Below are 56,952 nucleotides of genomic sequence, written 5' to 3'. Positions count from 1 at the left end.
GGCGCTGATCGTGGTCGCCGGGCTCGGTGAAACATATGCTGGGAGGGAGCTACGCGACCCCGACACGATAACGTCGGCCGCGTCGTCCACATCGCCATAGCCCGGTGCTACCGACGCCAGGGGCGGCGGCGGCGCAGGAGGTGGTGGAGGAGGCGGTGGCGCGGGTTCCGATGCCAGCGACGCATCGCGGTCGCGCGCGCCGCCGCGCTTGGTCTTGGTGACGCCATTCGCTTGTTGCCGCGGCTGCTGGGCTTCTGGATCGAGACGCGGCAGCGGATCGGCGGTGCGGCAGAAGCCTTGCCCCAGCCCTTCTCGCGTCTGTATCGCCGCAACCGGCACCGGATCGGCACCAGTCACCAGGAGCGCAAACAATGTGGCCGATGTCAGAAACTTGCTTTTCATGGAGGTTCCCCGACTTTCGCTACAAAGGTTGATGCGGACCCGGACATGACCTGCGACCGCTGCGGTGAACCATGTGTGAATTGCGCCCAGCCGACTATGGCGGCAATCACATTGTCATCGCCGATGGTGCTGCGCTAAGGAGCGGCGCATGGCATCGCAGCATAGCCCCCAACAACCGCATCCGATCCTGGCCCGCGCGGAGGCACTGGCGGGCGCCGGACGCAGCGACGAAGCCGTGCTGCTGATCCGCCAGCTTGCGGCGCAGCGCGATCCCGACGGCCTGTTTGCGCTGGGTCGCATGTTGTGGGGCGGCGGGCTGATCGCAGTCGATCCAGTGGCGGCGCGCGAGCAGTTTGCGCTGGCCGCGCAAGCCGGCCATCGCGCCGCGCGCGTTCTGACGACCAATTTGATGGCCAGCGGCATCGCCGGACCGCGCGACTGGCCGACCGCGCTGACCCGGCTTGCGAGCGAAATCGCAATCGATCCGCGACGCAAGGCCCAGATCGATCTGCTGGGGCGAATGGCGCTGACAACCGGCGGCAACCCGGAAAAGCTGCGTGACGGCGAGCGGCTATCGACGGCGCCCGATGTCGTGCGCTTCCCGGGCTTCTGCACCGCGGCCGAATGCGCCTATCTGCTCGATGTGGGTGGCCGCGGCTATCGCGCCGCCGAAATCCGCGATGGTCGCGGCGGCACGCGGCGCGACCCGATTCGCGACAGCGACGAGTTCACCATCCACTGGCTGATCGAGGATCCGGTGATCCATGCGATCAACCGCCGCATCGCTGCGGTGGCGGACAGCGATGCCGATCGCGGCGAGGCGATGCAGTTGCTGCGCTATCGCCCGGGCCAGCAGTATCGCGCCCATTATGACTACAACCCGATGCTGGAAAACCAGCGCAGCCTTACTGCGCTCATCTACCTCAACCATGATTACAAGGGCGGCGAAACCGCGTTCGTCAAGACCGGCCTGAAGGTCAAAGGGCGCAAGGGCGATCTGCTCCTGTTCCGCAACACGCTGCCCGATGGCGCCGTCGATCCGATGTCCGAACATGCCGGCCAACCGATCGCCAGCGGCACCAAGTTCATAGCCTCCCGCTGGATCCACGAAGGGAAATTCGTGCCCTGATCGGGCTTAGGGTCCTGACCCTAGACACGGCTGACCCGCGCTCCGGCATGGCGTTCGATGCGCCCGGCAAGTTCCAGTTCGAGCAGCACGAGCTGCACCGTCGCCGCCGCCTGCCCCGACTGGCGCACCAGTTCATCGACCGCTACCGGGGTCGGGCCGAGCAGGTCGATCACCGTCCGGCGCTCGCCATCGCCGGCATCGCCGCACGCCGGTACCGCGGTGTAGCGCCGCGCGGGTTCGCGGACCATGCGCGCGTCGATTGATCCGACTGCCTCGATCACGTCATCGACGGTCTGGATCAGCGTCGCCCCCTCGCGGATCAGCAAATTGCAGCCCTGCGCGCGCGGGTCGAGCGGCGAGCCTGGCACCGCCATCACCTCGCGCCCATAATCGCCCGCGCGGCGCGCCGTGATCAGCGACCCCGACCGCGGCGCTGCCTCGATCACCACCGTGCCATGCGCCAGCCCGGCGATGATCCGGTTGCGCGAAGGAAAATGGCGCGCCAGCGGCTCGCTGCCCGGCGGCTGTTCGGCGATCAGCAGCTGATCGGCGGCGATCTTTTCCTGCAACGCGGCATTTTCGGGCGGAAAAGCGATGTCGATGCCGCTGGCAATCACCCCGACGGTCGATCCGCCGAGCGCGCCGATATGCGCCGCGGTATCGACCCCGCGCGCCAGCCCGCTGACCACCGTGACGTCGCGCGCCACCAGGTCGGCGGCAAGCTGGCGCGCGAAACGGCACGCAATCGCCGAGGCATTGCGCGCGCCGACGATCGCGACACACGGCCGCCGCAGCATGGCGGTATCGCCGCGCACGACGATCACCGGGGGCGCGCCCTCGACCTCGCGCAGCAGCGGCGAATAATCGGGCTCGTCGCTGAAAATATGTCGCGCCCCCAATTCGGCGGCGCGCGCAAACTCACGCTCGGCAACTTCGGTGGAGGCGATCCGCGCCTTCCCCGCCCCGCCGCGCAGCACCAGGTCGGGCAGCGCGTCGAGCGCCGCCTCGCCCGATCCGAACCGCTGCATCAGCTGGTGCCAGCTGACCGGGCCGACATGCGGGGTGCGGATCAGCCGCAGCCGCGCCAGCCGTTCGGCTGGAGTCATGCCCCGCCAACCTCTTTCGAGCCGTCCTTTTTGGCACCGATCCGCGGCTCGGTCCCGGCGCGTAGCCGCGCAATATTCTCGCGATGCCGCCACAGCACGATGACCGCGAGCCCCGCGAGGCCGATGGCATAGATTGGATAACCGAGCGCCAGCGCCGCTACCGGCGCCGCGACCGCGCCCAGCATCCCGCCGAGCGACGAAATGCGCAGCAACAGCACCGCGCCGATCCACACCGCGGCAAAGACCAGCCCGATCGGCCAGGCCAGCGCGAGCGCGAGGCCGAGCAAGGTTGCGACCCCCTTGCCGCCGCGAAACTTCAGCCACACCGGATAGCAATGGCCGATCATCGCCGCGGCGCCCGCGATCATCGCGCCCTGTTCACCCAGTTCGGGCATGAAGTACCGCGCCAGCACCACCGCCACCGCGCCCTTGGCGCCGTCGAGGATCAGCGTCGCCGCCGCCAGCCCCTTGCGCCCGGTGCGCAGGACGTTGGTCGCGCCAATATTGCCCGACCCGATCTGGCGCAGGTCGCCGGCGCCGAACAGGCGGGTCAGGATGACGCCGAAGGGGATCGAGCCGAGCAGATAGCCCATGGCGATCAGCGATAAAGTCGTCATGGCGATCCTTGCTCCGTTCGCGGCGATAGTGGCGAAGTTGGCGGGCGCAAGCAACGGATTCGATGCTGTTGATCGCCAGAATGGACTCATCATCGTCGCCTCGCGACGGCTGGGGGGCGACCGTAAGCAATTGAGAGCGATCGCCGCGCCTGCTAATCGCCGCGCATGACCCCCGCCCCCGACGCCCCCATCCTGTTCTTCGACTCCGGCCTCGGCGGCCTGACCGTCCTTGGCCCGACGCGCGCGCTGTTGCCGACCGCGCGAATAGTCTATGCCGCGGACTATGCCGGGCTGCCCTATGGCCAGAAAAGCGAGGCAGAACTGGCGGCGCGCGTCCCGGCGCTGCTCGGCCGCCTCGTCGAACGTTACCAGCCTCGGCTGGCGGTGATCGCGTGTAACACCGCGTCGACGATCGCGCTGACGCATGTTCGCGCCGCGCTCGACCTGCCGATCGTCGGCACCGTCCCCGCGATCAAGCCCGCCGCAAAACTCACCAAAACCGGCGTCATCGGGGTGCTCGGCACCGAAGCGACGGTGCGCCAGCCCTATGTCGACGACCTCAGCGCGCGCTTTGCGGGCGGCAAGACCGTGCTGCGCCACGGCAGTCCGGGCCTGGTCACCGGGGCCGAGGCCAAACTGCGCGGCGAGCCGGTCGATCCCGCGGTGATCGCCCGCGCGATTGCGGGTCTCCGCGACCAACCGGGCGGCGATGCGATCGACGTCATCGTCCTCGCCTGCACCCATTTCCCGTTGCTGGCCGACGAATTGCAGGCCGCAGCGGGTCCGGGCGTCACATTGATCGACGGTGCCGGGGGCATCGCGCGGCGGATCGCCGATCTGACACAGGGCCAGCCATGGCCCGCCGCCGTTACCCCCGGCCTCGCGGTGTTCACCCGCAGCGCCGACCGCCCGCCACCACCGCTCGCAACGCTGGCCCCCTATGGCATCGACCGGATCGAGACGATCTGACGCCCTATTCGCGTCCGGCGGTGCAGGACGCCAGCCAGGCGCGCTCGATTTCGTCCGGGCCGTCGCTTTTGGGTAGCCGACGAACTTTGGGCATCCCGGCATCGCGGACCGCCGTCGCACAATCGAAAACCTGATCGCCGGGTCTGCTGTGAATCCGGTCCTTGCAAACATGGAATTTGTTGCGCGACGTCCCCCAGCCGACCTTTTCGCCCGGATCGAGGTCGCGCGGCGCCTGATCGGCACAATGGGTGTCGGTTTCCGATCCGGGCCGTCCACAGATTTTATCGATCCGCGCCGACGTTCCTTCGGCGGTCCCAACGAACCGGGTGTGGTAGAAGCTGTTTGTCGCCACATAACCCTCGACGCCGCAAACGCGCTTCCCGCGCTGGGTCGTCTGGGCATAGCCACAAACGCGGTAACCGGCATTGGTATCGCACCGCAGCCACGTTCCCTCGAACGGCGCGGGCGCCGGCTTGGAGGCGGACACGCTCAGCCCCATCGCGGCGATCGACAGAGAGACAATTGTGACCAAACGCATAGGATGGCTCCTGCGAACCGCGCCGTGACGGCATGGTCAAAAACGATCTCAACCGCAATTTCGATGTCGTTGCAATGCAGGTCGGCGGACCGGTACGCGACAATAAGGGGTGTGGCAACGCATCGATCACACAGATCGATGGAATAGTTTGCGAATCGTTCGCACTGGATTTCAGCCCGATTCACCGTTATTGGCCCGCCTGTTAAGTGCCGCCCTGAAGGAGCGGCAAACATGCCTGGATTTGGCACCTGACTGCGGGGCTGGAAATTGAACTATAACGATATCTTCGCTCGCGCGATCGACCGGCTGCACGAAGAGGGGCGCTACCGCGTCTTCATCGACATCCTGCGCAACCGCGGCTCCTTCCCCAACGCGCGCTGCTTTGCCGGTCATAACGGGCCGAAGCCGATCACCGTCTGGTGCTCGAACGACTATCTGGCGATGGGCCAGCACCCCAAGGTCGTCGAAGCGATGGAAGCGGCGCTGCACGACGTCGGCGCCGGTTCGGGCGGCACACGCAACATCGGCGGCAACACCCATTATCACATCGACCTTGAGCATGAACTCGCTGACCTGCACGGCAAGGACGGCGCGCTGCTGTTCACATCGGGCTATATCTCGAACGAGGCGACGCTTGGCACGCTCGGCAAATTGCTGCCCAACTGCATCATCTATTCGGACGAGCTCAACCATGCCTCGATGATCGCGGGCATCCGCAACTCGGGCTGCGAAAAGCGGGTGTGGCGCCACAATGATCTGGCGCACCTCGAAGAATTGATGGCGCAGGACGATCCCGAAGCCGCCAAGCTGATCGCCTTTGAAAGCGTCTATTCGATGGACGGCGACGTCGCCCCGATCCACGCGATCTGCGATCTGGCCGACAAGTACAACGCGCTGACCTATTGCGACGAAGTCCATGCCGTCGGCATGTACGGCCCGCGCGGCGGCGGTATCACCGACCGCGACGAAGCCGCCGACCGCGTGACGATTATCGAGGGTACGCTGGGCAAGGCGTTCGGCGTGATGGGCGGTTATATCGCCGCCGACAAGAATATCATCGACGTCATCCGTAGCTATGCGCCGGGCTTCATCTTTACCACCAGCCTGTCGCCGGTGCTCGTCGCCGGGGTGCTCGCCAGCGTCCGCCATCTGAAAAGCTCGAGCGTGGAGCGCGAGGCGCAGCAGGCTAATGCGGGCTATCTGAAGCAATGCTTCCGCGACGCCGGCCTGCCGGTGATGGATTCGACCACCCACATCGTGCCGCTGATGGTCGGCGACCCGGTGCGCGCGAAAAAGATCAGCGACATCCTGCTCGCCGAATATGGCGTTTACGTCCAGCCGATCAATTTCCCGACCGTGCCGCGCGGCACCGAACGCCTCCGCTTCACCCCCGGCCCGGCGCATGACGAAGCGATGATGCGCGAGTTGACGAGCGCGCTTGTTGAAATCTGGGGCCGGCTGGAGCTGGGGCTTCAGAAAGCCGCGTGAGCGAGGCAGTGGGTTTTGACGATGTCGTGCTGGGGCGCCGCTCGATCCGCGGCTTCCTCGACAAACCTGTCCCCAAGGACTTGATCGCCGAGATCATCGAGGTCGCGATGCGCGCGCCCTCGTCGTTCAACAACCAATGCTGGAATTTCTCGGTCGTCACCGGCGAGCCGCTCGATGCGATCCGCCGCGGCAACACCGAGGGCATTTTGGCGGGCACGCCCGACAGCCGCGAGTTTCGCCGTTTCACCACAATCCCCGACGAACATCGCGGCCGCCAGATCGAGGTCGCCAAGCAGTTGTTCGGCGCGATGGGCATCGACCGCGACGACAAGGACGGGCGGCAGGATTGGGTGCTGCGCGGTTTTCGCCAGTTCGACGCGCCGGTCAGCATCGTCGTCACCTATGATCGCGTGCTGCTCGGCAGCGACATCGCGCCGTTTGATTGCGGCGCGGTGACCAACGCGCTGGTCAATGCCGCCTGGTCGCGCGGGCTGGGCTGCGTCATCAACAGCCAGGGCATCATGCAAAGCCCGGTGGTGCGCGAACACGCCAAAATCCCCGACGATCAGGTGATCATGATTTGCGTCGCGCTCGGCTGGCCCGACGAGGGCTTTCCCGCCAATGCGGTGGTATCGAACCGCAAGAGCGTCGAAACCGCGGCGCGCTTCGTTGGGTTCGACGACTGACGGCGGTCGCCGACGCGGTCGTCCACCTTCGACATGATTGGGGCATCCGATAGAATGAGCCACAAATCCTGACACCCTCATCGCGAAAGATTATTATGCCAGCGCAGCGTTATAGCTATACCGCCATCACGCTACACTGGCTCATCGCCCTGCTGCTGGCGTTCCAAATCGCGCTCGGCTGGGCGCTCGAAGGCAACAGCAGTCCGGAATTGTTCGCACGCTATCAGTTGCACAAGTCAGTAGGCATCTCGATCCTGCTGCTCAGCCTCGCACGTCTTGCGGCTCGCCTGTTTGCAACCCGTCCGCCCGCGTCAGAAGGGCCGACCTGGACGCGCGCGTCGGCGAGCATCGTCCACTGGCTATTCTATCTCGTGATGATTCTCGGCCCGATCACGGGATGGCTGCTCGTGTCGACCGCACGCATTCAGGTCCCGACCCTAGTTTACGGGATCATTCCTTGGCCCCATTTGCCCGTCGGTCGCAGTTGGCACGAACCGGCCGAGGCGATCCACGGCGCCATGGCGTGGCTCGCGATCGGACTGTTCGTCCTCCACATTGCGGGCGCGCTTCGCCATCAGTGGTTGCTTGGCAAACCCGAACTCCAGCGGGTCATCCCCTTCGCGCACGACAAGGCCGTCGGCGTCGCGGTCGGTGCGCTGCTGCTCGTCGTAGCCGCATTTGCCGCCGGCCAGATGGTTTACCCCGACAAGGCTCGCCCTCCCGTCGCCAGAAAAACAGCGCCGCCCCTGGCCGCCGCGGCGCCGACCACGGCTCTGATCCCCGCCGCCGAAAGCGACAAGGCCGCGCCAGCCGAAGAGGTCGCGCCGGAAGATGCGGCCCAGCCGCTCGCGGACTGGACGATCGCGTCGGGCGGGCGCCTCGGCTTCACCGCCCGCTGGAACGGCGAAGCAGTCGACGGCCGCTTCGACCGCTGGCGTGCCGCCATCCGCTTCAGCCCTGATGACCTCGCCAAATCGCAGATACGCGTCACCGTCGATCTCGCATCCGCCAACACCGGCGAGGGCCAGCGCGATGATACGCTAAAAGGCAGCGATTTCTTCGATACCAGCGCTCATCCAAGTGCGGTCTTCATGGCGCGCGACATCCGACATCTGGGCGGGGATCGCCATGAAGCGCGCGGGTCGCTCGATCTGCGTGGCGTCAGCAAGCCGGCGACGCTGCATTTCACGCTGCGCATCGACGGTGACAGGGCGCGTGTCGCCGGAACCGCGCTTATCGATCGGACCGCTTTCGGCGTCGGGCAGGGCGAATGGGCTGCTACCGACGTGATCGCGGGGACCGTCGATATCGCCTTTTCGTTCACCGCCACGCGCCCGGCGTCCTGATCCCGGGAATATCACGATGCGGTTCGCTGATTTCTGAAGACGATAAAGGTTGGCACAATGCGGCCCGTCCCGGGAGGGAAGTGGACGGACCGCACCTGTGCCGGGGAAAGGGGTCTCAGCCCGGCAGCAATACGCCATCGACGACGTGGATCACGCCGTTCGACTGCCGGACATCGGCGATGGTGATCTGTGCCTTGCCGCCCTTGGCGTCGGTGACATACCATTTGCCATCCTTGCCCCACACGGTCAGCGTCGCGCCCTGCACCGTGGTCAGCACGGCCTTGCCGCCATTGGCCTTGGCATTGGCGGCCAGGTCGGCGGCGGTCAGCGTGCCGGGCACGACATGATAGGTCAGCACCGCGGTCAGCGTGCCTTTATTCTCGGGCTTCAGCAGCGTGTCGACGGTGCCGGCGGGCAGCTTGCCGAACGCGGCGTTGGTCGGGGCAAAGACGGTGAAAGGCCCGGGACTGGCGAGCGTATCGACCAGCCCGGCAGCCTGCACCGCAGCGACCAGCGTCGTGTGATCCTTTGAATTGACGGCATTTTCGACGATGTTCTTGGTTTCGTACATCGCGGCCCCGCCGACCATCGGGTTGGCCAGCGCGACGCCGCCCCCGGCAACCATCATCAAAACAGCGAGCGACGCGGAGAGTTTGGAAAGTTTCATCATACAATCCTCTGGTTTCTGGCAGCCCGGAAATGCGGGATGCGCCGCAGCTACGGCGGTGCCCCAGCGGCGGATGCACAGCAGCGTCAGATTGTGATGATTTTTCCGGACGCGACCGCGAGGCCGCTCGGTGCTGAATGCGGCGTCTTCGACACCGGCTCCATCGTGATCGCCAGCGTCGCGCCTTCGGTCATCAACAGGCGGTGCGGCGGCGGCATCGTCATTTCGGCCTTACCCGCATGGCCGATCTGCCCAAGCGAGACGGGCGCGCCGCCTTCGGGAATGACCCACAATTCGGGGGCCAGCGCCCCAGGCTTAAAGCCATGGATGCGCAGCTGCATCAGCCCACTGCTCTGGTCATAGCGCGCCAGCACCAGTGGCCCCGCCGCATCGCTTTCGATCCGCGCCACCGCGAGTTGCGGCGCGGCGGGCATGGGCGCTGGTACCGGCTGGGTGACCAGCACGAACGCCAGTGCCGCGGCGACCGCACCCGAGACCAGCGCCCCGGCGCGCCAGCGGCGCAGTCGGGTCTCGATTGCCGTAACCTTGTCGGCGGGCGCATCCACCAGCTGCCGTTCGATCCCGTCCCACACCGCATCGCCGGGCTGAGCATCGGCCCACTCGCCGTGCAACGGCGCCAGCTTGGCCTCCCACGCCGCGACCAGCGCCGCAAATTCGGGATCGCTGAGCGATAGCCGCAGCGCATCGGCGCGCGCTTGCCCTTCGAGCAGGCCAAGCGCCAGTTCGGCGGCGAGCGCGTCGCGCTCCTCGGCGGGCGTCAGATGGTCATCCATCGCCAAGACAATCCTTCAGGCGCAGCAACCCGCGCCGTATCCAGCTTTTCATCGTCCCCAACGGCACATTTTCGCGCGCCGCCAGCTCGGCATAGGTAGCGCCATCGAAAAAGGCGGCGCGGATGGACGCGCGGGTCCGGCCCTCGAGTTCATCCAGACAGTGGTGGAGCCGCTCGCCCTCCTCTGCCGCCACCAGCGACTGGTCGGCGCGTAGGCTGTCGTCGGCCACCGCAAAGGCCGCCTGTTCGGGCAAGGTATCACGGACCGCCCGGCCAGCAACCGACCGCCGCCAGTCGATCGCGCCGTTGCGCGCGATCGTCGACAGCCAGGTGATCGGGCTGGCGCGCGTGGCATCGAATTGCCCTGCGCGCTCCCACACCTTGATATAGACGGTCTGCAAAACATCCTCCGCGCTGGCCCTCTCGCCACAGATACGGAGGCAAATTCCAAATAGTTTCGCGGCGGTCATGTCATAGACCTGGCGCAGCGCCGCGCGATCGCCGCGCCCGACCGCGGTCAGCGCCGCCACCAGTCGGGTTCGCGCCTCGTCCGCGCTCGATGGCCATTGCATGTCGCTCACCGCGCCAAGTCGTAGAGCGGTGGCGGGATTATTCAAGCGGCAGTCGGCCGCATCATCCCCCAGAAATGCGGCCCGCCACCCGCCACGTCCCATTCGACCTGCGTGACGAATCCCAGCCGCTCATAAAGTGGGACATTCGCGGGCGTTGCGGTTTCCAGCCAGCACGGTAGCCCCTCGGTGTCAGCGACCGCGGTTTGCGCGCGGATGATCCGCCCGCCGTGACCTTTGCCCTGATGCGCGGTGCGCACCCCGACATAATGGAGATACCAAAAGCGTCCCGCGGGACGGTGCGCGTCAATGCCGCTTTGCACCTTGAGCCCGCGCGGCAAGGCGGTGCCGAAGGTCGCGATCAGCGGCACGACGGTGCGGAGGAATTCCAGCGTGCCGCCATGCGCTTGCCCCGGCGCGCGCCACAGCGCCGCCGCTTCGTCGCCGCTCGCCCGCAGCGCCACCCCGGCGCGCATATCAGCGGGAACAAGGGTGCGGAACAAGCCGCGCAGCGCCCGCGCGCGGTGGGCGGGGTCGGGCAAGATCCATGACAGCGCGGGGTCGGTCTGGAACGCCTGCGCGAGCGTTTCGATCAGCGCGGGCTGGTCCGTTGCCGTAGCAACGCTGATTTGGTCCATTCCGCCCCTCCCCTATCGTCATTGCGACCCCGGACTTGGTCCGGGGTCGCAATGACGAAAGATCTAGGAAATCAATCGCGGCAATAGCCTTCGCCATCCTTGACCTTCAGGCAATCTTTCTTGCCCGCCAGATATTTGAGGCCCGTCGCATCGCCGGTCGATGCCGCCAGCGTCAGGGTCTCGGCGCCGCGCTTGAAAGCGATGCCGCCCTCGCTGTCGCTGCCATCATACGTCCCCTTGGTGTCGAGGTCCGACTGCATCTCCAGCTTGTATTTCCCCGGCTCGGCGGTCGTGATCGTGACATACATGCCCTCGACTCCCGTCCATTTGCCCGCCCAGGGGGCGAAGCGATGCGGGGCGATTGCAGCATCGGCCGTTTCGGACGGCGCTGATTCGTCAGGCACTTCGGTTGTCGTCGTGTCGGCGGGCGCAGGCGCCTCCGCCTTTTCGCAGCCGCTCAGCAACACCAGTGCCGCGGCGCCGATCAGAAAGCTCTTTTGCATCACGCTTCTCCTTCCCCGTCCCAACGCACCTGCGCCGATAAGTATCCGCTTAGCCCGCCAGAATCTCCGCATAATGTTGCGGGTCGACATTGCCGCCCGACAGGGTGACCAAAGTCGCCTCGCCCAGCACAACCTTGCCCGCCAGCACCGCCGCCAGCGCCGCCGCGCCGCCCGGTTCGACCACCAGATGCAGCCGCTCGAACGCGGCGCGCATCGCGTGCCGCACTTCGTCGCGGGTGACGACAACGCCGCGCACCCCGCGCGCCTGCAGCACCGCGAAATTGATCGGCCAGGTCTGCGGTGTCTGCAACGCATCGCATTCGGTCGGATAGGCCAGATCCTCGACCGACAGGATTTCCCCTGCGGCCAGACTGCGCGTCACATCGTCCCAGCCCTCGGGCTCGACCGCAATGATCTCGGCATCGGGACAGGCTAGCGCCAGCCCCGCCGACAATCCGCCGCCGCCGCAGCACGCAATCACCTGATCGGGTCCGGCGATGCCGCGCGCTGCGAGCTGCGCTCGCGCCTCGATCCCCGCGCTCCCCTGCCCCTCGATGATCCACGGATCGCCGTAAGCATGGACCAGCGTCCCGCCGCGCTCAGCGAGCAGTTTGGCCGCCACCGCATCGCGCGATTCGGTCACCCGGTCGTACAGCACGACCTCGGCCCCCAGCGCGCGCGTCGCGGCCAGCTTCATTCTGGGCGCATTGCTCGGCATCACGATCGTCGCCGGAATCCCCAGTCGCTTTGCCGCCCATGCAACGCCCTGCGCATGGTTGCCGCTCGACACCCCGACCACGCCGGCCGCCGCCTGTTCGGGGGTCAGGTCGGTCAGACGGTGCCATGCGCCGCGGATCTTGAACGCGCCGACGGGCTGCAGGCATTCGGCCTTGCACCAGATGGTCCGACCGTCGATTTCCAGCGGCAACAATGGCGTCATCGGCAGCAGTTCGGCGACCTTGGCGGCGGCGCGTTCGACCCCCGCCAGCGTCGGGGCGCGGGCGGAGCTGAGGAGGGGATCGGGGCTTTGCTGTGTCATCGCTTCGTCCTATAGCGCCCGTCATACAAGACAAGGCGGCAAAGGTCCGCGACAGGAGATTTTCGATGAGCAAGGTTCTGGTGATCGGCGCGGGCGGCGTCGGTTCGGTCGCGGTGCATAAAATGGCGATGAACGCCGACATCTTTCCCGACATCACGCTGGCCAGCCGCCGCAAGTTCAAGTGCGATGCGGTTGCCGAATCGGTGCTGGCGCGCACCGGAGTCACGATCAACACCGCCGAGGTCGACGCCGACCATATCGACGCCACCGCGGCGCTGATCCGCGATATCGGCGCGACGCATGTCGTCAACCTCGCGCTGCCTTATCAGGATCTGACGATCATGGAGGCGTGCCTGTCGACCGGCGCCCATTATATGGACACCGCCAATTACGAACCGCGCGACGAGGCAAAGTTCGAATATCATTGGCAATGGGCGTATCACGACCGCTTCAAGGATGCCGGGCTGATGGCGCTGCTCGGGTCGGGCTTCGACCCGGGGGTGACCAGCGTGTTCACCACCTGGCTGAAGAAACATCATTTCGACCGCATCGACACGCTCGACATTCTCGATTGCAACGGCGGCGATCACGGCCAGCATTTTGCGACCAACTTCAATCCCGAAATCAACATCCGCGAAGTGACCGCGGTCGCGCGCCATTGGGAAAATGGCGATTGGGTCGAAACCCCGCCGATGTCGGTCAAGCAGCAGTTCGACTTTGAAGCGGTCGGCGAAAAAACGATGTACCTCATGTATCATGAGGAAATCGAAAGCCTGAAAACCCACCTGCCCGAAATCAAACGCATCCGCTTTTGGATGACCTTTGGCGAGGCGTATATCACCCACCTCAACGTGCTGCAGAATGTCGGCATGACGCGCATCGACCCGGTCATCTACGAAGGCCGCGAGATCATTCCGCTCCAGTTCCTGAAAGCCGTGCTGCCCGAACCGTCGAGCCTGGGTGAGACGACGAAGGGCAAGACCAACATCGGCGTCATCGCCACCGGCCTGGCCAAGGACGGCACCGAAAAGACGCTCTACCTCTACAATATTTGCGACCATGAGGACGCTTTTGCCGAAACCGGCAATCAGGCGGTCAGCTACACCACCGGCGTCCCCGCGATGATCGGCGCCGCGATGATGGTGACGAACACTTGGGTTGGCGACGGCGTGTTCAACATGGAACAGATGGACCCCGATCCGTTCATGGAGATGCTGAACCAGCACGGCCTGCCGTGGCAGGTGAAGGAACTGGACGGGCCGCTCGAATTCTGATTGCGGAACGAAGTCCCGGCGCTTGCCGGGACTTCGTTCCAGCGAGGGAATTTATGACCGCTTATCTCGCGGCCGCTGTGGCTCGCGGTGCTGATCGCGGCGGGCGTGTTCTTCATCGTCAAGGGACCGATTGCAGCTTGATCCGCACCCCGCTAGCCTCGCGATCAGGAGGATGGGCGATGGCAACAGATGACAGGGGTATTTCGCGGCGGGCTTTTGGCGCTGGCGCGGCGGGACTGGCCACCCTCGGCGCGGCGCAGGCATCGGCGAAACCGGCAAAGCCGAAAACGATCGCGACCGGCAAGCCCTTCATCCTGACGACGTGGGATTTCGGCCCCGGCGCCAATGCCATCGGCTGGCCGATGCTCGCCGCGGGCGCGTCGGCGCTCGATGTTGTCGAAAAAGCGATCAACCATGTCGAACTGCTCGGCGACTATTGGGTCGGCGCCGGAGGCGTGCCGAACGAGGTCGGCGAAACGACGCTCGACGCGATGATCATGTGGGGACCGACGCATGATGCCGGCGCCGTCGGCTGCCTGAAACGTATCAAAAAGGCGATTTCGGTCGCGCGCAAGGTGATGGAGGAAACCCAGCACAGCCTGATCGTCGGCGACGATGCGACGCGCTTTGCGGCGCGCATGGGGTTCGCCGAAACATCGCTCACCAGCGTGGTGTCGCAGCAGGCGTGGGACAAATGGGCCGCGAAGGGCGAGAAAACGAACGCTTTTGACCCCGAACCGATCGGCAAGAATCCCAAACTGGCCGGCCACGACACCGTCGGCAGCATCGCGCTCGATGCCGCCGGCAATCTGTGCGTCGGCTGCTCGACCAACGGCCGCGAATTCAAGATTCCGGGCCGCGTCGGCGATTCGCCGATCATCGGCGCGGGCGCCTATGTCGATCAGGCGGTCGGCGCCGCGGTCGCGACCGGCAACGGCGACGTGATGATGCGCTTTCTGCCGGCCTATCACGCCGTCGAACTGATGCGCGGTGGCATGGAGCCGCAGGCAGCCGCCGAGGCGACGATCAAGCGGATCGCAGACGCGGGCTACCGGATCGACGGCGGCATGGCGGTGATCCGCCGCGACGGCGTGCATGGCGGTGCCAAGACGGGCTGGGCCGACACCCCCTTCAGCTATTCGGTCCACACCGCGGCGGGCAATATAAAGGTGCCCGTGGCATAGTATCGCGGCTTTAGCGGAGGATTCGGATCGGCCCGGCGCCGCCCCCTTCCTTCGCGGCCGCAAACCTCCTACATGCGCGCGCATGGAAACCAGAGCCGGCGACCCCGGGGCCTTTGCCCATTTCGACCTCACCCGTGTCCCCTCGCCCGCGTTCGTCGTCGATGCGGCAAAGGTGCGCACGAATCTGGCGCTGTTGCGCCACATCGGCGACGCCTCCGGCGCGCGGGTCCTCGCGGCGCTCAAGGCGTTTTCGATGTGGTCGCTGGGACCGACGGTCGCCGGCTATCTCGACGGCGTCTGCGCTTCGGGGCTTTACGAAGCGAAACTCGGCCGCGAGGAATATGGCGGCCCCGACGGCGACCGGGAAGTCGCCACCTATTGCGCGGGCTACAAGGAAGCCGACCTGCCCGAAATCGCACGGCTGTCGGATCATCTGATCTTCAATTCGCCAGGGCAAATCGCCCGCTTCCGTCCGCTGCTCGACGATCTTCGCGCGCAGGGCGTGACGTTCGATATCGGCCTGCGTATCAACCCGATGCACAGCGAAGGTGAAACCGCGAAATACGATCCGGCGGCGCCGTGCAGCCGCCTCGGCTTTCCGGTTACCCAGTTGCTGCCCGACCATATGGAGGGTATCGACGGCATCCATATGCACAGCCTGTGCGAACAGGATTTCCCGCCGCTGCAACGGACCTGGGACGCCGTGCAGCCGATGCTGCGGCCCTTCTTTGGCCAGCTCAAATGGATCAACTTCGGCGGCGGTCACCATGTCACGCGCGCCGATTACCAAATCGACGACCTGATCGCTTTCCTGAAACAGGTGCGCGCCGCAACCGACTGCGACGTGATGATCGAACCCGGCGAAGCGATCGCGCTCGACGCCGGAATCCTCGTCGGCGAAATTCTCGACCTGTTCGACAATGGCATGCCGATCGGCATCACCGATATTTCGGCGACCTGCCATATGCCCGACGTGATCGAGGCGCCCTATCGCCCCGCCATGCTGGACGAAGGCAGCGAAGGCATCACCGTTCGCCTCGGCGGCCCCTCTTGCCTCGCGGGCGACGTCATCGGCGACTATCGCGTGCCCGGCGGCGCCCGCATCGGCGAGCGTTTTGCCTTCCTCGACCAGGCGCATTATTCGATGGTCAAGACCAACAGCTTCAATGGCGTCCCGCTGCCGTCGATCTGGCTGTGGGACAGCGAAACCGACGCGCTGGAATTGGTCCGGGCGTTTGGATATGAGGATTTCAAGACGCGGCTGAGCTAAGCGCGCGGGACGGCGGACGAGGGAGAGGCGCGATTGGAACGGCGACATTTTCTGCGCGCCAGTGCCGGAATCGCTTTGGCGCCGACGATATGGGGTTGCGCCGATCCCGGTAACGGCATGACCCATGCGGACCTAGGCTATCACATGCCGCTGGAATCGGATCCGCATGAGCGGACCCTCATGCAATGGCCGGTCAATCGGGACATTTATGACCGGCGTTCGCTAGCGCGCGTCCAACGCGCCATTGCGCGCGTTGCCAACCGCATCGTGGAGTATGAACCCGTCGCGATGCTGGTTGCGGCAGCCGACGCCGCGAGTGCGCGCACATTATTGTCTGGCGATGTCGAGCTTTGGGACATTCCGACCGACGATTTGTGGTGCCGCGATTCCGGGCCGACCTTTGTCCGCGACCCCGCCGGCGGCCTCGCCGTCGCCCACATCCGGTTCAACGGCTGGGGCAATAAGCAACCACACGCCAAAGATGCACAAATTGCCGCGCGTGTAGCAGCGCGGCTTGGCCTTCCCCTGATCGATACCGGGCTGGTCGGGGAGCAGGGCGGGGTCGAACATGACGGCGCCGGGACGCTGCTCGCGCACGCCAGCTGCTGGGCGAATGTCAACCGCAACCGAATGGGCCAGGACGAGATTGGCAAAAAGCTGCTGCGGGCGCTGGGCGGCCAGAAAATGATCTGGGCCCCCGGCATCGCGGGGAAAGACATCACCGATTACCATATCGACGCGCTCGCCCGCTTTGTCGGACCGGGCAAGCTGCTGATCCAGCTGGGCGACACCATTGATCCCGAAGACCCCTGGTCGGTATCGGGGCATGAGACGCTGGAGATATTGCGGCAATCGACCGATGCCCGGGGACGCAAGCTGGAGATTCTTCGGCTGCCCGATCCGTGGGACATCCGGTCGTCCGCACCCGACTTCGTTGCGAGCTATGTCAACTATTACGTCTGCAACGATGCGGTCATCGCGGCGCAGTTCGGCGACGAGACGGCCGATGGCCATGCGCGCGAAATGCTGCAATCGCTCTATCCGGGGCGGACGGTGGAAATGCTCGAAATCGACGCAATCGGTGAATCGGGCGGCGGCATCCACTGCGCCACGCAGCAACAACCAAAAGCACTCGCAAGATGAAGACATGGCTCGAACGCCATTGCGAGGGCTCGGTCGCGGCCTATTCGGCCGTCGTTTCGATCTCCGCCAGCGCCTGATGGATGTCGCTGACCACGACTGATCCCTCGCCCACCGACGACGCGACGCGCTTCACCGACCCTTTGCGGACATCGCCGATCGCATAGATGCGCGGCCAGCTCGTTTCGTAGCGGCTTGGCATGCGGTCCAATGACCAGCCTGCCTTGACCAGTTCGAGCGGCGCGATGTCGGCCCCGGTTTTGACGAAGCCGCGCTCGTCACACATCATTTCCTTTGGCAGCCAGCCGGTGTTCGGACTGGCGCCGAGGAAGAGGAAAAGAAAGCGGCAGTCGCAGCCGCTCTCGACCCCGGTGTCGCGGCAGCGATAGGTGATGCCGTCGAGCCACCCGCCCGAAACATCGGCGCCGCGCAGCGCGACGACGTCGGTCATCGCATGCAGTTCGATGTTGGGATGCTCCTCCAGCCGCTTGACCAGATATTCGGACATCGTCTCGCGCAAGGCCGGGCGGCGGAAAATGACATGGACCTTGCGCGCCGCATTGGCGAGGTAGATCGCCCCCTGCCCCGCCGAATTGCCAGCGCCGACGACGGTCACCTCGGCATTGCCGCACAGCTGTGCCTCCATCGGGGTGGCACCGTAAAAGATGCCGCGGCCCTCATAATGTTCGATGCCGTCGATCGGCAGGCGCTGATATTGCGCCCCGCTGGCGATCACCACCGCGCGGCTGCGTAATTTACGGCCGTCGGCGAGCTTCAGGCAATAGGCATCGCTGTCGCGGTCGATCGCCGCGGCGCGCACCGGCGCGACCAGCCGCGCGCCGAATTTCTGCGCCTGCACCGTCGCCCGCCGCGCCAGCTCATTGCCCGAGATGCCGGTCGGAAAGCCCAGGTAGTTTTCGATCTTTGACGACGTCCCCGCCTGTCCGCCCGGCGCCAGCGCGTCGATCGCAATCACGGTCAGCCCTTCGGATCCGGCATAGACCGCCGCGGCAAGGCCGCCCGGCCCGCTGCCGACGACGATGACGTCGGCGGTGGCGCCATCGGGCAGCAGGTCGAGCCCAAGGCTCGCGGCGAGCTGTTCGGGGGTCGGCTGGACCAGCACGTCGGCGGCGCCCAAAATCACCGCCGGCAGTTGTTCGTCGATCAATCCGCGCTCGGCCATCAGATGCGCCGCAACCGGGCCATCGGCGGGATCGAACCAGCGATGCGCAACGCCATGCTTCGCCAGCAGGTCGCGCAGCGCATAGACACTGCGGTCCATCGCCGCCCCGATCACGATGATCGCTGCAAAGCCGCGACGGCTGCTAAACTCGCGCCGCGCCGCAAAAATGCGGACGAATATGTCCGAAAAATGCGAATTGCCCGCGATCAACCGCTGGAAATCGGCATGGGCGATCCGCAAAATTTCCCCATCGGCGCCCATCTCGACACGCGACAGGTGGCGCTGTCCGGTCAGCACGGACAGGTCGCCCGCGAACTGCCCCCGCTCCATCCAGCCGACGCGTTTTGATCCTTCATCGGTCATCGCGTAAATGTCGGTATAGCCTGACAGGGTGACGATGCAGTCAGGGGCCATCGTGCCTTCGGCGACGAGCAACTCGCCGGCGCGATGCGATTCGACGGCGCCGAAAGCACGTAGTTCGTCGAGCTTGGCGTCGCTAAACGTGTGATTCACATCGGCGGGAGAGACCATGACGCGCATGTCCTTTATCGGATTTTGGTTCGTACTGTCCTAGCGCGGAACCGCCGCCTTGTCGCGCTTTTGCCCGGCTCGGCGCACATCGGCCCCGGTTCGCCCATCATGTTACCGCTCTATTACAAAATTGCGCGTTTGGGTCTTTACAGGGGGGGCACCCCTGCATATATCGCCCCCCGCTGCCCCAGGGGGACTTCCAATAACCGCAAGGCAGCCTTGTCGTTTACCATTACACTTTTGGGGGTCCCTTGCATTGCACCAGCATCATAGCGCCCACGGGCTGATTCAGGCACTTTCGCCGGTCGAACCTGTCACGCTTGTCCGTCCGCATGCGGCACGGCGCGCAGCGCGTTTCTTCATCGACCGGTTTCCCGGCACCACCCTGTATGCGGTCAAGGCGAATCCGTCGCCCGACCTGCTGCGCGTGCTGTGGGATTCGGGCGTCACCCATTATGACGTCGCGTCGATCGCCGAAGTGCGTCTCGCCGCGCGCACCCTGCCCGAAGCGACCTTGTGCTTCATGCATCCGGTAAAGGCCGAGGAAGCGATTTCCGAAGCCTATTGGAAGCATGGCGTGCGCACTTTTTCGCTCGACACGCTCGACGAGCTCGAAAAGATCGTGCGCGCGACCGAAGGCGCGGCCGATCTCAATCTGCTCGTGCGCCTGCGCGTCTCGTCGGACCATTCAAAGCTCAGCCTCGCGGCCAAATTCGGCGCCGAAGCCGATGAGGTCGTCGAACTGCTGATGGCAACCCGCCAAGCCGCCGACGCACTCGGCATCTGCTTCCACGTCGGCAGCCAGGCGATGACGCCGCATGCTTATGCCCAGGCGATGGAACGCGTCCGCGCGGCGATCGTCGCAGCCTCGGTCACCGTCGATATCATCGACGTCGGGGGCGGCTTTCCGTCGTCCTATCCGGGCATGGAGCCACCGCCGCTGGGCGCCTATTTCGACACGATCCACCGCAGCTTTGAAAGCCTGCCGATCAGCTATTCGGCCGAACTGTGGTGCGAACCCGGTCGCGCGCTGTCGGCCGAGTATAGCTCGCTGATCGTCCGCGTCGAAAAGCGCCGCGGCGACGAGTTGTATATCAACGACGGGGCTTATGGCGCGCTGTTCGACGCCGCGCATGTCGGCTGGCGCTTTCCGGTTTCGCTGCTCCGCGACGGCGGCAGCGATGCCGAACTGGTGCCGTTCAGCTTTTACGGCCCGACCTGCGACGACCTCGATCATATGGCCGGGCCCTTCTTCCTGCCGGCGGACATCAAGGCGGGCGATTTCATCGAAATCGGCATGCTCGGCGCCTATGGCTGCGCGATGCGGACCAAGTTCAACGGCTTCGGCGCCGACGAGACGCATGTCGTCAGCGACGAGCCGATGGTCAGCCTGTACACCGGCGAAGTCGAACCGGAACGCCGCAGCGCAACAGTGACCAAGCTGTTTTGATCGCCGCCGCGCGGCAGTGGCCTTACATCGCAGCGATGCGGGGGATGACGTAATCGGCGTCACGCCCGACGCCGCGCAGCGTCGCCGAGGCAAAGCCGTTCTGTCCCGACAAGCCGACGAAGCCGAGCCCGGGAACGGTCGTTGAAATACCGCGGCGGTGGAGCGGCTCCCCCTTGGCGTCCAAAGCTCCGCACGGCCGCAGAAACGCCATCGCGTGGCGAAAGCCGGTAGCGAAAATGACCTGGTCGACCCGCTCGTGCGTTCCGTCGGGCCAGACGACGCCGTCCGCGGTAAAAGCACGGAACATCTTTCGGACCGGCGGCCGATTGGCGCGCAACGCGGCCTTGTACCGGCCATCGTCGACGATGGGGACGCCATGGTCCGAAAACAGGTTCAGGCCGTTGAGGCGCAGCTTGTCGAACCACCAATGAATATCGTGACCCCACACCCGCTGCGGCAGAAAGCGCAGCTTGTGTCGGACCGCCAGCGTCACATCGGCATGACCCGCGAGTTCAACCGCAATCTGCACCGCCGAATTTCCGGCGCCGACCACAATGATCCGCTGACCCAGATAGGCATCTGGATTGCGATATTCCGATGAATGCATGATGCGGCCCCGATAGTCGCCCTGACCGAAAATCTGTGGAAAATTTGGCGCGCCAAAGGCTCCCGACGCGACGATCAGCTTTTGCGCGCGGATCGGCCTTCCGCCTTCGGGCATCAACGCAAATCCATCGGGCTCGCGGGTGACCGACGATATTCGCGTTCCCAGTTTCACCGGGAAGGCGAAATGATCGCGATATTGCTGCAAATAATCGACAACATCGTCGCGCGTTGGATAGGCATCGGGCGCGCCCTGCATGCCGAATTCCGGCAATGACGAATAGCGCACCGGCGAAAACAGCTCGAGACTGTCGTAATAGTGGCGCCACGAGCCACCGACGGTCCGGTCCGCATCGACGATCAGGAAGTCGGCGCCCGCGCGTTGCAAAAGGCGCGCCGCCGCCAGCCCCGCCTGTCCGGCCCCGATCACCACAAACTGATGATCGGTCATGCATTGGTCTCTTTGGCAAATCCATGCCGCAACCGGTCGTCGCCATCGGCAAATTCCGGCACATTCAGCCACAGCCGCAACAGATGCCGCTTCTCCTCAGCCGTGTCCCAATCTTCATAGTCAGTCCGCGCATGCAGGACGACCGAGTTTTTCAAGAACTGCATGTCGCCCTCCTGGAAATTCATGTCCAGCGCGGTGCCCGGTTCGAAGGGAAGCCATTCGAGCAGGTCGAGCAAGCTCTGCTCCGCATCACTCAGCGCCGCGATTTCGGGAAAATCCTCGGCTGCGTTGCGAATGTACCAGGTCAGCAGCATCATCCGGAAAATCCCGTCTTCGCGGCTCACGATCGGATAGCGAAAGGTCTTAGGGCCGTCCGGACCCAATTGCCCATGCGCGTGGTGATGAAATTCCTGCTCAAGCAATGGCGCAAGTTCGGGTCGCCGCGCGACGACCTGATTATAGACCTCGACCGACGAACAGACCCGGCTCACCCCGCCCGATTTCGCACCGCGCAGACACAGCAGCCCGATGATGTCGGCGCCGTCGGTGTGAAAGGCCAGCTCGGCGCGCGTCTTGTACAGCCTGACATTGTGATCGCTCGCCGACGCACCCGTGTCGCGAATGTCGACCAGCAACTCGCCCGCCGGGTTCTGCGCCGTCGGCTGCCCCAGATGCAGCCCGATCAGCCAATAGGCCGCACGGGCGACGTCGCGGCCGATATCGCGCACCGGCAGCCCGCGGATCAAAACCACGCCATGGCCGTGATCGAGACGATCGCGCCAATCCGCAAGCGCAACCGTCAATCCGGCCAGCGGATAACGGTCGCGCGATACTGCATCGAGCGCGATACCCCGGCCAACGACCGCATTGGCGGCGGCGATGATCGTCTCGATTTCGTCGGCGCTCAATTCATAGAGCCATTCCCCGGGTTGCGCTTGCAACACATCACCCCGCCACGGGCTAGGCGATTCAACCATTGACGTCATTGGGCAGTCCTTTTCTGAAATAGAGCCATCGGCTGGCACCGCAGCAAAGTCCGCGATAACAGTTTTGATTCGATATTTGTCGAAATATCGAATTGAATATCGAGGTCAACCCATATTTCGACTATAATCGAAATGATAAGTGAAACACGCCCGACCCGAATTCTGGACTAGCCTGATCAAATGGCCCTGCTAGGTTTCCCGCCGCATGCGCCCCTTCCACCACCTTCTGATCAATAACCTCGTCGCCAACATCACCAATTTCACGGTGTGGTTTGCGATCACCTTCTGGATATTCCTCGAAACCAGATCGGTATTCGCAACGGGGATGATCGCGGGCATCTATCTGGTGCTCACCGGGGCGCTCGGCATCTGGTTCGGCAGTCTGGTCGATCATCACCGCAAACGCAGCATGATGCTCGTCTCCAGCCTGGTATCGCTCGCAATCTATACCGCGGCGCTCGGCGCTTATGCGCTGGACCCCACCATTGCCGCCGCGCGGGTATCCAGCATCACCTTGTGGCTGTTCGTCCTCCTGACGATGCTGGGGGTGATCGTCGGCAATATCCGGATGATCGCCCTGCCGACGCTCGTCACCCTGCTGGTGCCCGAGGACCGCCGCGACAAGGCGAACGGGCTGGTCGGGATGGTCAGCGGCATCGGTTTCCTGACCACCTCGGCCATCAGCGGTTATCTTATCGCGTGGGGCGGCATGGTCGCGACCCTGGCGTTCGCGATCCTGCTTTCGCTGCTCGCCGCGCTTCACCTGCTGTTCGTCCCCGTCGACGAACCGCGCGACACCGGCGCGCATGACGCCCCGCGCCGCATCGACCTCGCCGGTACCTTTCGCATTGTGACCGCCATTCCCGGGCTGTTTGCGCTCATCCTGTTCGCCGCGTTCAACAATCTACTCGGCGGCGTCTTCATGGCGTTGATGGACGCTTATGGCCTGTCGCTGATGAAGGTTGAACAATGGGGGCTGCTCTGGGCCTTTGTCTCATGCGCGTTCATCCTCAGCGGCGCCTTGATTGCGCGCACCGGGCTGGGCGCCAATCCGGTGCGGACGCTGCTGCTGGTCAACCTGATCGTGTGGGCGGTCGCCGCGCTGTTCACCGTTCAGTCGTCGATCATCCTGCTGACCGTCGGCTGCTTCATCTGGTTGTTCCTCGGCCCTTATGCCGAGGCGGCTGAGCAGACCACCCTGCAAAAGGTGGTGCCATTCGAGCGGCAGGGGCGCGTTTTCGGCTTTGCCCAGTCGGTCGAGCAGGCCGCCTCGCCGCTCACCGCCTTCCTCATCGCGCCGTTGACCCAGTTCATCTTTGTCCCGCTGATGACCAACGGCGCCGGGGCCGAGATGATTGGGGACTGGTACGGGCGCGGCGCCGAACGCGGCATCGCGATCGTGTTCACGATCACCGGCGTGCTCGGCGTGCTCGCAACGATCGCTGCCTTCCGCTCGACATCCTATCGCCAGATTTCCGGCGCCTATGTCACCGGAAACGCCGCGGCGACCACTACCGTCCCTCCCCAATAATAGCAGGCAATCGCCTCTTCCGTTTCACTTCGAAATCATTCTATCCTTGGCGAAAGAGCAAAGGGAGGGATGCCGCGTGGCCGTTGTGATTCTTGGAAAAGCAGTGACAGCAGCATGACCATGTTGTCCGGCATCCGCATCATCGACCTGACGACGGTGATCTTCGGCCCCTATGCGACGCAGATGCTCGCCGATCTGGGCGCCGAGGTGATCAAGGTCGAAACCCCGGGGCTGGGCGACATCTCGCGATATTTGGGCAGTGGGGTTCCCGATCCGACGATGGGGTCGATCCACCTGACGGTGAACCGTGGAAAACGCTCGATCGCACTCGACCTCAAAAAACCTGAAGATGCCGAGGTGCTGCGCGACTTGGTCGCCGGCGCCGACGTGTTTTTCCACAATGTCCGCGGCAAGGCGATTGCCAAGCTGGGCTTTGACTATGCGGGCTGCAAGGCGATCAAGGACGACATCATCTATGTCCATGGCACCGGGTTCGGGCAGGACGGCCCGTATGCCGACCTGCAAGCCTATGACGACGTCATTCAGGCCGCCACCGGCACCACCAGCCTGCTGCCGCGCGTCGATGGCGACCCGCGTCCGCGCTATTTCCCGTCGCTGATCGCCGACAAGATCGCGGGCCAGTTCGGCGCGCAGGCGATCCTCGCCGCACTGATCCACAAACTGCGCACCGGCGAGGGGCAGGCGGTCGAGGTACCGATGTTTGAATGCTTTGCATCCTTCATGCTGACCGAACATCTGCGCGACGCGGCGCTCGACCCGCCGCTCGGCCCCGCGGGCTATCCGCGCCAGCTTGATCCGACCCGCCAGCCCTTCCCGACCCGCGACGGCTATCTGGCGATCGTCCCCTACACCCCCGAATCGACCGCGCGGTTGATGGCGCTGCTCGGCAGCGCAGGCCTCACCGAAACCCCCGAATTCGAAGCCGCCAAGGCGAAAGGGCAGCATATGCCGATCGTCTATAGCGAGATCGCCCGCAAGACCCCTGCCAAGACCACCGCCGAATGGCTGGCGCTGTTCGCCGCGAACGACATTCCCGCGATGGCCGCGCGCGACCTGCAAGACGTCAAAGAAGATCCGCATTTCGCCGCGACCGGCTTCTTCCGCCACCGCACCCACCCCGACGTCGGCGCCTTTCACGAAATGCAGCCGCCGGTGAAATATGGCGCCGCGCCCGCGCGCGACCTGGGTTTTGCGCCCCGGGTCGACGGCGACGGCGCCGCGATCCGCGCCGAACTGGCCGAGCGCCGCGGCTGAATATCGATCATTGCATTGTCGTCCGCGCGCCCTAGCATCGCGCGATAATAAGAAGGGGGACATATGCCTGAAAATCTGCTCGCGCCCGGCGCGGTGCTCGCGCTGTGGACGCTGATCATGCTCGGCTGGGTCGCCGCGACGCGGTTCGGCGCGATGGCCAAGGCCGGCGTCGACCTGAAAGCCGCGCCGCCGGGCGGCCGCGGGGTCGATCTGGAAAATGTGCTGCCGCCGACGATCAACTGGAAATCGCACAATTATACGCATCTGCTCGAACAGCCGACGCTGTTTTATGCGGTGATCGTCTTCCTGCATCTGTCGGGCGGCAGCACCGACGTGACCCGCGGGCTGGCGTGGGCCTATGTCGCGCTGCGCATCGTCCACAGTTTCTGGCAGGCGACGGTCAACCGAATTCCAGTACGCTTCGCCATCTTCGGGCTTTCGACATTTTGTTTAATCGTGCTGGCCGTGCTGGCGGTGATCGCCACTTTGGGTTGAGGGGGAATTGTCATGGAAACCAATGCTATTCTGGGGCCGGTCGCGACGCTGGCGCTGTGGTCGATGATCATGTGGGTGTGGATGTACGCCACGCGCATCCCGGCAATGAGCCGCGCCAAGATCGATGCAAAAAATCTGGTGGGCACAACGGGCAGAGGCCTCGACGAAGTTTTGCCGCCCGAAGTGCAGTGGAAGGCGCACAACTACAATCATCTGATGGAACAGCCGACGGTATTCTATGCGGTCGCGCTGGCGCTCGCAGTCGGCGGCATGGGCGGCGGGCTGAACACCCAGATCGCCTGGGCCTATGTCGCCCTGCGCATCATCCACAGCCTGATCCAGGTGACGGTCAACCGCGTGCTGTGGCGCTTTGGCGTGTTCGCGCTGGCCAGCCTCGCGCTGCTCGCGCTGTGCGTGCATGCGTTTATGGGGTTCGTGCTGCACTGACAAAGTGGCGTCGTCCCCGTGAAGGCGGGGGCGACGGCTACCGCGAAAACCGCCCCGCGAGTTCGACATGCGTCGACCAGCGGAACTGCCCGACCGGTTGCGCCCAATCGAGGGTGTAACCGCCATCGACCAGCAGCTTTGCATCGCGCGCAAAGCTCGCGGGGTTGCAACTGACATAGGCGATGACCGGGGTGTCCGATGCCGCCAGCTGCGCCACCTGTTCCTCGGCGCCGGCGCGGGGAGGATCGAGGATCACCGCGCCGAAGCGGTTCAATTCCGCCGGGATCAGCGGCCGCCGAAACAGGTCGCGATGCTCGGTCGCGACCAGCGCGCGGGCGCGGTTTGCCGCCGCCTTCAGCGCCGCAATCGCATCGCGCGCGCCTTCGGCGGCATAGATTTTCCGCCCTTTCTGGAGCGACAGCGCAAACGTCCCGACCCCCGCGAACAGATCGGCAATCGCCCCGGCGTCACCGACCGCGCGCGTCACGGCATCGACCAGCGCCGCCTGCCCCGCGGTCGTCGCCTGCAGAAACGCAAATGCCGGCACCTCGACCGTCACATCGCCAAAGCGAACGGTCGGCGGTTCGGGCTGCCACAGCGTTTCCAGCCCATGCCCCTGATCGACGGCAAAGCGCGCCAGCTTATGCGCGCCGGCGAAATCCTGTAGCGCCATCGCGGCGTCGAGCCCCTCGGCCTTGACGCCCTCCAAAATCACCTCGACACCCTGATCGAGCATCTGGAGTTTGACCTTCACGGGCCTTTTCTGCTGCGCGATGGTCGCCAGCAGGTCGCGCAGCGGCGCGATCAGCGCGAACAATTCGGGCAGCAGCAGCGGACATTGCCGCATATCGACGATCTGGTTGCTCTGCGCGGCGTTGAACCCGATCGCGACCTGTTTGCCGGTGCGCAGCGCGGTCAGGGCCGCGCGGCGGCGGCTCTGCGGCGGCGACAGATGGGCGGGCAGCACTTCGCCCGCCTGCACGTCCTGCGCCGCAAGCGCGCCGACCACCCGGTCGCGGACAAATTCGGCGAGCGCCGGTTCGGCGACATGCTGCAACTCACAGCCGCCACATTTGCCGAAATGGCGGCAGGGCGGCTGCGCGCGGTTTGGCCCCGGAATGATGATGCCGTCGTCGCGCACCCGGTCGCCCGGAACCGCGCCCGCGACATGGCGGCCATCGTCGGTGACGCCGTCGCCGCGCGCGGCAATGCGGGTAATCAGGGCGGTTTCGGTCACATCATGCTTTCAAGAGATCGTCGGCGACCAGATCGTCGGCGACAAGGCCGGGGCCTATACGCGCGGCCTGCGCGATATGCCACCCCACCGCCGCGACCGCGGCATCGAATGCATCGCCGCCCCGCGCCAGCATCGCGCCGCACGCCCCCGCCAGCACATCGCCCGTCCCCGCGGTCGCCAGCCACGGGCTGCCCGGCCAAGCCGCGACGACACGGCCATCGGGCGCCGCGATGATGGTATCGGCGCCCTTATAGACGACCACGGCCCCCGTGCGCACCGCCGCCGCCCGGGCGCGGTCGATCTTGCTGCCGGATAAGTCGGGAAAGGTGCGGGCGAATTCGCCCTCATGCGGGGTCAATATCGCCTGGCCCGGTGTTTCGCACAGGCGCGGCAGCGCGGCGGCAATCGCCGCGGCGTCGAGCACCAGTGGCTTGCCCGAATCGAGCGCGGCCTCGACGTCGAACAACAGCGCATCGCTCGCCGGAAAGCCCGGCCCGATCACCACCGCGCCGACGCGCGGATCGCTCAGCCGTTCGCCAAAGCGCGCGTCGCTTTCGGTGATAATCGCGGCCAGCGGCGCCCGCGCGCTACCCTCCAGCACAGCATAGCCCGCTCCCGCGCGCAGCGCCGCCGCCGCCGCCAAACCTGCGGCGCCCGGCATCGGCCCGGCAAAGACCAGCACCATGCCGCGGCTGAACTTGTGCGCCGCCGCGGTGGGCGTTGCCACCTTCGCCGCTGGCAGCGTCCGCATCGCGGCCCCCGCAGCAATCCCGATCGACGCGAGCAGCACGCGGCCGCAGGCGGGGGCGGTCGGCAGCAAAACATGCGCGGGCTTCAGCGCGCCCAGCGCCAGCGTGACATCGGCGGGCAGCGGCGGCATCCATTCGGCGCCGCCGTCGCCGCCGATCCCGCTCGGCACGTCGACCGCCAGCACGCGGCGTCCGGCAAAACCCCGCAGCGTATCGGCAAGATCGTCGGCCAACGGCCGCGACAGTCCGACGCCGAATAGCGCATCGACGATCACCGGCGCGGGGGCCAGCGCGGCATCCATCGGTTCGATCGGACCGCTCCACCCCGCGCGCGCCGCCTGCGCCAGATCGGTGGTGGGTTCAGCCAAAGCCGCCACCCGCACCGCCGCACCGCGGCCCGCCAGCAACCGCGCCGCGACATAGCCGTCGCCGCCATTGTTGCCCGGCCCGCACAGGATCAGCACCGGCGCCCCCGCCGCCATCCGCCACGCGGTGTCGGCCACCGCGGCGCCGGCGCGCTCCATCAATTCGGACAGCGGCGTGCCTTGCACCGCGCACGCAGCCTCGGCCTCGCGCATCGCGGCGCGGGTCAGGATCGGGGCGTCGGCGGGAACGGACATGGCGTTCAGACTATCACGGCCAGCGAAAAATCGCGATGGAAGCGTTCTGTCATCCCGCGTCGTCATTGCGAGCGAAGCGAAGCAATCCAGAGTGGCATACACCGCTCTGGATTGCTTCGCTTCGCTCGCAATGACGATATTGCTATTTCGCGCCGCTGGTGTTCGCAGGCAAGCGATACCGATCGTTGCCGACTGCGACCTCGATCATATTATCACCGACGACGCTGACTTTCGCCGGTTCAGCGCCGTCGGCCGACACCACGCCGCGGCCGTCGGTCGTAATCTGCAACCGGCGATACCCGACATTGGCGCGCCCGACGACCAGGACGGCGCCGTCCTGCCCGCTCATCTCTTCGACGGTGCAGGTGCGATCGAACAGCTTGGCGCCTTCCAGCGCACATTCGATACGGCCGTTCTCCGCCGCGTCACGCGATCCGCGCGCTTCGGCTTCGACCAGATCGCCATTGTCGGGTGCGCCGCCGCACGCCGCAAGCAGCAGGAACCCGGCGACACCCCCCAATCGTTTCATTATTTACCCTTCAGCTGCGACAGGTCGCGCACTGCTCCTCTGGCAGCACTCGTCGTCATCGCGGCATAGGCCTGAAGTGCTACCGAAATCTTGCGCGGACGCGGCTTGGCGGGTTGCCAGGCGGCATCGCCCTTGGCTTCCATCGCCGCCCGCCGCTCAGCCAGTTCGGCATCGGGTACAGCGAGGTTGATCGTGCGGTTCGGAATATCGATCTCGATGAGGTCGCCGTCTTCGACCAGCCCGATCAAGCCACCCTCGGCAGCTTCAGGCGAAGCATGGCCGATCGACAGCCCCGACGTACCGCCCGAAAAACGTCCGTCGGTAACCAGCGCGCAGGCGGCGCCCAGTCCTTTCGATTTCAGATAGCTTGTCGGATAGAGCATTTCCTGCATCCCCGGCCCGCCTTTCGGTCCTTCGTAACGGATGACCACCACATCGCCGACGACGACCTGGCCGGTCAGGATGCCCGCAACCGACGCATCCTGGCTTTCAAATACCTTGGCCGGGCCCGAAAATTTCAGGATCGATTCGTCGACGCCCGCGGTCTTTACGATACAGCCATCGACCGCCAGATTGCCCGACAACACCGCCAGCCCGCCGTCCTGGCTGAACGCATGCGATGCCGACCGGATCACGCCGGTTTCGCGGTCGAGGTCGAGCGAGTCCCAGCGCCGCTCCTGGCTGAACGCGACCTGCGTCGGCACGCCGCCCGGCGCGGCCATGAAGAATTTCTGCACCTCAGGATCGTTGGTCCGCGAAATGTCCCATTTGTTCAGCGCGTCACCCAGCGTCGCGCTGTGCACCGTCGGCAAATGGGCGTGGAGCAGGCCCGCACGTTCGAGCTGGCCCAGGATCGCCATGATCCCGCCGGCGCGGTGGACATCCTCCATATGGACGTCGCTCTTGGCGGGCGCGACCTTCGACAGGCACGGCACGCGGCGCGACAGCCGGTCGATGTCGGTCATGGTGAAATCGACCCCGGCCTCGAACGCCGCGGCGAGCAGGTGCAGCACTGTGTTGGTCGACCCGCCCATCGCGATGTCGAGGCTCATCGCATTTTCAAACGCTTCAAAGGTCGCGATATTGCGCGGCAACACGCTGTTATCGTCTTCCTCATAATGGCGCTTGCACATCTCGACGACGATCCGCCCGGCGCGCAGGAACAGCTCCTTGCGGTCGGCGTGGGTCGCCAGTTGCGAGCCATTGCCGGGCAGCGACAGCCCCAGCGCCTCGGTCAGGCAATTCATCGAATTGGCGGTGAACATCCCCGAACAGCTGCCACAGGTCGGGCACGCCGCCTGTTCGATCGCGGTGACTTCCTCGTCGGTATAGCTTTCGTCGGCAGCGGCGACCATCGCGTCGACCAGATCGAGCGCGACCGTCTTGCCCTTCAGCACGACCTTGCCCGCCTCCATCGGCCCGCCCGACACAAAGACGACGGGAATATTGATCCGCAGCGCCGCCATCAGCATCCCGGGCGTGATCTTGTCGCAGTTGGAAATGCACACCATCGCGTCGGCACAATGTGCGTTGACCATATATTCGACCGAATCGGCGATCAGGTCGCGCGACGGCAGCGAATAGAGCATCCCGTCATGGCCCATGGCGATACCGTCATCGACCGCGATCGTGTTGAATTCCTTGGCCACTCCGCCGACCGCCTCGATCTCGCGCGCCACCATTTGGCCGAGGTCTTTCAGGTGGACATGGCCGGGGACGAACTGGGTAAAACTGTTGACCACCGCGATGATCGGCTTGCCGAAATCGCCGTCCTTCATCCCGGTGGCGCGCCACAGCCCGCGCGCGCCGGCCTGATTGCGGCCATGGGTGGTGGTGCGCGAACGATAAGAAGGCATTTTTTCGGTTCCTAGAAATATTATTACAATATTGAGCGACTGAAAGCGCCTCTACACGCCTAGGCCCGAATGTTCAACGCCACTTTCTTGCACATTCGCGCCAGCCGCGCGGCGAACAGCGCCTGCCCCGCGGCATCGCCGACCAGATCCTGCCGCATCTCGATCCCGACATAGGGAATGGCGTTACCCTCGGCATGGCGGTTCATCGTCGCGTTGAGCAGCTTGCCCGAATAGGGTTGTTGGTCGCCGACGTTCAGCCCCTCGGCCGCTAGTGCCGCAATTGCCGCCTCCGCCAACCGGTCGTCTTCATTATACAGCACCCCGACGTGCCACGGCCGCGTCTGATCGGGATGCGCCGCCAGCGCCGGGGTAAAGCTGTGCAGCGACAGGATCATCGCGGGGCGATGCGCCGCGATCGTCGCCGCGATATGCGCGTGATAGGGGCGGAAAAACCGCGCCAGCCGCGCCTCGCGGGCGGCGGCGTCCAACGCATTGCCCGGCACCGCATGCCCATCGCTGGCGATTGGCAGCACCCCCGGCGCCTCTTCCTCGCGATTGCAATCGACCACCAGCCGCGACACCCCGCCGAAGATCGCGGCATCGACCGCGCCGTCTTGGACCAGCAGCGCCGCGACCTCGGCCACCCCGATGTCGATCGCGATATGATTGGTCAGCAGCGCCGGATCGATGCCAAGGTCGATGTCCGCGGGAACATGGTTCGACGCATGATCGGCGATCAGCAGGATGCCGGCGGCGCGCGGCGTTCCCAGCTGGCGCCACGCTTCGCTCATCCCGCTGCTCATCGTAGCACGCCCGCCAACTGCCACCAGTGAGGATGGCTTTGTGCCAGACGCACTGCTGCCAAATCGCGTTCGGCCAGCGCGTCGAACAGCGCAAAACAGGTCGCGCCCGACCCCGACATGCGCGCCAGCCAGGGGCTGAGCGCGCCGAGTTCGGTCAGGACATCGACGATGGCGGGACATTGCGCGATCGCGGCGCGTTGCAAATCATTGCGCGCCGCCAGCAGCTGCGCCCGCCCCGCCGGATCACTGAACAGCGACCCACGATCGATCCCGTCCCATGCGGCAAACACCGGCCCCGTCGCAACCGGCTGGCGCGGATTGACCAGCAGCACCGGGGTGCCCGCCAGCCGCAGGTCGGGGACCGCGCGCAAGTCTTCGCCAACCCCGATCCCCAGACAGGTCGCGCTGGCAACGCACGCGGCAATATCGGCGCCGAGCGGGCCGACGATCCGAGCCAGCGTCGCATCGCCCAGCTCGGGCAGAAAATGCCGCCGCACCAGCCGCGCCGTCGCTGCGGCGTCGGCCGACCCGCCGCCGATCCCCGCCGCGACCGGCAGCAGCTTGGTCAGCGTCACCGCCAGCGGTGGCACCCGATCGGCGCCATAGCGTGCGCGCAGCAGCGCCAACACCTGCACCACCAGATTGTCGGCGCCCGCGCTCAAGCCCTCGGCAAACTCGCCGACGATCGTCAAACTATCCGCCGCGGCCACTTCGGCGACGATGCCGTCGCCGCCGTCGACGAAAGCGAACAAGGTTTCGATGTCGTGATAGCCATTGCTGCGCCGACCGCGCACATGCAGCGCCAGGTTGATCTTGGCCCAGCCGGTGTCCTGCATCACGGCGGTCATGGCGCGGTCGTCGCCGCGGTCAGCCCGTCGCGCAGCTTCGCCGCCAGCCGCGTCGCCATCTCCGCCTCGGCCAGCAGCGCCGCGGCGCGCCAGGTGTAGCGCGCCTGAAACTTGCGCCCCGCCTGCCAATAGGCATCGCCCAGATGTTCGACGATCACCGCATTGGCGGGCTCGCCGCGCTGCGCTTTCTCCAGCAGCGCCACCGCATCGTCGGTGCGCCCGGTCAGGAAATAGGCCCAGCCCAGCGAATCAGTGATGCTGGCATTCTGCGGCTCCTGCGCCCATGCCGCCTCGATCCGCGCCAGCGATTGTTTGACATCCTTGCGGCGTTCCAGCGCCGAATAGCCCGCGAAATTCAGCACCGCGGCATCGTCGGGGCGCAGCGCCACCGCCTTTTCCATCAACGGCGCCGCGGCGTCCCATTCGTCCGCCTGCAACAGCAATTCGGCGCGCGCGATCAGCAAGGTGCCGCGCAGCGCGCGGTCGTCGGCACCGTCAGCCAGCGTGCCCTCTAACCGCTCATAAGCACGCGCCGCGGCCTTGGGATCGTTCGAGCGCCCCGCGATGCCGGCGAGCCGGACGAGCAGGCTGCGCGGCGCATCGCCCGCGGCCGCCGCCTCGGCCAGTTTTGCGGCGCCCGGCAGGTCGCCAGCATCGGCGACCAGCTCGGCGCGGCGCATCGCCAGCACCGGCGGCAGCGCCGCGCGATCGTTGTCCAGCAGCGCCATCGCGTCGCCGCGCTGGCCATTGCGCTCGAGTGCCTCGACCAACGTCGCGCGCACCGCCCAATCCTGATCATTCAGCCAAACGGCGGCGCGCGAGAACAGCAGCGGCACTTTGCTGTTGCCGTTCGGGGTGCGCGCCAGCCCGTCGGCCAGCAGCCCGAGCCATTGGGCGACCCCCGCGCGCGGGGTCGACACCGGTTGATCGGGCAGCAGCAGCATCGGATCCTCACGCCGTCCCGACGCCAGCGCGATCTTTCCGCGCAGCCGGGTGGCCGCATCGCGCTGCCCCGCCCGGTCGAGTGTCGCCGCCAGACGCAGACCGACGAGCTGGCTCGTCCGATCGGTCAGCGTGGTGTCGTCAGCCAGCGCTGCGGCGTCCGCGGTGCGCGCCGTCGCCAGCTGCACCAGCGCGATCTGCAACGCCAGCACTGGTTCGGGGCGGGCGCGATTGTTCGCCGCCAGCAAATGCCGTTCGGGCAGTTTTTGGCGCGCGCCGACGTCGATCCACGCATTGACGGTCGGCAGGATCAGTCGCGCAATCGTGTCGGCGCCGGTCTTGTCGCCGCGCCCCGCCATGATGTCGCGTGCGGCCTTCCAGTCCGATCGCCGCATCGCATCGACCATCAGCACCAGCTGGGCATCGAAACGGCGGTCGCCCGCCGTCCATAACCTCAGCGCCGCGGTGCGCGCCGCCGCCAGATCGCCGGCCTGGATCGCCTGCTCCAAAATCCGTCCGCGCACCCCGGGCAGGTCGGGCGCCAGGCTCGCCACATCGGTCAGCGCCGCCAGCGCCGCGGCGGGTTCGCCGCCCTCCTCGGCCAGCCGCGCCCGCACCAGCGCGTTCAGCGCCGCGCCGCCGTCGTCCGCGGCCTGCACGGGCGCCGCCGCGGCGAGCGCGCCGACGGCCAGAAAAACCCGCGCGAGCTTACATGTTCGGGTAATTGGGGCCTCCGCCGCCTTCGGGGGTGACCCAGTTGATATTCTGGGTCGGATCCTTGATGTCGCACGTCTTGCAGTGGACGCAATTCTGCGCGTTGATGACGAACTTGGGGTCGCCCTCGGCCTCGCCGACAATTTCATAGACCCCCGCCGGGCAATAACGCTGCGCCGGTTCGTCATACATCGGCAGGTTGTACGCCACCGGAATCGACGGGTCTTTCAGCTGCAAATGGACCGGCTGATCCTCCTCATGATTGGTGTTCGACACGAACACCGAGGACAGGCGGTCAAAAGTGAGCACCCCGTCGGGTTTCGGATAATCGGGCTTCGGCATCATGTCGGCGCGGTACAGGCTCTCATTGTCCGGATGATGCTTCATCGTGAACGGGACTTTGATCTTGAGCGTTTCGAGCCACATCGTGATCCCCGACAGGATCGTCCCGCCCAGATCGCCCCATTTTTCGACGAGCGGCAGCACGTTGCGCACCACGCTCAGCTCTTTCTTGACCCAGCTGGCGTCATAGGCCGCCTGATAGGCATCGAGCACATCGCCGCTCCGCCCGGCGATCACCGCCGCAAACGCCGCCTCCGCCGCCATCATGCCGGATTTCATCGCGGTATGGGTGCCCTTGATCCGCGGGACGTTGAGGAAACCGGCGCTGTCGCCGATCAGCGCGCCGCCCGGAAACGCCAGCTTCGGCACCGACTGATAGCCGCCGTCGCTGATCGCGCGCGCGCCATAGGACACCCGCTTGCCGCCCTTCAGGATCGCGGCGATCGCGGGGTGGGTCTTCCACTTCTGCATCTCCTGAAACGGCGAGATGTGCGGATTGCGGTAATTGAGCCAGGTGACGAACCCCAGCGCGACCTGTCCGTTCGCCTGATGATAGAGGAAACCGCCGCCATTGGCGTTCTCGTCGAGCGGCCAACCCTGGGTGTGGATCACGCGGCCCGGCGCGTGGTTTTCGGGATTGATGTCCCACAATTCCTTGACGCCCAGACCGTAAACCTGCGGCTCGCAATCACTGTCGAGCGCGAATTGCGGCTTGAGCATCTTGGTCAGGTGGCCGCGCACCCCTTCACCAAAGAAGGTATATTTCGCATGGAGTTCCAGCCCCGGCGCATAATCGCCTTTGTGGCTGCCGTCGCGCGCGACCCCCATGTCGCCGGTCGCGACGCCTTTGACCGAGCCATCGTCGTTATAGAGGATCTCGGCCGCCGGAAATCCGGGAAAAATCTCGACCCCCAGCTCCTCGGCCTGCTCGGCGAGCCAGCGGCACAGATTGCCCAGGCTGCCGGTGTAGGTGCCGACATTGTGCATGAACGGCGGGGTGATGAATTCGGGCATACCGAACTTCTTCGTTTTGGTGAGCACCCAATGCTGGTTGTCGTTCACCGGCACCTCGGCCATCGGGCAGCCTTGGGTCCGCCATTCGGGAAGCAACTCGTCGAGCGACTTGGGATCGATCACCGCCCCCGACAGGATATGCGCGCCGACCTCGGACCCTTTTTCCAGGATACAGACCGACAATTCGCTGCCCGTCTCGTTCGCCAGCTGTTTGAGGCGGATCGCCGCCGAAAGCCCCGCCGGACCTGCGCCGACGATGACCACGTCATAGGGCATCGATTCCCGTTCGCTCACCGCAAATACCTTTCTGCCGTCCCGGCGCCGATCGTTCATCGTAAGCGGCGCTCATTCTGTCACGAATTGCGATGCCCGCCAATTGACGTGTCCGTCAACAGCCTGTTTGGATAAATCACATGGGTGGGTCGCAATCATTGGCGCTGGCGGAAAGCATAACCGACTGGTGGTCGCTGGCGGGCGTCGATGCGCTGGTCGGCGAGGAACCTGCCGGTTGGCTGGTTCTGCCGTCGGCGAATGACGCTGCGGCACCCAAGCCTAAGCCGCCCGCAGCTTCCGAGCCCGAACTGGCGCCGCTGCCCGCCGCATTGCAGCGCAAGGACGCTCCGCAACCCGCTGAAACCAAAGGCCCCGTGGCCTTTCCCGACGGCTGGTACGATTTCCAGCAATGGCTGGCGACGAGCGGCGATGTTCCCGGCAGCCAATGGGACGCGCGCCGCGTGCTGCCCGTCGGCCAGCCGGACGCGCCGCTGATGCTGCTCACCGCCTGGCCCGAAATCGACGACCAGCGCGACGGGACATTGTTCAGCGGCGCCGCGGGACAATTGCTCGACGCGATGCTGCTCGCGATCGGAACCGCACGCGCCGACTGCTATGTCGCCAGCCTTGCGGTCACCCGCCCCGCGGGCGGCCGCTGCGACGGCGACGAGGCGGCGGAACTCGACCGGTTGCTGTGGCATCATCTGCGGCTGGCGAACCCCGGACGGCTGCTGTTGATCGGCAGCGACATCGTTCGCATGGCCGCAGCAAGCGAATTGCCCGACACGCGCGGGAAGTTACTGGATATTAACCAAGAAGGCGGCAAGGTGGCGACAGTGGCGGTGGCGCATCCCGCGATGCTCCTGGCCCGGCCCGCGCAAAAGGCGGCGGCCTGGGACAGCCTGAAACTGTTCAACCGGGGACGTTGACAGATGAAAATGACGACCAGGACTTTTCTATCAAGCGCAATTTTGGCCATGGCCATCGGCGCGGTCCCCGCATGGGCCGCCGATGCCGGCAGCCGCGATCTGGCGTCGGCGCCGCAAACGGTGCCCGACATTTTGTCGTCGAAACAGAAACAGCTTTATACGCAGGTGCTGACCGCGATCCGCGGCCAGCGCTGGGCGGACGCAAAGGCGCTGCTCGACGGCGCCGAGGCCGACGAAAAGGGGGGGCCGCTTGCCGACTTCCTGCGCGCCGAACTGCTGACCGCAGCCGGCAGCCCGCGCGCCGAGGTGGCCGACATCGTGCCGATCCTTTCGCGCTCGCCCTATCTGCCGCAGGCCGAACAGCTTGGCCGCCTCGCCGCCAAGCGCGGTGCGACCGACTTGCCGAGCCTGCCGTTGCAGGCGCGCCTCGCCTGGGCAGGCAGCGCGCCGCGGCGACTCGGCGCCGATGCCGTGGGCGGCGACCCGGTCGCCGCCAGCCTGGCCGGCAGCATCCCCGACCGGATCAAGAACGACGATCCCGCGGGCGCCGAAGCATTGCTCAATGCGGTGGCCGACCGGCTGACCCCCGAAGCGCGCGACGAATGGCGCCAGAAGGTTGCCTGGTCCTATTATATCGAAAATGACGATGCGAACGCGCTACGCCTTGCCGCCGAATGTTCGGGTGGCCGCAGCGCCTGGTCGACGCAGGGCGCATGGGTCCAGGGGCTCGCCGCGTGGCGCACCCGCGACTATCGCACCGCACTGACCGCCTTTGACCGGGTCGCGCGCGAAGCCCCCGACAGCGAATTGCGCGCCGCCGGCTATTATTGGTCGGCGCGCGCCGCGATCGCCGCCGGCGACCCGGCATCGGTGCAATCGCGCCTGCGCGCCGCCGCCGCCAACGAAGAAACCTTTTACGGCCTGCTCGCGGTCGAGACGCTGGGCGTCGAAACGACCAGCCAGCGCGAAAGCGTGCGGGCCGACCGCAGCGCGTGGCGCGCGCTTGCCGACCTGCCCAATGTCCGCGCCGCCATGGCGTTGTCGGAGATTGGCGAGGATCGATATGCCGACGCGGTGCTGCGCCACCAGGCGCGGATCGGCGACGCGCGCCAGCACGAGCAGCTGCTCAGTATCGCCGGGGCACTCAGCCTGCCCGAATCCCAACTCTATCTTGCCCACAACACCCCGCAGGGGCGCAAGCCCGCGGCGCAGGCCCGCTATCCGCAGCCCAAATGGGAGCCCAATGGCGGGTGGAAGGTCGATCCGGCGCTGGTCTTTGCCCACACCCTTCAGGAATCGCGCTTTCAGCGCACCGCGGTCAGCCCCGCGGGCGCCACCGGGCTGATGCAGGTCCGCCCGGGCACCGCATCCGATCTGGCGCGCTGGGGCGGCGACGGGCGCGGTCCCGGCGACCTCAAGACCCCCGCCGTCAACATGGATTTCGGCCAGCGCTATCTGCAATATCTCAGCAAGGACAGCTCGACCGGCGGGCAATTGCTCAAGGTCATCGCCGCCTACAACGCCGGCCCGACGCCGATCGCGCGCTGGCAGTCGGAAATCCGCGATGGCGGCGATCCTTTGCTCTACATGGAATCGATCCCTTATTGGGAAACGCGCGGCTATGTCGGCATCGTGCTGCGCAATTACTGGATGTACGAGGCGCAGCAGGGCAAACCCTCGGACAGCCGCGCCGCGCTGGCGCAGGGAAAAATGCCGCGCTTCCCCGATGGCAAGGATCGCATCCGCCTGACCTACGCCGGCGGCCTCGGCAACGCCGATTGATCATCGCCCGATGCCGATCGACGAAAGCCTTGTCTTCAAACCGGTCCGCATCGCGCTGCTGACGATTTCGGACAGCCGCAGCGCGGCCGAGGATCGCTCGGGCGATAAGCTCGCAGACTTGCTGACCGCCGCGGGGCATATTCTGGCGGCGCGCGCGATCATCCGCGACGAAACCGACCTGATCGTCTCGCGCCTCCACAACTGGATCGACGACCCCGAGGTTGACGTCGTCATCACCACCGGCGGCACCGGGCTGACGGGCCGCGACGTGACCCCCGAGGCACTGCACCGGCTCGACGGCAAGGATATTCCCGGCTTCGGTGAGCTGTTCCGCTGGCTCAGCTATCAGACGATCGGCACCTCGACGATCCAGTCGCGCGCCTGCGCCGTCGTCGCGCGGGGCACGTACATCTTTGCGCTGCCCGGTTCGACCGGGGCGGTGACCGATGCGTGGGAAGGCATTTTGGCAACCCAGCTCGATAGCCGCCACAAGCCGTGCAATTTCGTCGAACTGATGCCGCGGTTGATGGAATGACCCCACGCTAATTTCGTCATCCCCGCGAAAGCGGGGACCCAGAGCGGCGTGGCGCATGCCTGGAAGGGCGGGACTGGGTTCCCGCTTTCGCGGGAATGACGAGTGCAAATGTTCTTTCTTTGTTCTGGTTGGCGCGATATTCTTCGCCGATGGACTCAACCGAACCCCTCCCCCCGATCTCGGGCCGCGGCGCGCCCAATAACCCGCGCCCGACGCGCACCGGATCGCTCGACCGCGAGGCCGACGGCGACTGGCTCGATACAGCCGAGCTGATCGACGGCGCGCTGCCGCCGCTGCGCACCACAGTCACCGTCGAGCATCCCAAAACGATCATCGCGCGCAACAACTCGCCCGACATCGGTTTCGACCGCTCGATCAACCCCTATCGCGGCTGCGAGCATGGCTGCATCTATTGCTACGCGCGCCCGACCCACGCCTTTCACGACCTGTCGCCCGGCCTCGATTTTGAAAGCCGCCTGTTCGCAAAGCCCGACGCGGCCAGGCTGCTGCGTGCCGAGTTGGCGAAGCGCGGTTACAGCGCGGCGCCGCTGGCGATCGGTACCAACACCGACGGTTACCAGCCGATCGAGCGCGAATGGGGCATCACGCGGTCGGTGATGGAAGTGCTTGCCGAAACGCGGCACCCGCTGCTCATCACCACCAAGTCCGACCGGCTGCTGCGCGACGTTGACCTGCTCGCGGCGATGGCGCGCGACAATCTGGTCGGGGTCGCGGTCTCGGTCACCACGCTCGACCCGGTCCTTGCGCGGACGCTGGAGCCCCGCGCACCGCACCCGCGCCGCCGTCTCGCCGCGATCCGCCAACTGATCGACGCCGGGGTGCCGGCGCAGGTCAATATTTCGCCGATCATCCCCGCGATCACCGATCACGAGATTGAGGCAATCATGGCCGCCGCCGCCGAGGCCGGTGCGATCCGTGCCTCGTATATCCTGATGCGTCTGCCCTATGAGGTCGCGCCGCTGTTCCGCGCATGGCTCGCCGCGCATTATCCCGATCGCGCCGACAAGGTGATGCATATGGTCCAGGACATCCGCGGCGGCCGCGACAATGACGCGGGGTTCTTTACGCGGATGAAAGGACAAGGCGTCTGGGCCCAGCTGATCCGCACCCGCGTCAAACGCGCGGCGCGCGAACATGGCATGGACCGCCGCTTCCCGCCGCTGCGGAGCGACCTGTTTAGGCCGCCGGAAAGGGATGGGCAGATGGAGCTATTTTAGGCCTCGGCCAGCGACTTCAGCTTGTAATCCTTATAATCGTCGCGGATCTGCCGCTTCAAAATCTTGCCCGTCGCGGTGTGCGGCAGCTCATCGACGAACACGACCTCGTCGGGCAGCCACCATTTGGCGATCTTGTCCTTCAGATATTCGACGACACTCGCCTCGCTCACCTCGGCACCCGGTTTCCTGACGATCAGCAGAATCGGCCGCTCGTCCCACTTCGGGTGATAGACGCCGACCGCGGCGGCTTCCTGCACCCCCGGTGCGCCGACCGCGGCATTTTCCAGCTCGATCGACGAAATCCATTCGCCGCCCGACTTGATCACATCCTTGGCGCGGTCGGTGATCTGCATGACGCCGTCGGGGTGGATCACCGACACGTCGCCGGTGTCGAACCAGCCGTCGGCGTCAGCGGCGTCGCTGTCGGCCTTGAAATAGCGCTGGATGATCCACGGCCCGCGGCACTGCAGCCGCCCGCTCGTCACCCCGTCACGCGGCAGTTCGTTGTCCGCGTCGTCGACGATGCGCAGCTCGACCCCGAACGGCGGACAGCCCTGCCGCGCCACAACATCGACGCGCTCGTCGAAACTCATCTCGTCCCAGTTCCACGGCCGCTTGCCCATCGTGCCGATCGGGCTGGTTTCGGTCATCCCCCACGCGTGGCCGACGTCGATCCCCGCTTTCATGAAGCGTTCGATCATCGCGCGTGGGCAGGCCGACCCGCCGATGATGACGCGGTGCAGCTTGCCATAATCAATCCCGGTCGCGTCCATATGCGCAAACATCGCGATCCACACCGTCGGCACCCCGGCGCTATGCGTAACCCCCTCGCTATGCATCAGATCGCACAGCACCGCCGCATCATTGGTCGCCGAAAAGACCAGCTTCGCCCCCACCGTTGCCGCCGCAAAGGGAATGCCCCAGCTGTTGGCGTGGAACATCGGCACGATCGGCAGGATCACGCTGCGGTTCGACATGTCGAACACGTCGGGCTGAATTTCGGTGATCGCGTGGATGACGTTCGAGCGATGCTCGTAGAGCACCCCCTTGGGATTGCCCGTCGTGCCGCTGGTGTAGCAGAGCCCGACCGGATCGCGCTCGTCGAGCTCGACCCACGCAAAACTGCCATCCTCGGCATCGATCAGGTCGCGGTACGCCAGATAACCGTCCTGCGCGGGCGCATCGAACAGGATGAAATGCTCGACGGTCGGCAACTGGCTGCGCAGCCGCTCGACGATCGGCAGGAACATCGCGTCGAACAGCAGCACGCGGTCCTCGGCGTGGTTGATGATATAGACCAGTTGTTCGTCGAACAGCCGCGGGTTCACCGTGTGCAGCACCCCGCCGATGCCCGCGCTGCCGTACCAGCTGACCAGATGATGGCCGTGGTTCATCGCCAGCGTCGCGATGCGGTCGCCCTTGGCCATGCCCAGTCTGACCATCGCTGCCGCAAAGCGCCGCGCATCCTGCCCGACCTCGCCCCAGTTCGATCGCGTGACGCTGCCATCGGCCCAGCGCGACACGATTTCGCGCCCCGCATGTTCGCGCGCGGCATGGTCGATCAGGCTGGTGACCAGCAGCGGCTGGCTTTGCATTCCGGACATTTGGGCATTCCTCTCTTGTTTGCCCCAAGAATAAGGCGAGGAACGCGCCCGGCGCAAGCGCGAAGGGGGTTAGCGCACCCGAAAGTCGCGCGGCGTCACCAGCGACAGCGCGGTTTCGGTGATCCCCGCAACCATCGCCAACCGCGCGACGACATCGGGGCCAAGCGCAAAGCCGCGGCCCAGGTTGACGCGGATGTCGTCGCCGCTGGCCAAATCCTCGGTCACGATGATCACGCGGCCCCGCGCATCGTCGCGCCTTTCCAACAGGCGCGTCATTTCGGCAATCGCCTCGGGCAGCGCCACGCGGCAGGTCAGTTCCAGCGCCGCCGTCGCCGCGATCTCGGCCAGCGGCTGCGCGCCGCGCACCGTCACGCGCGGCGTCTCTTCGCCTTCGAGCAGGTCAAGTTCGACCGCCAACATCGCGCAGCCGCCATCGACCGCCAGCGCTTCCAGCAGTTTGCACGTCTGTTCGTCGAAACAGCTCGACTGAAATTGCCCGCTGCGGTCGGACAGCGTCAGGTTCAGGAACCGGTTGCCGCGCTGCGACACCCGCGCCTTGGCGCTTTCGACCATCCCTGCCATCGTCATCGGGATGCGCGTGCCCGGCGACATTTCGACCTGAGCGCAAATGTCGCCATAGGTCCGCGCGCCGCGCGCCGCGACAATCGCTTCATATTGCTCGACCGGGTGCGACGAGAAATAGAAACCGAAGGCTTCCTTTTCGCGCGTCATCCGCTCGGCGAGCGTCCAGGGTTCGGCCGCGGGCAGTTGCAGCACCGGCGCCACGTCGACATCGCCGCCGAACAGTCCGCCCTGCCCGGTCGATCGCTCGTGCGCCGATGCGTTGGCGCACGCCAGCAGGCTCTCGGCACCGGCAAAGGCGCGCGGCCGGTCGGGCTCGACGCTATCGAACGCCCCCGCCCCCGCCAGCGCCTCGATCTGGCGCCGGTTGAGCTGCTTGGGATCGATCCGCGCCGCAAAATCGTCAAGGCAGGCGAAATCACCCCTTGCCTGCCGTTCGGCGACCAGTGCTTCCATCGCCTTTTCGCCGACGCCCTTCAGCGCGCCCAGCGCGAACCGGACCATCAGCGCATCGCCGCTTTGTCCGACCGAAAAATCGGCCTCGCTGTCGTTGATCGACGGCGGCGCGACGTCGATGCCCAGCCGCCGCATGTCGTCGATAAAGATCGACAGCTTGTCGGTCTGATGGCTGTCGAATGACATTGATGCCGCAAAAAATTCGTGCGGATAATGCGCCTTCAGCCAAGCGGTCTGATAGGACAGCAACGCATAAGCCGCAGCATGGCTCTTGTTGAAACCATAGCCCGCGAACTTGTCGATCAAATCAAACAGCTCGTTCGCCGCCTTGGGTTCGATCTGGTTATGCTCGCCGCACCCTTTGACAAAGGTGTCGCGCTGCGCGTCCATTTCGGCCTGGACCTTCTTGCCCATCGCGCGGCGCAGCAGGTCGGCGCCGCCGAGGCTGTAACCGGCAAGGATCTGCGCCGCCTGCATCACCTGTTCCTGATAGACAAAGATGCCATAGGTTTCGGCGAGGATCTCTTCGAGCAGCGGGTGCGGATAGGCGATCGCCTCGCGCCCGTTCTTGCGCGCCCCGAACAGCGGGATATTGTCCATCGGCCCCGGACGATACAACGCGACGAGCGCGATGATGTCGCCGAAATTGGTTGGTTTCACCGCCGACAGGGTGCGCCGCATCCCTTCGGATTCCAGCTGGAACACCCCGACCGTCTCACCGCGTTGCAGCAACTCGTAAACCGCGCTGTCGTCCCACGCCAGCGTGTCGAGATCGACGTCGATCCCGCGCAGCGCGAGCAACCGCCGCGCCTCTTTCAGCACCGACAATGTCTTCAGCCCGAGAAAGTCGAACTTCACCAGCCCGGCGCTCTCGACATATTTCATGTCGAACTGGGTCACCGGCATGTCCGACCGCGGGTCGCGATAGAGCGGGACGAGCTGGTCCAGCGGGCGGTCGCCGATCACCACGCCGGCGGCGTGGGTCGAACTGTGGCGCGGCAGGCCTTCCAGCTGGCGCGCCATGTCGAACAGGCGGCGCACCCCGTCGTCCTGCTTATACTCCGTCATCAGCTCGCTGACGCCGTTCAGCGCGCGTTCGAGCGTCCAGGGATCGGTCGGATGATTGGGCACCAGCTTCGCCAGCCGGTCGACCTGGCCATAGCTCATCTGCAGCACGCGCCCGGTGTCCTTGAGCACCGCGCGCGCCTTCAGTTTTCCGAAGGTGATGATCTGCGCCACGGTGTCGCGGCCATATTTCTCCTGCACATAGCGGATCACTTCGCCGCGCCGCGTTTCGCAGAAATCGATGTCGAAATCGGGCATCGACACGCGTTCGGGATTGAGGAAGCGTTCAAACAGCAGCCCGAGTTTCAACGGATCGAGATCGGTAATCGTCAGCGCCCAGGCGACCACCGAACCCGCGCCCGACCCGCGCCCCGGCCCGACCGGAATATCATGCGCCTTCGCCCATTTGATGAAATCGGCCACGATCAGGAAGTAGCCGGGGAAACCCATCTGGGTGATGACCCCGACCTCGAAATCGAGCCGATCGATATAGGTCTGGCGCTCGTCGTCCGACAGCTCGGCATAGAGCGCCAGCCGCACCTCGAGCCCATCGCGCGCGTCGCGCGCCAGCTGCGCCGCCTCGGCCTCGCGGTCTCCGGCCAGACTCGGCAGGATTGGGGCGCGGTTGGGCGCCATGAAGGCGCAGCGCTGCGCGACCACCAGGCTGTTGCACATCGCCTCGGGCAGGTCCGAAAACGCATCCTCCATCGCCTCGGCGGGCTTCAGCCACGCTTCGGGACTGCTCACCCGCCGGTCGGTGCTTTCGACATAGGCCGATTGCGCGATGCACAGCATCGCGTCGTGCGCGGGGTGGAATTGCGGTTCGACAAAGCTCGCCGGATTGGTCGCGACCAGCGGCAGCGCGCGTGCGTAGGCCAGGTCGATCAGCGCCTTTTCGGCAGCCATTTCGGCCGCGTCACCGCGCCGCGCCAGTTCGATGTACAGCCGCCCGGCGAACAGCGCCTCCAGCTGCTCGACATAGTCATTCGCCGCGGTCGCCTGCTCGCCCGCCAGCAGCCGCGTCAACGCCCCCTCGCCGCCCGCGGTCAGGCAGATCAGCCCATCGGTCCGCCCCGCCATGGCGGCCAGCGTAACGTGCGGATCCAGTTCGACCGGACGGCCCAAATGCGCTTCGGACACCAGCGCGCACAAATTGCCATAACCGGTCGCATCCTGCGCATAGAGCGCCAGCCAGTCGATCAGCGGCGCGCCGTTCGCCAGCCGCTGCCCCGGCCGCGCGACGCTGAGCAGCGCGCCGACGATCGGCTGCACCCCCGCCGCCTTGCACGCGTCGCCAAACGCCATCGCGCCGTACAGCCCGTTGCGGTCGCAGATCGCAATCGCCGGAAATCCACGCTCACGCGCGGCTTTGGCGATCGCCTTCGGCTCGATCGCTCCTTCGAGCATCGTGTAGCTGGAAAAGACGCGCAGGGGGACAAAGGGGCTGTAGGCCATGGCGGCGACGCTATGCGGGTTGAACGATTCGGGGAAGTGACCATCTGGCCCTTAGTGCATCCTTCCATTCCTGGCTGAATAATGCACCATCAAATGCCGGGACCAAACACCTAGGCGAAACTTTACTGAACTTTGGCATGATGGCCCGGAGCACACGCCGACCGGATCGCGGCCCTAGCCCGAGGCAACCGAGAACGGCAATGGCAGCGCACTTCGTCAAAGCTGCCAATCTCAGCCCTTTGGTTCGCTCCCCAACCCGTCAACCTTCTCCACCAACGCATCGATCTTGTGATGCAATCGCATGATCTCCAGCTCGGCGCGCAGGTTGATTTCATAATCCAGGCTCGCCGCCAGCCGGTCCTTTGCCGACGTGCGGTTCTGGCTCATCATGATGATCGGCGCCTGCACCGCGGCCAGCGTCGACAGCATCAGGTTCAGGAAAATGAACGGATAGGGATCGAACGCCATCCCCCCGCGCGCCAGCACTTCCGAATTGAGCAACATCCACCCCAGCAGCACGACGGTGAACAGGATGATGAAGGCCCATGAGCCGCCGACCGCGGCGACGCGATCGGACAGGCGCGCGCCAAAACTTGCTTGGCTGTCGTCGATATCTCCCGCATCGCGGCTCGTCGGTTCATGCGCGGCAATCGCGGCAATGACGCGGCGCTCCTCGGCATCAAGCTCGTCATAAGACCGTCCGAGCAGCCGTAGTGCGAGGTCGGAGGCATGAGCGTCGGCGTTCACACCCTAACCCATCCAGCGCCAGATGCCTGCAACCATATAACCGAGCGCGCCATGCCCCCATGTCGCCACCAGCCACAGCACGACGCCGCCGAACAGCGCGTGCGGACGCGGGATCGTGTCGCCCAACGGGGTGGCGCCGCCGATCTGCCGCGCAAAGGGAACAAAGCTCGTCCGCGCCGCCCAATGCCGCCAGCTGTCGCCCATCAGCCGCGCCTTTTTGACATCTTGCCCCGCCGAACCGACCAGCGCCAGAAACACGACCGTGCCCGACAGGATGATCTGCGCCGCAGTCGGCATCACCATGACATGCGCCACCGCCCACAGCGCAAAGCCCCACATCATCGGGTGGCGGGTGATCGCGAACACCCCGCGCGGCGCGTTCTGGGCTGCCGCGGCGGCGCTTGGCGCGGGCAGCGCCGGATTGCCGATCAGCGACCCCATGAACAGGATGCTCGCGAACAGCACCAGCGCCGACGCGATGATCCACAGCGCATCGCCGACCGCCCATAAAGGCGGTTCGGGCGGCATCCCGCGCCACGCCTGGACCAGCATGATCAGGCACGCGATCGCGACGATCGAATAGACGATCTGAAACCCGCGCTCGCCAAGCCGGGTGGCGAGCCCCTCGCGCAGCGGATGCGACAAAGCGAGGTGCGAGCCGACAAACAACACGCAGGTGGTGATCAAAAGCGACATTGGTTGCATGGAAAAGCCCCTCCTCTGCCAAGGGACGCCCATATCATGTCACGTCATCCCGGCGAAGGCCGGGATCTCGCCGCTGCGTTATCGAGCCACGGTGAGATCCCGGCCTTCGCCGGGATGACGAACAAAGCGATTGACGTCCAACCTACCGATCATAAGCCTTGGGCAATGCGCCTTCGCCCGGCGTTGCATAACGGTCGCGCAGCCGGTCCTGCCGCGTCGTCAGCGACTGCGCCTTGCCGTCGATCCAGATCGCGGTCGGGCGGCTGCCCAGCTCGAGCGGGTCATTGTCCCACACCACGACGTCGCCGACGCGGCCGGGGCGCAGCGACCCGATGCTGGCCTCCATGCCGACCGCGCGCGCCGGGGCGCTGCTGATCGACGCGAACGCCTGATCCCACGTCATCCCGCTGGCGCCGGGCAGGCGCGCCAGCCCGACCAGATTGCCGGCATATTGGGTCGCATAGCCCATCTTGTGCGCGTCATCGTCGTCGAACACCCCAACCGACACGTCGACCCCCGCGGCCTTCAAGCGGCCCGCGTTCGATTGTGTCGCGCCCAGCTGCTCGAAACTCGCCGGGAGGTCGGTCAGCGGCGACACCAGCACCGGCACCTTTGCCGCCGCCAGTTCGCGCGCGACCAGCCAGCCTTCGGTGACCCCGACCAGCACCAGTTTCAGCGCCGGAAATTCCTGCCGCAGTTTCAGCACATTGACGATATCGGCGGCGCGGTCGACGCGCACGAACAGCGGCGTCGTGCCATTGATCACCTGCACCAGCGCATCGGCATCGGCGCGCTGGATCATCGCGTCATTGCCCCATTCGGCGAGCGTCGCGGACCCACGGGCATAGCTGCGCGCGGCCAGCAATTGTTCGCGGAACAACAGGAAGGTCGCGGCGCGGCTGCCGCCCGCCTTCGCCGATCCCGCCTCGCCGAACGCCACAAATTGCAGCGCGCGCGGCTTGGTCACCATGTCCATATCATCGGCCAGATCAACGACCGCGCCCTGGCCGGCGAACAAATTGCTGCTGCCCCCCGGCGCGACGATGGCGCGGGTGACGCCGGAGGCGCGGTTGACCGCAACCGGCGATCCCATCGGGTTGAGCGCGGGCGCGATGTCGAGCCCCGCCGAAAAGCGCGTCCGCGGCGCATTGCGATCGTTGGTGCCGGTCACCGCATCGACCTCGACCAGCCCGACGCGGCTGAACGCCGCGACGATCCCCGGGGTGACCCAGCGGCCACCGGCATCGACCCGCTCGATCCCGGCGGGAACCGCAACCCCGGCGCCCGCGGCAACGACCTTGCCGCCGCGCACAACGACGGTGCCGCCCTCGATCGGCGCACTGCCGTCACCGATGACGAGCTTGGCGTTGGTAATGGCGATGTCTTGGGCCGCGGCGGAAACCGCGATCAGCGCCGCGGCGGAAAGAAACAGCGCCCGCATCATTTCACATCTCCCTCGCCGGGCTGGCCCAGCTCGAAATCGCTCACCGGGCGGCGTTTCGGATCGAACGCATCGAACATCAACGCGCCATCGACCCACACTTTTTCGGGCCGCGTATAGGCGCTGAACGGATTGCCGTTCCACAGCACGACGTCGGCCATCTTGCCCGCCTTCAGGCTGCCCGTCTTGTCACCGATGCCGAGCGCCTTGGCGGGGTTATACGACAGCCAGGTCCACGCCTGTTCGTCGCTGACGTCGATCCCCATGCGGCGCCCCGCGGCGCGCGCTTTCGCGGCTTCCTGGTTCAGCCGCTGGATCTGGTTGGCGTCGTCCGAATGGACGATCGTGCACGCACCTGCCTTGTACACCAGCGGGATATTTTCGTTCACGCTGTCATAGGCTTCCATCTTGAAGCCCCACCAGTCGGCCCACATCGCCGAACAAATGCCTTCTTTGGCCAGAATGTCGGCGATCTTGTAGCTTTCGACCGCGTGGTGAAAGGTCGATACTTTATAGCCGAATTCCTTCGACATATCGATCACCAGCGCCATTTCGTCGGCGCGGTAGCAATGGTTGTGGACCAGGATTTCGCCCGCCAGCACCCCGGCCAGCGTCTCCATCGCCAGATCGCGATCGACGGCCTTCCCGTCGTCCATCTTTTTCTTGTACGCCGCGGCTTTCTGCCAGGTCGCGCGGTTGACCGCGAAATTGCCCATGCGGGTCGACGGCGCGCGGCCCTTGCCGCCATAGACGCGCTTCGGATTCTCGCCGCACGCCATTTTCATACCATAAGGCGCGCCGGGGAATTTCATTCCCTGCACCGTGCGCGACGGCACGTTTTTCAGCGTGATCGAGCGACCGCCCATCAAATTGGCGCTGCCCGGCAGCACCTGCAGCGCCGTCACGCCGCCATTGGCGAGCGCGCGACTGAACCCCGGATCCTGCGGCCAGACGCTATGTTCGGACCACACTTCGGGGGTCGTCGGGCTGGTCGCCTCATTGCCGTCCGAATGGGCTTCGACGCTGGGTGAGGGATAGTCCCCCAGATGGCTGTGGATGTCGATGATCCCGGGGGTGACGAACTTGCCGCTGCCGTCGATCACGTCGAAGTCGGCGGGGATCGCGGTGTCGGCGCCGCCGACCGCCTCGACCTTGCCGCCCGCAAATAGCACGACGCCATTGTCGATCCGTCCGCCTTCGCCGTCAAAGATCGTCACGCCCCGCACCGCGGTCGGCCGCCCGCCATAGGGGCGATAGGTCGACGGATAGGGATCCTTGTCGAACTTGACCGGCTTTTCGGCAGCAGCGGGCTTGTCGCTCGCCGATTTCGCCTCGCTGCCGCTCGCCGCGCAGCCGACAAGCGCCAGCGACACCGCAGCCAGCAGGCTGCCCTTCACACCGCGGATCATCGACTATGCTCCCTTGGGTTCGGGATGAACGCCCGCGGCCTGCGGTTCGCCCAGTTCGCCTGCCCCTGCGATCTCGTCGCGATCGCGCAGCGTGTCGAGATGCATCCACCGCTTCACGATCGGGCTGACCAGCAGTACCGCCACCGCCGCGCCAATCGCGATCCAGCCGAACATCTCGTAAATCTCCAAGAGCTTGGCCTTGCTCATCTCGCCGCCATGCCCGCCGGTTGCCTCGCCGATCTTGCCGGCGACGAAATTGCCGACCGCGGTCATATAGAACCACGCGCCCATGATCAGCGAAGCGACGAACGTCGGCGCCAGCCGGTTCATCGCCGAAAGGCCGACCGGGCTGAGGCACAGCTCACCGGTGGTCGCGAGGAGATAATAGAGGAAGACAAAGAGGACCGGCGTCATCGCGGCAACGCCAAAGGCCTGAGCGCCCCACACGAGGATCAGGTTGGCGAGCCCCATCTGCGCCAGCGCCAGACCGAACTTCGCGGGTGCCGAAGGCTCGCGACCATTTTTGCCCAGCCACTGCCACAACACTGCGAAGATCGGGGCGAGCAGGATGATGTAGATCGGGTTGATCGACTGGAAGATAGAAGCCGGAACGGCGCCGCGATCGACATAGCGGTCGGTGAACAGGTTCATCGATCCGCCCGCCTGTTCGAACAGCCCCCAGAACAGCGGGTTCAAGGCAATCAGGAACAGGATCGCGAACATCCGGTCGCGGGCATGGTCCTCGCGGTTGAACTTCTCGATCACCATCACGCCAAGGAGCAGGAGAAAGCCGAGCAACGCCACCCATGCCGCGGGCGCAAGCCCGAGCGCGACGGGGCCGCTGGCAATGCCGAGTTCCAGAATGAGCGCCAGCGGCAGGAACAGCATCAGCACTAGGCCCGCGATCGCGACGTTGACCCGGCTGCGCGGGCCTGATCCTATCGATCCGTAGGGCAGCTGGAACGTCGCCACCATGACGACATAACCCAGCAACAAGATGCCCGAGACAAGCAACAGGTTCTGGATGATGTCCTGATACTGGACGAGCGCCCAGATCACCGCGACGGCGCCGAGGCCGACGGCATAGAGCGTCAGTTCGCGCGGACGCGACAGTGGAGCGGGCGCTTCACCAGCGCCTTTGAGCGCGCTCTTGCCAAGCACGAACACGACGAGCCCGGCGAGCATACCGATGCCGGCGAGACCGAAGCCATAACCCCAGCCGATCCGCTGGCCCAGATAGCCAACCAGGATTGTGCCGAGCGCCGCGCCGACGTTGATGCCCATGTAGAAGATCGTATAGGCGCCGTCGCGGCGAACGTCGGTCAGCCGATACAGCTGGCCGACCATCACCGAGATATTGGCTTTCAGGAAACCCGAGCCGACGATGATGAAAGCGAGCGCGGCCCAAAAGACGTTGATCGTCGGATCATCCTGCCCTCCCACGCCCTCGACGGCCATCAGGCTATGGCCGACTGCCAGCAACAAGCCGCCAAACAGCACGGCCTTGCGTTGGCCCAGATACCGATCGGCGAGATAGCCGCCGAGCACCGGCGTAATATAGACCAGGCTGGTATAGGCACCATAAACGAGGCTCGATTTACTGTCCGAGAACAGCCAATGCTGGGTAAGATAGAAGATCAGGATCGCACGCATGCCGTAATAGGAGAAGCGTTCCCACATCTCGGCAAAAAAGAGCATGTAAAGGCCCTTGGGGTGGCCGGCGAATTCGGGTTTTTTGCTGCCCGCAATCAACGCGCCGGCGCTTAGAAAGGCACCCAAAACGACCAGCGCAATCACCGCAATCCAGTCGCCTTCGTCCCAAAGGCCCATATCTTTCATCAAAGCGTCCCTTTTCGCTATTATCGTAGACGCGGCTCCCCGCCGCGCGAATGGGGCAACCTAGCGCGAAAATTGCGTATGGGAAGAATCTAATTGCGCGTGAAACCATCGGTCCGACGCATTGTCGGGGTTGCGTGCGCCCCGCCCTGCCGCCACATGGACGCGATGTTCAACGACACCACCTCGCTCCGCTCCCACCTCGCGACCCGCCGATCGGGCAAGGCGCGCGACATGATCGCCCCCGGCCCCGACGCCGCCGCATTGCACGACATCATCGCCCTCGCACTCCGCACCCCCGACCATGGCAAGCTCGCCCCCTGGCGCATCGTCACCGTCGCCGCCGACCAGCGCGAAGCCCTGGCGACGCTGCTCAAAACCGCGTGGGTCCAGGAAAATCCCGGCGCCGCCGGGCTCGACCTGTCGGCGCTCGACCAGTTCGCGAATCAGGCGCCCAGCCTGCTCGTGCTGCTGTCGACCCCGGCCGCGGGCGCCAAGATTCCGGTGTGGGAGCAACAGATGTCGGCGGGTGCGGTCGGCATGAACCTGCTCCACGCCGCGCACGCCCACGGCTTTGTCGGCAGCTGGCTGACCGGCTGGGCCGCCTATAGCCCGCAAGTCGCCGCCGCGTTCGGCGCGGAGGACGGCGACACGATCGTCGGCTATTTCTTCATCGGCTCGCCGTCGCGCCCGCTCGACGAGCGGCCACGCCCCGAATATGATGATGTTGTTCGGGCTTGGGAAATTTAGTTACGTCCTGCTGCACCCTTTTGTAATAACCGACATTTGACTGTGCTGCTGTCTTATGGCATTAAGGCGGCATGCTCGATCAGTCCAAACCCGTATATCAGCGTCTGCGCGACGTCATCGCCAACGCGATCCTTGATGGCAGTTTTCGCGACGGCGACATGCTGCCGTCGGTCCGCTCGCTCGCCGCCGAGGAAGGCGCCAACCCGCTCACCGTCGCCAAGGCGTATCAGACCTTTCAGGACGAAGGGCTGGTCACGGTCAAGCGCGGCGTCGGCATGTTCGTCGCCCCGGGCGCAACCGAGCGCCTGCGCGACCTGATGCGCGCCGATTTCCTCGCCAATGTCTGGCCGCCGGTCGCCGATCAGATGCGCCGCATCGGCCTCGACGCACGGACGTTGCTGGATCTGACCGAGGCGTGACGGTCTCTGGCCCCCGCCTTCGCGGGGGCGACGATAGGGTTACCGCCCCACCTGCGCCGCCTTGTCGCGCAGATCCGCCGCCGCCTGCCGGTTGCCGCGCTTCTCCAGCAAATCAGCGTAAAAGCCCATCACCCCCGCATTGAGCGGTTGCAGCCGGTACGCCCGGTCGATCAGCGGCAGCGCCCGGTCGGCCTCGCCCTTGGCCGCCCACGCCCGCGCCAATTCGCGCAGGACAACCACATCGCGGTCACCAATCCGGTCGCGCACGCGCTGAAAATGCGCGATCGCTTCGTCCCAATGTTCGATATCCATTGCCAGATGCCCCGCCAACCGGTCGGCGGCGATGCTCGATGGCTGGCTGTCGCGCAGCGCGAGAATCGCGGCGCCTGACCCCGCGGCATCGCCGGCGCGGAACAGCGCATTGGCGAGCCGCAGCGTCGTGCGCTCGCCTGCATCCAGGTCGCGCGCGGTGCGATACGCCTGTACCGCCAGGTCAAACCGCCCACCCGCGAGCGCGGCGTCGCCGAGCAGGATATGCGCGTCGGCAACGCCGCGGTTGGCATCGCGCAGCCGCGCCGCGCGCGCGATCGCGGACGCATCATTGCCGCGCAAAATGTCGGCGGCGATCGCCGGGATGGCGGCGGCCGGGTTCAGCGGCTCGGCATCGGCGGCTTGCGTCAGCAGCCCATAGTCGTCACCCGGCGCAAACGGCAGCGCGTCACCGCGCGTCAGCGTCGCGGCGCGCGCCAGAAAATCGGCTGCCTCGCCGCGCCGCCCCAGTTCGCTCGCCGCCCGCGCCGCCATCAACAGCGACCAGCTGTCGGCGTCGGGGCGGTCGACGATCGGCAGCAACGCCTCGATCGCGCCGTCGGCATCGCCATCGGCCCAGTTGGCGACCGCCAGGATGCGCCGCGCGGTGAAATTATACGGCTGTTCGGCGAGCAGCCGGTCGGCCCAGGTCGCCGCCACCGCCTCACCGCCCAGTTCCAGCTCGACGACCGCGCTCAGCAGCATGAAGCCCGGCACGTCGTCGATCTCGCCGCGGGCGCGCTGGAGCAGGCTGCGCGCCAGCCGGTAATTGTCGGCGCGCGCCGCGAGCACCGCTTGCAGGTAGAACAGCCGCGGATCGCGCGGCACGATCGTCGCGGCGTGGCGCAGCGCGACCAGCATGTCGCGATAGCGCCCCAGATCGCCCAGCGTCGCCGCCTGGTCGATCAGCGCGTCGGCATTGTCGGGATCGGCCGCCAGCGCATCGTCATACCATTTAAGCGAGGCGGTCAGCCCATCCTCGGTGCGGATCAGATTGGCCTTGTACGCCAGCGCGGCGCTGTTCGCCTTGTTGAGTTCGATCGCAAAATCGACCGCATCGCGCGCGCCCGCGGTGTCGGCATTGGCGTCGCGAAAGCGCGCGACATCGACCCACAGCGCCGAGTTGCGCGGCAGTTCGCGCACCGCCCGGTCGTAAGCATCGCGCGCCGCGCCAAGGTCGCCGCGCGCCAGATGGACGTCGCCCGCGACCCACGCCGCCTCGCCGATCATTTCGGGGATGACCGGCCCCGCGTCGATCGCCTCCAGCGCGCGCTGCCCCTCGCCCTGCATCGCATAGGCGCGCGCCAAGAGCGGCCGCAGCGCCGCGGCATTGCCGCCCGCGCTGAGCGCGCCCTTCACCGCCGCCTCGGCACCGACCCCGTCGCCCAGCCGGATCGCGACCCGCGCCAGTTCGACGCGCTCTGCAATCGCCTGCGGGTTATCGGCAATCGCCGCCTGCAATTCGGCGCGGCGCTCGGCAAAGGCGCGTCGGGACGCGTCGGGACGCGGCGCGCCGCATCCCGCCAGCACCGCCGCGATCAACAGCGCGCTCGTCCAGACGCGGCCCAGCTTCATTCAGGCGTGCATCCGATATTGTTTCAGCAGATCGTACAGCGTCGGGCGGCTGATCCCGAGCAGCTTGGCGGCGGCCGAAATATTGCCCTCGCTCTGCGTCATGGCGCGGCGGATGGCGACGCGGTCGGCTGCCTCGCGCGCGCTGCGCAAGTTCAGCCACGCCTGCTCGCCGTCCTGCGCGGCGCCGTTCGTCAGGTCGAGGTCGTCTTTCGCGACCAGCTTGCCGTCGGCCATGATCACCGCGCGCTTGATCCGGTTTTCCAGTTCGCGGACGTTGCCCGGCCACAGCCCCTCATCGATCGCCTGCAGCGCATCGGGGGCAAAGCCGCGCACCGCGGGATTCATCTCAGGCGCATATTGGTGCAGGAAATGCCGCGCCAACAGCACGGGGTCGCCCGGTCGTTCGGCCAGCGACGGAATTTTCACCACCATCTCGGCAAGCCGGTAATAGAGGTCGTCGCGGAAACTCTGCGCCGCGATCATCGCGTCGAGGTCGCGGTGCGTCGCACACACGATGCGGGTGTCGACCGCGATCGGCTTGCGCCCGCCGATCCGCTCGATCGTGCGTTCCTGCAGAAAGCGCAGCAATTTGACCTGCAACGGCAGCGGAATATCGCCGACTTCGTCGAGGAACAAAGTGCCCCCATGCGCCAGCTCGATCTTGCCCTCGGTGGTCTTGACCGCGCCGGTGAACGCCCCTTTTTCATGCCCGAACAATTCGCTTTCCAGCAGATTTTCGGGGATCGCGGCGCAATTGATCGCCACAAACGCGCCGTCGCGGCGCCCGCTTGCCTCGTGTAGCCCGCGCGCCAGCAATTCCTTGCCGGTGCCGCTGGCGCCAAGCAGCATCACACTGACATCGAGGTTCGCGACGCGCTCGATCGTCCGCGCGACCTTTTGCATTTCGGGCGCGCCGCTGATCATCCCGCCAAGTACGCGATTGTCGATGCTCCCCTGCTGCGCCAGCCGGGCATTCTCGACTTCCAACTCGCGGACGTGGAACGCCCGCCGCACGATCAGCCCCAGTTCGTCGATGTCGATCGGCTTTTGGTAAAAATCCCACGCGCCGCTGGCGATCGCCGCCAGCGCACTGGCGCGTTCGCCATGTCCCGACACGACGATGACCTTGGTATCGGGCTTCGCCTCGAGGATCGCGGTCAGGGTGCGAAAGCCCTCGCGCGTTCCGTCGGGATCGGGCGGCAACCCCAGGTCGAGCGTCACCACATCGGGCTCCTCGGCGCGCAGCATCTCGATCGCGGCGTCATGATCGCCCGCGATCAGCACCTGATAATCCTCATACGCCCATTTGAGCTGCGTCTGCAGCCCCGGGTCATCCTCGACCACCAGCAGCTTACGGATATGGGTGGCGGGTTCGCTCATTGCGATGTCACTTTCATCATTCGGGCATCGACGCCCGCACCCTCATGCGCGTCGGCCAGCGGCAGCCACAAAGTGAAGCTGCTCCCCTTGCCTGGTTCGCTCTCGACGCCGATCGCGCCGCCCATCGCCTGCGCGATCTGCAATGCCTCGAACGCGCCCAATCCAAACCCGCCGTCCTTTGTCGAGACAAAGGGTTTGAACAGCTCGTCGCGAATGAAGCTGCGCGTCATGCCACTGCCTTGGTCGATCACATCAATGCGCGCCCGGCCGTGCTCGGCGACCGCGACGACCTGGACCGGGGTTCCGGCGTCCGAGGCATCAATCGCATTGGCGACCAGATGCTGGACAATTTGCCGGACCGATTCCGCATCGCCCCACGCCGACAGGCCGGTCTGACAACCGACGAACAGCGCCCGACGCGGCCGCGCCTCGGCGGCAATGTCGTTCAGGATCGGTTCGATCAAGACCCGTCCGGCCTCGGCCGCCGGTCCGCGCCCG

The 56,952-nt window shown here is 65.7% G+C and carries 52 protein-coding genes (2 of these 52 running past the window's edge); 21 read left to right on the top strand and 31 right to left on the bottom strand.

The window, feature by feature from the left end; genetic code table 11:
• Positions 1–402, bottom strand: the 5' end (the start) of a protein-coding gene (locus tag FFS68_RS03185; RefSeq protein ID WP_249339998.1) for a vWA domain-containing protein. 1,230 nt of this gene lie to the left of the window's left edge; only the first 402 of its 1,632 coding nucleotides appear in the window; the start codon lies at positions 400–402; its stop codon lies off the left edge, out of view.
• Positions 403–550: 148 nt separating this feature from the next.
• Between FFS68_RS03185 and FFS68_RS03180 the strand changes: the two genes are divergently transcribed.
• Complete coding sequence (locus FFS68_RS03180; RefSeq protein WP_137751864.1) at positions 551–1,531, top strand: 2OG-Fe(II) oxygenase; 981 nt, start codon at positions 551–553, stop codon at positions 1,529–1,531.
• A gap of 20 nt (positions 1,532–1,551) precedes the next feature.
• Here the strand turns inward: FFS68_RS03180 and dprA are convergent, their stop codons facing one another.
• Entirely contained in the window at positions 1,552–2,637 is a 1,086-nt protein-coding gene (gene dprA / locus FFS68_RS03175) for a DNA-processing protein DprA (protein WP_137751863.1), read from the bottom strand.
• Positions 2,634–3,254, bottom strand: a complete 621-nt coding sequence (plsY, locus tag FFS68_RS03170) for a glycerol-3-phosphate 1-O-acyltransferase PlsY (RefSeq protein WP_137751862.1) — start codon at positions 3,252–3,254, stop codon at positions 2,634–2,636. The genes dprA and plsY overlap by 4 nt, the downstream gene beginning before the upstream one ends.
• On the opposite strand from plsY, the gene FFS68_RS03165 reads away from it, so the two are divergent.
• Both FFS68_RS03165 and murI read left to right on the top strand, forming a co-directional pair.
• Positions 3,229–3,423, top strand: coding sequence for a hypothetical protein (locus FFS68_RS03165; protein ID WP_137751861.1), 195 nt, complete (start codon positions 3,229–3,231; stop codon positions 3,421–3,423). The genes plsY and FFS68_RS03165 overlap by 26 nt on opposite strands.
• A complete protein-coding gene (gene murI, locus FFS68_RS03160; protein WP_137751860.1) occupies positions 3,420–4,223 on the top strand; it encodes a glutamate racemase in 804 nt (267 codons plus the stop codon). The genes FFS68_RS03165 and murI overlap by 4 nt, the downstream gene beginning before the upstream one ends.
• Positions 4,224–4,227: 4 nt before the next feature.
• On the opposite strand, the gene FFS68_RS03155 is transcribed toward murI, so the two are convergent.
• On the bottom strand, positions 4,228–4,761 hold the full coding sequence (locus FFS68_RS03155; protein WP_137751859.1) for a hypothetical protein: 534 nt from the start codon (positions 4,759–4,761) through the stop codon (positions 4,228–4,230).
• Between the two features lie 267 nt (positions 4,762–5,028).
• On the opposite strand from FFS68_RS03155, the gene hemA reads away from it, so the two are divergent.
• From hemA to FFS68_RS03140, 3 genes are all read left to right on the top strand, one after another.
• The gene (hemA, locus tag FFS68_RS03150) at positions 5,029–6,249 is read left to right on the top strand and encodes a 5-aminolevulinate synthase (RefSeq protein WP_137751858.1); all 1,221 of its coding nucleotides are present in this window, start codon (positions 5,029–5,031) and stop codon (positions 6,247–6,249) included.
• On the top strand, positions 6,246–6,935 hold the full coding sequence (locus tag FFS68_RS03145) for a nitroreductase (RefSeq protein ID WP_137751857.1): 690 nt from the start codon (positions 6,246–6,248) through the stop codon (positions 6,933–6,935). Before hemA ends, FFS68_RS03145 begins: the two co-directional genes overlap by 4 nt.
• A gap of 95 nt (positions 6,936–7,030) precedes the next feature.
• The gene (locus FFS68_RS03140) at positions 7,031–8,281 is read left to right on the top strand and encodes a YceI family protein (protein WP_137751856.1); all 1,251 of its coding nucleotides are present in this window, start codon (positions 7,031–7,033) and stop codon (positions 8,279–8,281) included.
• Positions 8,282–8,396: 115 nt separating this feature from the next.
• On the opposite strand, the gene FFS68_RS03135 is transcribed toward FFS68_RS03140, so the two are convergent.
• The 6 genes from FFS68_RS03135 to FFS68_RS03110 all read right to left on the bottom strand — a co-directional run bounded on the left by FFS68_RS03135 (position 8,397) and on the right by FFS68_RS03110 (position 12,490).
• Positions 8,397–8,948 (bottom strand): fasciclin domain-containing protein, encoded by a 552-nt coding sequence (locus FFS68_RS03135; RefSeq protein WP_137751855.1) that lies wholly within the window; start codon positions 8,946–8,948, stop codon positions 8,397–8,399.
• 86 nt (positions 8,949–9,034) lie between these two features.
• Positions 9,035–9,742, bottom strand: a complete 708-nt coding sequence (locus tag FFS68_RS03130) for an anti-sigma factor (RefSeq protein WP_137751854.1) — start codon at positions 9,740–9,742, stop codon at positions 9,035–9,037.
• Positions 9,735–10,313 carry a sigma-70 family RNA polymerase sigma factor gene (locus tag FFS68_RS03125; RefSeq protein WP_137751967.1) on the bottom strand — a complete coding sequence of 193 codons (579 nt, stop codon included), beginning with the start codon at positions 10,311–10,313 and terminating at the stop codon, positions 9,735–9,737. Before FFS68_RS03125 ends, FFS68_RS03130 begins: the two co-directional genes overlap by 8 nt.
• 41 nt (positions 10,314–10,354) lie before the next feature.
• A complete protein-coding gene (locus tag FFS68_RS03120; protein ID WP_137751853.1) occupies positions 10,355–10,948 on the bottom strand; it encodes a GNAT family N-acetyltransferase in 594 nt (197 codons plus the stop codon).
• Positions 10,949–11,019: 71 nt separating this feature from the next.
• Positions 11,020–11,451: a hypothetical protein gene (locus tag FFS68_RS03115; RefSeq protein ID WP_137751852.1), complete on the bottom strand. Its 432-nt coding sequence runs from the start codon at positions 11,449–11,451 to the stop codon at positions 11,020–11,022.
• A gap of 49 nt (positions 11,452–11,500) precedes the next feature.
• Positions 11,501–12,490 carry a pyridoxal-phosphate dependent enzyme gene (locus tag FFS68_RS03110; protein ID WP_137751851.1) on the bottom strand — a complete coding sequence of 330 codons (990 nt, stop codon included), beginning with the start codon at positions 12,488–12,490 and terminating at the stop codon, positions 11,501–11,503.
• A 65-nt stretch (positions 12,491–12,555) separates the two neighbouring features.
• Between FFS68_RS03110 and FFS68_RS03105 the strand changes: the two genes are divergently transcribed.
• The 4 genes from FFS68_RS03105 to FFS68_RS03090 all read left to right on the top strand — a co-directional run bounded on the left by FFS68_RS03105 (position 12,556) and on the right by FFS68_RS03090 (position 17,361).
• Complete coding sequence (locus FFS68_RS03105; protein WP_137751850.1) at positions 12,556–13,764, top strand: saccharopine dehydrogenase family protein; 1,209 nt, start codon at positions 12,556–12,558, stop codon at positions 13,762–13,764.
• Positions 13,765–13,943: 179 nt separating this feature from the next.
• Positions 13,944–14,948 (top strand): N(4)-(beta-N-acetylglucosaminyl)-L-asparaginase, encoded by a 1,005-nt coding sequence (locus tag FFS68_RS03100; RefSeq protein WP_171003728.1) that lies wholly within the window; start codon positions 13,944–13,946, stop codon positions 14,946–14,948.
• Positions 14,949–15,030: 82 nt separating this feature from the next.
• Positions 15,031–16,218: a carboxynorspermidine decarboxylase gene (locus FFS68_RS03095; RefSeq protein ID WP_137751848.1), complete on the top strand. Its 1,188-nt coding sequence runs from the start codon at positions 15,031–15,033 to the stop codon at positions 16,216–16,218.
• A gap of 33 nt (positions 16,219–16,251) precedes the next feature.
• Positions 16,252–17,361, top strand: a complete 1,110-nt coding sequence (locus FFS68_RS03090) for an agmatine deiminase family protein (protein ID WP_212742313.1) — start codon at positions 16,252–16,254, stop codon at positions 17,359–17,361.
• A gap of 40 nt (positions 17,362–17,401) precedes the next feature.
• Here FFS68_RS03090 and FFS68_RS03085 read toward each other — a convergent pair whose 3' ends face one another.
• Positions 17,402–19,072, bottom strand: coding sequence for an FAD-dependent oxidoreductase (locus FFS68_RS03085; RefSeq protein ID WP_212742312.1), 1,671 nt, complete (start codon positions 19,070–19,072; stop codon positions 17,402–17,404).
• A gap of 256 nt (positions 19,073–19,328) precedes the next feature.
• Here FFS68_RS03085 and FFS68_RS03080 point away from each other — a divergent pair, with 256 nt between their 5' ends.
• Positions 19,329–20,522, top strand: a complete 1,194-nt coding sequence (locus tag FFS68_RS03080; RefSeq protein ID WP_137751846.1) for a type III PLP-dependent enzyme — start codon at positions 19,329–19,331, stop codon at positions 20,520–20,522.
• Positions 20,523–20,544: 22 nt separating this feature from the next.
• Here FFS68_RS03080 and FFS68_RS03075 read toward each other — a convergent pair whose 3' ends face one another.
• Entirely contained in the window at positions 20,545–21,576 is a 1,032-nt protein-coding gene (locus FFS68_RS03075; RefSeq protein ID WP_137751845.1) for an NAD(P)-binding domain-containing protein, read from the bottom strand.
• Positions 21,573–22,484 (bottom strand): TauD/TfdA family dioxygenase, encoded by a 912-nt coding sequence (locus FFS68_RS03070; protein WP_171003727.1) that lies wholly within the window; start codon positions 22,482–22,484, stop codon positions 21,573–21,575. Before FFS68_RS03070 ends, FFS68_RS03075 begins: the two co-directional genes overlap by 4 nt.
• A 283-nt stretch (positions 22,485–22,767) precedes the next feature.
• Between FFS68_RS03070 and FFS68_RS03065 the strand changes: the two genes are divergently transcribed.
• The 4 genes from FFS68_RS03065 to FFS68_RS03050 all read left to right on the top strand — a co-directional run bounded on the left by FFS68_RS03065 (position 22,768) and on the right by FFS68_RS03050 (position 26,310).
• Positions 22,768–24,093 carry an MFS transporter gene (locus FFS68_RS03065; RefSeq protein ID WP_137751843.1) on the top strand — a complete coding sequence of 442 codons (1,326 nt, stop codon included), beginning with the start codon at positions 22,768–22,770 and terminating at the stop codon, positions 24,091–24,093.
• A 114-nt stretch (positions 24,094–24,207) separates the two neighbouring features.
• Entirely contained in the window at positions 24,208–25,368 is a 1,161-nt protein-coding gene (locus tag FFS68_RS03060) for a CoA transferase (RefSeq protein WP_137751842.1), read from the top strand.
• 63 nt (positions 25,369–25,431) lie between these two features.
• A complete protein-coding gene (locus FFS68_RS03055) occupies positions 25,432–25,863 on the top strand; it encodes an MAPEG family protein (protein ID WP_137751841.1) in 432 nt (143 codons plus the stop codon).
• A gap of 12 nt (positions 25,864–25,875) precedes the next feature.
• Complete coding sequence (locus tag FFS68_RS03050) at positions 25,876–26,310, top strand: MAPEG family protein (RefSeq protein ID WP_137751840.1); 435 nt, start codon at positions 25,876–25,878, stop codon at positions 26,308–26,310.
• Positions 26,311–26,347: 37 nt separating this feature from the next.
• Here FFS68_RS03050 and FFS68_RS03045 read toward each other — a convergent pair whose 3' ends face one another.
• The 8 genes from FFS68_RS03045 to FFS68_RS03010 all read right to left on the bottom strand — a co-directional run bounded on the left by FFS68_RS03045 (position 26,348) and on the right by FFS68_RS03010 (position 36,258).
• A complete protein-coding gene (locus tag FFS68_RS03045) occupies positions 26,348–27,547 on the bottom strand; it encodes a class I SAM-dependent RNA methyltransferase (protein WP_137751839.1) in 1,200 nt (399 codons plus the stop codon).
• 1 nt (position 27,548) lies between these two features.
• The gene (locus FFS68_RS03040; RefSeq protein ID WP_137751838.1) at positions 27,549–28,916 is read right to left on the bottom strand and encodes an NAD(P)H-hydrate dehydratase; all 1,368 of its coding nucleotides are present in this window, start codon (positions 28,914–28,916) and stop codon (positions 27,549–27,551) included.
• Between the two features lie 142 nt (positions 28,917–29,058).
• A complete protein-coding gene (locus FFS68_RS03035; RefSeq protein ID WP_171003726.1) occupies positions 29,059–29,445 on the bottom strand; it encodes a hypothetical protein in 387 nt (128 codons plus the stop codon).
• On the bottom strand, positions 29,445–31,301 hold the full coding sequence (gene ilvD / locus FFS68_RS03030; RefSeq protein WP_137751836.1) for a dihydroxy-acid dehydratase: 1,857 nt from the start codon (positions 31,299–31,301) through the stop codon (positions 29,445–29,447). Before ilvD ends, FFS68_RS03035 begins: the two co-directional genes overlap by 1 nt.
• 59 nt (positions 31,302–31,360) lie before the next feature.
• Positions 31,361–32,092: an N-formylglutamate amidohydrolase gene (locus FFS68_RS03025; RefSeq protein WP_137751965.1), complete on the bottom strand. Its 732-nt coding sequence runs from the start codon at positions 32,090–32,092 to the stop codon at positions 31,361–31,363.
• 8 nt (positions 32,093–32,100) lie between these two features.
• Positions 32,101–32,952 (bottom strand): 4-(cytidine 5'-diphospho)-2-C-methyl-D-erythritol kinase, encoded by an 852-nt coding sequence (locus tag FFS68_RS03020; RefSeq protein WP_137751835.1) that lies wholly within the window; start codon positions 32,950–32,952, stop codon positions 32,101–32,103.
• Positions 32,949–34,553, bottom strand: a complete 1,605-nt coding sequence (locus tag FFS68_RS18030) for a hypothetical protein (protein ID WP_137751834.1) — start codon at positions 34,551–34,553, stop codon at positions 32,949–32,951. The genes FFS68_RS03020 and FFS68_RS18030 overlap by 4 nt, the downstream gene beginning before the upstream one ends.
• Positions 34,554–34,602: 49 nt before the next feature.
• Positions 34,603–36,258: an electron transfer flavoprotein-ubiquinone oxidoreductase gene (locus FFS68_RS03010; protein WP_137751833.1), complete on the bottom strand. Its 1,656-nt coding sequence runs from the start codon at positions 36,256–36,258 to the stop codon at positions 34,603–34,605.
• 119 nt (positions 36,259–36,377) lie between these two features.
• Between FFS68_RS03010 and FFS68_RS03005 the strand changes: the two genes are divergently transcribed.
• From FFS68_RS03005 to FFS68_RS02990, 4 genes are all read left to right on the top strand, one after another.
• Positions 36,378–37,166: a uracil-DNA glycosylase family protein gene (locus tag FFS68_RS03005; RefSeq protein WP_137751832.1), complete on the top strand. Its 789-nt coding sequence runs from the start codon at positions 36,378–36,380 to the stop codon at positions 37,164–37,166.
• Positions 37,167–37,214: 48 nt separating this feature from the next.
• Positions 37,215–38,948 carry a lytic transglycosylase domain-containing protein gene (locus tag FFS68_RS03000; RefSeq protein ID WP_249339997.1) on the top strand — a complete coding sequence of 578 codons (1,734 nt, stop codon included), beginning with the start codon at positions 37,215–37,217 and terminating at the stop codon, positions 38,946–38,948.
• Between the two features lie 10 nt (positions 38,949–38,958).
• Positions 38,959–39,483: a molybdenum cofactor biosynthesis protein B gene (gene moaB, locus FFS68_RS02995; protein WP_137751830.1), complete on the top strand. Its 525-nt coding sequence runs from the start codon at positions 38,959–38,961 to the stop codon at positions 39,481–39,483.
• A 149-nt stretch (positions 39,484–39,632) separates the two neighbouring features.
• Positions 39,633–40,721: a PA0069 family radical SAM protein gene (locus FFS68_RS02990; RefSeq protein WP_137751829.1), complete on the top strand. Its 1,089-nt coding sequence runs from the start codon at positions 39,633–39,635 to the stop codon at positions 40,719–40,721.
• Here FFS68_RS02990 and FFS68_RS02985 read toward each other — a convergent pair.
• From FFS68_RS02985 to FFS68_RS02955, 7 genes are all read right to left on the bottom strand, one after another.
• On the bottom strand, positions 40,718–42,316 hold the full coding sequence (locus FFS68_RS02985; RefSeq protein ID WP_137751964.1) for a long-chain fatty acid--CoA ligase: 1,599 nt from the start codon (positions 42,314–42,316) through the stop codon (positions 40,718–40,720). The two genes, FFS68_RS02990 and FFS68_RS02985, sit on opposite strands and share 4 nt — an antisense overlap.
• Before the next feature lie 78 nt (positions 42,317–42,394).
• The gene (gene dnaE / locus FFS68_RS02980; RefSeq protein WP_137751828.1) at positions 42,395–45,883 is read right to left on the bottom strand and encodes a DNA polymerase III subunit alpha; all 3,489 of its coding nucleotides are present in this window, start codon (positions 45,881–45,883) and stop codon (positions 42,395–42,397) included.
• Positions 45,884–46,114: 231 nt separating this feature from the next.
• The gene (locus tag FFS68_RS02975; protein ID WP_137751827.1) at positions 46,115–46,630 is read right to left on the bottom strand and encodes a DUF1003 domain-containing protein; all 516 of its coding nucleotides are present in this window, start codon (positions 46,628–46,630) and stop codon (positions 46,115–46,117) included.
• A gap of 3 nt (positions 46,631–46,633) precedes the next feature.
• On the bottom strand, positions 46,634–47,335 hold the full coding sequence (locus tag FFS68_RS02970; protein WP_137751826.1) for an NnrU family protein: 702 nt from the start codon (positions 47,333–47,335) through the stop codon (positions 46,634–46,636).
• A 142-nt stretch (positions 47,336–47,477) separates the two neighbouring features.
• Positions 47,478–48,779 (bottom strand): amidohydrolase family protein, encoded by a 1,302-nt coding sequence (locus tag FFS68_RS02965; RefSeq protein ID WP_171003725.1) that lies wholly within the window; start codon positions 48,777–48,779, stop codon positions 47,478–47,480.
• Entirely contained in the window at positions 48,776–50,185 is a 1,410-nt protein-coding gene (locus tag FFS68_RS02960; RefSeq protein ID WP_137751825.1) for an amidohydrolase, read from the bottom strand. The genes FFS68_RS02965 and FFS68_RS02960 overlap by 4 nt, the downstream gene beginning before the upstream one ends.
• Before the next feature lie 3 nt (positions 50,186–50,188).
• A complete protein-coding gene (locus tag FFS68_RS02955; RefSeq protein ID WP_137751824.1) occupies positions 50,189–52,024 on the bottom strand; it encodes a peptide MFS transporter in 1,836 nt (611 codons plus the stop codon).
• Between the two features lie 165 nt (positions 52,025–52,189).
• Between FFS68_RS02955 and FFS68_RS02950 the strand changes: the two genes are divergently transcribed.
• Both FFS68_RS02950 and FFS68_RS02945 read left to right on the top strand, forming a co-directional pair.
• A complete protein-coding gene (locus FFS68_RS02950; RefSeq protein ID WP_137751823.1) occupies positions 52,190–52,771 on the top strand; it encodes a nitroreductase in 582 nt (193 codons plus the stop codon).
• Between the two features lie 71 nt (positions 52,772–52,842).
• Positions 52,843–53,190, top strand: coding sequence for a GntR family transcriptional regulator (locus FFS68_RS02945; protein ID WP_137751822.1), 348 nt, complete (start codon positions 52,843–52,845; stop codon positions 53,188–53,190).
• 39 nt (positions 53,191–53,229) lie between these two features.
• Here FFS68_RS02945 and FFS68_RS02940 read toward each other — a convergent pair whose 3' ends face one another.
• The 3 genes in view from FFS68_RS02940 to prsK are tightly spaced (each overlapping or abutting the next) and all read right to left on the bottom strand, a layout consistent with a single transcriptional unit that may run on beyond the window.
• On the bottom strand, positions 53,230–55,074 hold the full coding sequence (locus FFS68_RS02940; protein ID WP_137751821.1) for a tetratricopeptide repeat protein: 1,845 nt from the start codon (positions 55,072–55,074) through the stop codon (positions 53,230–53,232).
• On the bottom strand, positions 55,075–56,454 hold the full coding sequence (gene prsR / locus FFS68_RS02935; protein ID WP_137751820.1) for a PEP-CTERM-box response regulator transcription factor: 1,380 nt from the start codon (positions 56,452–56,454) through the stop codon (positions 55,075–55,077).
• Positions 56,451–56,952, bottom strand: the 3' portion of a protein-coding gene (prsK, locus tag FFS68_RS02930) for an XrtA/PEP-CTERM system histidine kinase PrsK (RefSeq protein WP_249339996.1). The gene runs 1,592 nt beyond the window's last position; only the last 502 of its 2,094 coding nucleotides appear in the window; its start codon lies beyond the right edge, outside the window — the gene reads right to left on this strand; its stop codon occupies positions 56,451–56,453. Before prsK ends, prsR begins: the two co-directional genes overlap by 4 nt.

The organism is Sphingopyxis sp. L1A2A, assembly GCF_005502465.1.
Taxonomy (GTDB): Bacteria; Pseudomonadota; Alphaproteobacteria; order Sphingomonadales; family Sphingomonadaceae; genus Sphingopyxis.
Note: the sequence above shows the minus strand (reverse complement) of the source record. Positions and strands in the feature narration are given on the sequence as shown.

Excerpts from the sequence above, each read along its gene's own strand:
- FFS68_RS02945 (WP_137751822.1), top strand. The coding sequence starts at position 52,843 with ATGCTCGATCAGTCCAAACCCGTATATCAGCGTCTGCGCGACGTCATC.
- FFS68_RS03105 (WP_137751850.1), top strand. The coding sequence starts at position 12,556 with ATGAGCAAGGTTCTGGTGATCGGCGCGGGCGGCGTCGGTTCGGTCGCG.
- FFS68_RS03055 (WP_137751841.1), top strand. The coding sequence starts at position 25,432 with ATGCCTGAAAATCTGCTCGCGCCCGGCGCGGTGCTCGCGCTGTGGACG.
- FFS68_RS03180 (WP_137751864.1), top strand. The coding sequence starts at position 551 with ATGGCATCGCAGCATAGCCCCCAACAACCGCATCCGATCCTGGCCCGC.
- FFS68_RS02950 (WP_137751823.1), top strand. The coding sequence starts at position 52,190 with ATGTTCAACGACACCACCTCGCTCCGCTCCCACCTCGCGACCCGCCGA.
- FFS68_RS03050 (WP_137751840.1), top strand. The coding sequence starts at position 25,876 with ATGGAAACCAATGCTATTCTGGGGCCGGTCGCGACGCTGGCGCTGTGG.
- FFS68_RS02955 (WP_137751824.1), bottom strand. The coding sequence starts at position 52,024 with ATGAAAGATATGGGCCTTTGGGACGAAGGCGACTGGATTGCGGTGATT.
- FFS68_RS03165 (WP_137751861.1), top strand. The coding sequence starts at position 3,229 with ATGGCGATCAGCGATAAAGTCGTCATGGCGATCCTTGCTCCGTTCGCG.
- FFS68_RS02990 (WP_137751829.1), top strand. The coding sequence starts at position 39,633 with ATGGACTCAACCGAACCCCTCCCCCCGATCTCGGGCCGCGGCGCGCCC.
- FFS68_RS02970 (WP_137751826.1), bottom strand. The coding sequence starts at position 47,335 with ATGCAACCAATGTCGCTTTTGATCACCACCTGCGTGTTGTTTGTCGGC.
- FFS68_RS03075 (WP_137751845.1), bottom strand. The coding sequence starts at position 21,576 with ATGACCGATCATCAGTTTGTGGTGATCGGGGCCGGACAGGCGGGGCTG.
- FFS68_RS02960 (WP_137751825.1), bottom strand. The coding sequence starts at position 50,185 with ATGATCCGCGGTGTGAAGGGCAGCCTGCTGGCTGCGGTGTCGCTGGCG.
- FFS68_RS03000 (WP_249339997.1), top strand. The coding sequence starts at position 37,215 with ATGGCCATCGGCGCGGTCCCCGCATGGGCCGCCGATGCCGGCAGCCGC.
- FFS68_RS03040 (WP_137751838.1), bottom strand. The coding sequence starts at position 28,916 with ATGTCCGTTCCCGCCGACGCCCCGATCCTGACCCGCGCCGCGATGCGC.
- ilvD (WP_137751836.1), bottom strand. The coding sequence starts at position 31,301 with ATGCCTTCTTATCGTTCGCGCACCACCACCCATGGCCGCAATCAGGCC.
- murI (WP_137751860.1), top strand. The coding sequence starts at position 3,420 with ATGACCCCCGCCCCCGACGCCCCCATCCTGTTCTTCGACTCCGGCCTC.
- FFS68_RS03125 (WP_137751967.1), bottom strand. The coding sequence starts at position 10,313 with ATGCAATGGCCATCGAGCGCGGACGAGGCGCGAACCCGACTGGTGGCG.
- FFS68_RS03060 (WP_137751842.1), top strand. The coding sequence starts at position 24,208 with ATGACCATGTTGTCCGGCATCCGCATCATCGACCTGACGACGGTGATC.
- plsY (WP_137751862.1), bottom strand. The coding sequence starts at position 3,254 with ATGACGACTTTATCGCTGATCGCCATGGGCTATCTGCTCGGCTCGATC.
- FFS68_RS03020 (WP_137751835.1), bottom strand. The coding sequence starts at position 32,952 with ATGACCGCCGTGATGCAGGACACCGGCTGGGCCAAGATCAACCTGGCG.
- FFS68_RS03065 (WP_137751843.1), top strand. The coding sequence starts at position 22,768 with ATGCGCCCCTTCCACCACCTTCTGATCAATAACCTCGTCGCCAACATC.
- dprA (WP_137751863.1), bottom strand. The coding sequence starts at position 2,637 with ATGACTCCAGCCGAACGGCTGGCGCGGCTGCGGCTGATCCGCACCCCG.
- FFS68_RS03095 (WP_137751848.1), top strand. The coding sequence starts at position 15,031 with ATGGAAACCAGAGCCGGCGACCCCGGGGCCTTTGCCCATTTCGACCTC.
- moaB (WP_137751830.1), top strand. The coding sequence starts at position 38,959 with ATGCCGATCGACGAAAGCCTTGTCTTCAAACCGGTCCGCATCGCGCTG.
- FFS68_RS03130 (WP_137751854.1), bottom strand. The coding sequence starts at position 9,742 with ATGGATGACCATCTGACGCCCGCCGAGGAGCGCGACGCGCTCGCCGCC.
- FFS68_RS03035 (WP_171003726.1), bottom strand. The coding sequence starts at position 29,445 with ATGAAACGATTGGGGGGTGTCGCCGGGTTCCTGCTGCTTGCGGCGTGC.
- FFS68_RS03005 (WP_137751832.1), top strand. The coding sequence starts at position 36,378 with ATGGGTGGGTCGCAATCATTGGCGCTGGCGGAAAGCATAACCGACTGG.
- FFS68_RS03135 (WP_137751855.1), bottom strand. The coding sequence starts at position 8,948 with ATGAAACTTTCCAAACTCTCCGCGTCGCTCGCTGTTTTGATGATGGTT.
- FFS68_RS03110 (WP_137751851.1), bottom strand. The coding sequence starts at position 12,490 with ATGACACAGCAAAGCCCCGATCCCCTCCTCAGCTCCGCCCGCGCCCCG.
- FFS68_RS02985 (WP_137751964.1), bottom strand. The coding sequence starts at position 42,316 with ATGCAAAGCCAGCCGCTGCTGGTCACCAGCCTGATCGACCATGCCGCG.
- FFS68_RS02940 (WP_137751821.1), bottom strand. The coding sequence starts at position 55,074 with ATGAAGCTGGGCCGCGTCTGGACGAGCGCGCTGTTGATCGCGGCGGTG.
- FFS68_RS03155 (WP_137751859.1), bottom strand. The coding sequence starts at position 4,761 with ATGCGTTTGGTCACAATTGTCTCTCTGTCGATCGCCGCGATGGGGCTG.
- FFS68_RS03120 (WP_137751853.1), bottom strand. The coding sequence starts at position 10,948 with ATGGACCAAATCAGCGTTGCTACGGCAACGGACCAGCCCGCGCTGATC.
- FFS68_RS03085 (WP_212742312.1), bottom strand. The coding sequence starts at position 19,072 with ATGGTCTCTCCCGCCGATGTGAATCACACGTTTAGCGACGCCAAGCTC.
- FFS68_RS02965 (WP_171003725.1), bottom strand. The coding sequence starts at position 48,779 with ATGATGCGGGCGCTGTTTCTTTCCGCCGCGGCGCTGATCGCGGTTTCC.
- FFS68_RS03115 (WP_137751852.1), bottom strand. The coding sequence starts at position 11,451 with ATGCAAAAGAGCTTTCTGATCGGCGCCGCGGCACTGGTGTTGCTGAGC.
- FFS68_RS03025 (WP_137751965.1), bottom strand. The coding sequence starts at position 32,092 with ATGAGCGAAGCGTGGCGCCAGCTGGGAACGCCGCGCGCCGCCGGCATC.
- prsR (WP_137751820.1), bottom strand. The coding sequence starts at position 56,454 with ATGAGCGAACCCGCCACCCATATCCGTAAGCTGCTGGTGGTCGAGGAT.
- FFS68_RS03140 (WP_137751856.1), top strand. The coding sequence starts at position 7,031 with ATGCCAGCGCAGCGTTATAGCTATACCGCCATCACGCTACACTGGCTC.
- FFS68_RS03100 (WP_171003728.1), top strand. The coding sequence starts at position 13,944 with ATGGCAACAGATGACAGGGGTATTTCGCGGCGGGCTTTTGGCGCTGGC.
- dnaE (WP_137751828.1), bottom strand. The coding sequence starts at position 45,883 with ATGGCCTACAGCCCCTTTGTCCCCCTGCGCGTCTTTTCCAGCTACACG.